The organism is Paenibacillus sp. YAF4_2, from assembly GCF_052113225.1.
Classification (GTDB): Bacteria; Bacillota; Bacilli; order Paenibacillales; family Paenibacillaceae; genus Pristimantibacillus.
In genome coordinates this window covers 1-57671 of sequence record NZ_JBFRCT010000016.1, presented here as the reverse complement: position 1 = coordinate 57671, position 57671 = coordinate 1, and the positions used below count along the sequence as shown (strand labels likewise).

The 57671-nt window shown below is 48.5% G+C and carries 55 protein-coding genes (1 of these 55 running past the window's edge); 52 read left to right on the top strand and 3 right to left on the bottom strand.

Annotated elements, in window-relative coordinates:
- The 12 genes from purR to spoVT all read left to right on the top strand — a co-directional run.
- Positions 1–368, top strand: partial view of a pur operon repressor gene (gene purR, locus AB4Y93_RS27250; protein WP_441896788.1) — the 3' portion only. The gene continues 466 nt to the left of window position 1, outside the view; only the last 368 of its 834 coding nucleotides appear in the window; its start codon lies off the left edge, out of view; its stop codon occupies positions 366–368.
- 15 nt (positions 369–383) lie between these two features.
- Positions 384–782 carry a RidA family protein gene (locus tag AB4Y93_RS27245; protein ID WP_441896786.1) on the top strand — a complete coding sequence of 133 codons (399 nt, stop codon included), beginning with the start codon at positions 384–386 and terminating at the stop codon, positions 780–782.
- A 129-nt stretch (positions 783–911) separates the two neighbouring features.
- On the top strand, positions 912–1199 hold the full coding sequence (gene spoVG / locus AB4Y93_RS27240; protein ID WP_167282740.1) for a septation regulator SpoVG: 288 nt from the start codon (positions 912–914) through the stop codon (positions 1197–1199).
- 356 nt (positions 1200–1555) lie between these two features.
- On the top strand, positions 1556–2956 hold the full coding sequence (gene glmU, locus AB4Y93_RS27235; RefSeq protein WP_441896783.1) for a bifunctional UDP-N-acetylglucosamine diphosphorylase/glucosamine-1-phosphate N-acetyltransferase GlmU: 1401 nt from the start codon (positions 1556–1558) through the stop codon (positions 2954–2956).
- Positions 2957–3014: 58 nt separating this feature from the next.
- Positions 3015–3665 carry a 50S ribosomal protein L25 gene (locus AB4Y93_RS27230; RefSeq protein WP_441896781.1) on the top strand — a complete coding sequence of 217 codons (651 nt, stop codon included), beginning with the start codon at positions 3015–3017 and terminating at the stop codon, positions 3663–3665.
- 141 nt (positions 3666–3806) lie between these two features.
- Positions 3807–4367: an aminoacyl-tRNA hydrolase gene (gene pth, locus AB4Y93_RS27225; protein ID WP_441896779.1), complete on the top strand. Its 561-nt coding sequence runs from the start codon at positions 3807–3809 to the stop codon at positions 4365–4367.
- A gap of 64 nt (positions 4368–4431) precedes the next feature.
- Positions 4432–4662, top strand: a complete 231-nt coding sequence (locus AB4Y93_RS27220; RefSeq protein WP_441896777.1) for an anti-sigma-F factor Fin — start codon at positions 4432–4434, stop codon at positions 4660–4662.
- 118 nt (positions 4663–4780) lie between these two features.
- Positions 4781–8308, top strand: coding sequence for a transcription-repair coupling factor (mfd, locus tag AB4Y93_RS27215; protein WP_441896775.1), 3528 nt, complete (start codon positions 4781–4783; stop codon positions 8306–8308).
- Positions 8309–8473: 165 nt separating this feature from the next.
- Positions 8474–9592, top strand: a complete 1119-nt coding sequence (locus AB4Y93_RS27210; protein WP_441896773.1) for a foldase protein PrsA — start codon at positions 8474–8476, stop codon at positions 9590–9592.
- 149 nt (positions 9593–9741) lie between these two features.
- On the top strand, positions 9742–10614 hold the full coding sequence (locus tag AB4Y93_RS27205; protein WP_441896771.1) for an SPFH domain-containing protein: 873 nt from the start codon (positions 9742–9744) through the stop codon (positions 10612–10614).
- Between the two features lie 11 nt (positions 10615–10625).
- Positions 10626–10817, top strand: a complete 192-nt coding sequence (locus tag AB4Y93_RS27200) for a toxin-antitoxin system HicB family antitoxin (protein WP_441896769.1) — start codon at positions 10626–10628, stop codon at positions 10815–10817.
- Positions 10818–11283: 466 nt separating this feature from the next.
- Complete coding sequence (spoVT, locus tag AB4Y93_RS27195) at positions 11284–11823, top strand: stage V sporulation protein T (RefSeq protein WP_167282725.1); 540 nt, start codon at positions 11284–11286, stop codon at positions 11821–11823.
- Between the two features lie 81 nt (positions 11824–11904).
- On the opposite strand, the gene AB4Y93_RS27190 is transcribed toward spoVT, so the two are convergent.
- Positions 11905–12747, bottom strand: a complete 843-nt coding sequence (locus AB4Y93_RS27190) for an AraC family transcriptional regulator (protein WP_441896767.1) — start codon at positions 12745–12747, stop codon at positions 11905–11907.
- Positions 12748–12924: 177 nt separating this feature from the next.
- Between AB4Y93_RS27190 and AB4Y93_RS27185 the strand changes: the two genes are divergently transcribed.
- Positions 12925–14223, top strand: a complete 1299-nt coding sequence (locus AB4Y93_RS27185; protein ID WP_441896765.1) for an alpha-glucosidase/alpha-galactosidase — start codon at positions 12925–12927, stop codon at positions 14221–14223.
- A gap of 639 nt (positions 14224–14862) precedes the next feature.
- On the opposite strand, the gene AB4Y93_RS27180 is transcribed toward AB4Y93_RS27185, so the two are convergent.
- On the bottom strand, positions 14863–16005 hold the full coding sequence (locus tag AB4Y93_RS27180; protein ID WP_441896822.1) for a glycerate kinase: 1143 nt from the start codon (positions 16003–16005) through the stop codon (positions 14863–14865).
- A gap of 153 nt (positions 16006–16158) precedes the next feature.
- Here AB4Y93_RS27180 and mazG point away from each other — a divergent pair, with 153 nt between their 5' ends.
- The 9 genes from mazG to AB4Y93_RS27135 all read left to right on the top strand — a co-directional run bounded on the left by mazG (position 16159) and on the right by AB4Y93_RS27135 (position 22140).
- Positions 16159–17637, top strand: coding sequence for a nucleoside triphosphate pyrophosphohydrolase (gene mazG, locus AB4Y93_RS27175; protein WP_441896763.1), 1479 nt, complete (start codon positions 16159–16161; stop codon positions 17635–17637).
- Positions 17638–17835: 198 nt separating this feature from the next.
- Complete coding sequence (locus tag AB4Y93_RS27170; protein ID WP_091190548.1) at positions 17836–18108, top strand: HU family DNA-binding protein; 273 nt, start codon at positions 17836–17838, stop codon at positions 18106–18108.
- 3 nt (positions 18109–18111) lie between these two features.
- Positions 18112–18390 (top strand): RNA-binding S4 domain-containing protein, encoded by a 279-nt coding sequence (locus AB4Y93_RS27165; RefSeq protein ID WP_091190550.1) that lies wholly within the window; start codon positions 18112–18114, stop codon positions 18388–18390.
- 60 nt (positions 18391–18450) lie between these two features.
- Positions 18451–19155 (top strand): hypothetical protein, encoded by a 705-nt coding sequence (locus AB4Y93_RS27160; protein WP_441896761.1) that lies wholly within the window; start codon positions 18451–18453, stop codon positions 19153–19155.
- A gap of 186 nt (positions 19156–19341) precedes the next feature.
- Positions 19342–20157 (top strand): DUF817 domain-containing protein, encoded by an 816-nt coding sequence (locus tag AB4Y93_RS27155; RefSeq protein WP_441896760.1) that lies wholly within the window; start codon positions 19342–19344, stop codon positions 20155–20157.
- Positions 20158–20255: 98 nt separating this feature from the next.
- A complete protein-coding gene (yabP, locus tag AB4Y93_RS27150) occupies positions 20256–20540 on the top strand; it encodes a sporulation protein YabP (RefSeq protein ID WP_091190555.1) in 285 nt (94 codons plus the stop codon).
- Entirely contained in the window at positions 20537–21142 is a 606-nt protein-coding gene (gene yabQ / locus AB4Y93_RS27145; protein WP_441896758.1) for a spore cortex biosynthesis protein YabQ, read from the top strand. Before yabP ends, yabQ begins: the two co-directional genes overlap by 4 nt.
- 88 nt (positions 21143–21230) lie before the next feature.
- Positions 21231–21542, top strand: a complete 312-nt coding sequence (locus AB4Y93_RS27140) for an FtsB family cell division protein (protein ID WP_441896756.1) — start codon at positions 21231–21233, stop codon at positions 21540–21542.
- Between the two features lie 97 nt (positions 21543–21639).
- Complete coding sequence (locus AB4Y93_RS27135; protein WP_167282710.1) at positions 21640–22140, top strand: S1 domain-containing RNA-binding protein; 501 nt, start codon at positions 21640–21642, stop codon at positions 22138–22140.
- Positions 22141–22198: 58 nt separating this feature from the next.
- On the opposite strand, the gene AB4Y93_RS27130 is transcribed toward AB4Y93_RS27135, so the two are convergent.
- Entirely contained in the window at positions 22199–22438 is a 240-nt protein-coding gene (locus AB4Y93_RS27130) for a hypothetical protein (RefSeq protein ID WP_441896754.1), read from the bottom strand.
- Positions 22439–22493: 55 nt separating this feature from the next.
- Between AB4Y93_RS27130 and spoIIE the strand changes: the two genes are divergently transcribed.
- The 30 genes from spoIIE (at position 22494) to AB4Y93_RS26980 (ending at position 57426) form a co-directional block, all read left to right on the top strand.
- Positions 22494–24986, top strand: a complete 2493-nt coding sequence (gene spoIIE / locus AB4Y93_RS27125) for a stage II sporulation protein E (RefSeq protein ID WP_441896753.1) — start codon at positions 22494–22496, stop codon at positions 24984–24986.
- Positions 24987–25213: 227 nt separating this feature from the next.
- Entirely contained in the window at positions 25214–25942 is a 729-nt protein-coding gene (locus tag AB4Y93_RS27120; RefSeq protein WP_441896752.1) for a hypothetical protein, read from the top strand.
- On the top strand, positions 25926–26840 hold the full coding sequence (locus AB4Y93_RS27115) for a protein kinase domain-containing protein (RefSeq protein ID WP_441896750.1): 915 nt from the start codon (positions 25926–25928) through the stop codon (positions 26838–26840). Before AB4Y93_RS27120 ends, AB4Y93_RS27115 begins: the two co-directional genes overlap by 17 nt.
- 51 nt (positions 26841–26891) lie before the next feature.
- Positions 26892–28322 carry a tRNA lysidine(34) synthetase TilS gene (gene tilS / locus AB4Y93_RS27110; RefSeq protein WP_441896748.1) on the top strand — a complete coding sequence of 477 codons (1431 nt, stop codon included), beginning with the start codon at positions 26892–26894 and terminating at the stop codon, positions 28320–28322.
- Positions 28323–28376: 54 nt separating this feature from the next.
- Positions 28377–28916, top strand: a complete 540-nt coding sequence (gene hpt, locus AB4Y93_RS27105) for a hypoxanthine phosphoribosyltransferase (RefSeq protein ID WP_091190571.1) — start codon at positions 28377–28379, stop codon at positions 28914–28916.
- Between the two features lie 103 nt (positions 28917–29019).
- On the top strand, positions 29020–31032 hold the full coding sequence (gene ftsH / locus AB4Y93_RS27100) for an ATP-dependent zinc metalloprotease FtsH (RefSeq protein WP_441896746.1): 2013 nt from the start codon (positions 29020–29022) through the stop codon (positions 31030–31032).
- Between the two features lie 337 nt (positions 31033–31369).
- Positions 31370–32443 (top strand): BMP family lipoprotein, encoded by a 1074-nt coding sequence (locus tag AB4Y93_RS27095; protein WP_441896744.1) that lies wholly within the window; start codon positions 31370–31372, stop codon positions 32441–32443.
- A gap of 107 nt (positions 32444–32550) precedes the next feature.
- Positions 32551–34095 carry an ABC transporter ATP-binding protein gene (locus tag AB4Y93_RS27090; RefSeq protein WP_441896742.1) on the top strand — a complete coding sequence of 515 codons (1545 nt, stop codon included), beginning with the start codon at positions 32551–32553 and terminating at the stop codon, positions 34093–34095.
- A gap of 6 nt (positions 34096–34101) precedes the next feature.
- A complete protein-coding gene (locus AB4Y93_RS27085; protein WP_441896740.1) occupies positions 34102–35196 on the top strand; it encodes an ABC transporter permease in 1095 nt (364 codons plus the stop codon).
- Complete coding sequence (locus AB4Y93_RS27080) at positions 35193–36155, top strand: ABC transporter permease (protein ID WP_441896738.1); 963 nt, start codon at positions 35193–35195, stop codon at positions 36153–36155. The genes AB4Y93_RS27085 and AB4Y93_RS27080 overlap by 4 nt, the downstream gene beginning before the upstream one ends.
- A 247-nt stretch (positions 36156–36402) precedes the next feature.
- Positions 36403–37341, top strand: coding sequence for a quinolinate synthase NadA (nadA, locus tag AB4Y93_RS27075; protein ID WP_167282690.1), 939 nt, complete (start codon positions 36403–36405; stop codon positions 37339–37341).
- 43 nt (positions 37342–37384) lie between these two features.
- Positions 37385–39001 carry an L-aspartate oxidase gene (gene nadB / locus AB4Y93_RS27070; protein WP_441896736.1) on the top strand — a complete coding sequence of 539 codons (1617 nt, stop codon included), beginning with the start codon at positions 37385–37387 and terminating at the stop codon, positions 38999–39001.
- Positions 38994–39878: a carboxylating nicotinate-nucleotide diphosphorylase gene (gene nadC, locus AB4Y93_RS27065; RefSeq protein WP_441896734.1), complete on the top strand. Its 885-nt coding sequence runs from the start codon at positions 38994–38996 to the stop codon at positions 39876–39878. The genes nadB and nadC overlap by 8 nt, the downstream gene beginning before the upstream one ends.
- On the top strand, positions 39875–40645 hold the full coding sequence (locus tag AB4Y93_RS27060) for a type III pantothenate kinase (protein ID WP_441896732.1): 771 nt from the start codon (positions 39875–39877) through the stop codon (positions 40643–40645). Before nadC ends, AB4Y93_RS27060 begins: the two co-directional genes overlap by 4 nt.
- A gap of 4 nt (positions 40646–40649) precedes the next feature.
- Positions 40650–41549 (top strand): Hsp33 family molecular chaperone HslO, encoded by a 900-nt coding sequence (gene hslO / locus AB4Y93_RS27055; protein WP_441896730.1) that lies wholly within the window; start codon positions 40650–40652, stop codon positions 41547–41549.
- An 18-nt stretch (positions 41550–41567) separates the two neighbouring features.
- Positions 41568–42542 carry a foldase protein PrsA gene (locus AB4Y93_RS27050; RefSeq protein ID WP_441896728.1) on the top strand — a complete coding sequence of 325 codons (975 nt, stop codon included), beginning with the start codon at positions 41568–41570 and terminating at the stop codon, positions 42540–42542.
- A 157-nt stretch (positions 42543–42699) separates the two neighbouring features.
- Entirely contained in the window at positions 42700–43638 is a 939-nt protein-coding gene (cysK, locus tag AB4Y93_RS27045; RefSeq protein ID WP_441896726.1) for a cysteine synthase A, read from the top strand.
- Between the two features lie 103 nt (positions 43639–43741).
- The gene (locus tag AB4Y93_RS27040) at positions 43742–45307 is read left to right on the top strand and encodes an anthranilate synthase component I family protein (RefSeq protein WP_441896724.1); all 1566 of its coding nucleotides are present in this window, start codon (positions 43742–43744) and stop codon (positions 45305–45307) included.
- A 33-nt stretch (positions 45308–45340) separates the two neighbouring features.
- On the top strand, positions 45341–45922 hold the full coding sequence (gene pabA / locus AB4Y93_RS27035) for an aminodeoxychorismate/anthranilate synthase component II (RefSeq protein WP_441896722.1): 582 nt from the start codon (positions 45341–45343) through the stop codon (positions 45920–45922).
- A complete protein-coding gene (gene pabC, locus AB4Y93_RS27030; protein WP_441896720.1) occupies positions 45919–46800 on the top strand; it encodes an aminodeoxychorismate lyase in 882 nt (293 codons plus the stop codon). The genes pabA and pabC overlap by 4 nt, the downstream gene beginning before the upstream one ends.
- Positions 46797–47663 (top strand): dihydropteroate synthase, encoded by an 867-nt coding sequence (gene folP / locus AB4Y93_RS27025; RefSeq protein ID WP_441896718.1) that lies wholly within the window; start codon positions 46797–46799, stop codon positions 47661–47663. The genes pabC and folP overlap by 4 nt, the downstream gene beginning before the upstream one ends.
- A gap of 64 nt (positions 47664–47727) precedes the next feature.
- Positions 47728–48114, top strand: a complete 387-nt coding sequence (folB, locus tag AB4Y93_RS27020) for a dihydroneopterin aldolase (protein WP_441896716.1) — start codon at positions 47728–47730, stop codon at positions 48112–48114.
- Entirely contained in the window at positions 48092–48643 is a 552-nt protein-coding gene (gene folK / locus AB4Y93_RS27015) for a 2-amino-4-hydroxy-6-hydroxymethyldihydropteridine diphosphokinase (RefSeq protein ID WP_441896820.1), read from the top strand. Before folB ends, folK begins: the two co-directional genes overlap by 23 nt.
- A complete protein-coding gene (locus AB4Y93_RS27010) occupies positions 48595–48804 on the top strand; it encodes a helix-turn-helix domain-containing protein (protein ID WP_441896714.1) in 210 nt (69 codons plus the stop codon). Before folK ends, AB4Y93_RS27010 begins: the two co-directional genes overlap by 49 nt.
- Positions 48805–48864: 60 nt before the next feature.
- On the top strand, positions 48865–49881 hold the full coding sequence (gene dusB / locus AB4Y93_RS27005) for a tRNA dihydrouridine synthase DusB (RefSeq protein WP_441896712.1): 1017 nt from the start codon (positions 48865–48867) through the stop codon (positions 49879–49881).
- Between the two features lie 263 nt (positions 49882–50144).
- Positions 50145–50621: a transcription elongation factor GreA gene (gene greA / locus AB4Y93_RS27000; RefSeq protein ID WP_441896710.1), complete on the top strand. Its 477-nt coding sequence runs from the start codon at positions 50145–50147 to the stop codon at positions 50619–50621.
- Between the two features lie 181 nt (positions 50622–50802).
- On the top strand, positions 50803–52332 hold the full coding sequence (gene lysS, locus AB4Y93_RS26995; RefSeq protein WP_441896708.1) for a lysine--tRNA ligase: 1530 nt from the start codon (positions 50803–50805) through the stop codon (positions 52330–52332).
- Between the two features lie 218 nt (positions 52333–52550).
- Entirely contained in the window at positions 52551–55979 is a 3429-nt protein-coding gene (locus AB4Y93_RS26990; protein ID WP_441896706.1) for a phospholipid carrier-dependent glycosyltransferase, read from the top strand.
- A gap of 24 nt (positions 55980–56003) precedes the next feature.
- The gene (locus AB4Y93_RS26985; protein WP_441896704.1) at positions 56004–56990 is read left to right on the top strand and encodes a glycosyltransferase family 2 protein; all 987 of its coding nucleotides are present in this window, start codon (positions 56004–56006) and stop codon (positions 56988–56990) included.
- Complete coding sequence (locus AB4Y93_RS26980) at positions 56980–57426, top strand: GtrA family protein (RefSeq protein WP_441896702.1); 447 nt, start codon at positions 56980–56982, stop codon at positions 57424–57426. The genes AB4Y93_RS26985 and AB4Y93_RS26980 overlap by 11 nt, the downstream gene beginning before the upstream one ends.
- The last annotated feature ends 245 nt before the right edge of the window (positions 57427–57671 follow it).

Sequence of the window (57671 nt, the reverse complement as noted above, 5' to 3'; positions counted from 1 at the left end):
CAGTTGTTATTGTAAGACGAGATAATAAAGTGACCGAGGGCTCAGCAGTAAGCATCAATTATGTATCCGGCTCCAATAAGCGGATCCAGACGATGTCATTGGCTAGACGCGCCTTGAAGGAGCAGTCCCGCGTCCTTATTATTGATGATTTCATGAAGGCCGGCGGAACGATTCAAGGGATGATGGATTTGCTGTATGAATTCAAAGCGACCGTTGCTGGCGTTGGGGTATTCGTAGAGTCAGGTGAGGTCGAAAATGAAGAGCGTCTGCTCGAGGATTACGTCTCGCTTGCGACCTTGACAGCTGTTGATCTTAAGACAAAGCAAACCAAAGTGATACCGGGCAACTATTTTAATACACAGGTGTAGAAAGGTTGGGAATTCATGACGACAGAAGGTAAGCTGCAAGTTATTTCGACGGATAAGGCGCCAGCCGCAATTGGGCCGTATTCGCAGGCAATTAAGCTTGGAGATCTCTTATTTACATCGGGCCAAATTCCGCTGGATGCATCTGGTCAATTGATAGAGGGCGGAATTGAGGAGCAAACGCACCAGGTATTCCGTAATTTACAGGCTGTATTAGAAGAAGCAGGTGTAACATTTAATAATGTTGTAAAAGCAACTGTATTTATGAAAGATATGAATCAATTTACAATTGTAAATGGCATCTATTCCTCGTACTTTGGCGACCATAAGCCAGCACGCTCAGCCGTTGAAGTAGCAAGGCTTCCGAAGGATGTTCTTGTCGAAATCGAAGTCATTGCATCGACTGTTGTCGAATAGAAACGAAAAATAATTAAACTTAAAAAATATTTTTAAATATCGCATTTTTTTCCAAAAAAATAAAAGGATTTTGCACAAAAATGTGGAAGTATACACCAAGTCTCAGATAGGCAAAGGTGGTGAACACAAGTGCAAATTACTGATGTCAGACTCCGCCGCGTAAATTCGGAAGGGCGTATGAAAGCTATTGCTTCTATCACGATTGACAATGAATTCGTTGTTCACGATATTCGCGTCATCGATGGTAACAATGGCATGTTTGTGGCTATGCCAAGCAAACGTACGCCAGATGGAGAATTCCGGGATATCGCTCACCCAATCTCTTCGACAACCCGGGAGAAAATCCAAGCTGCTGTACTCGCTGAATATGAGCGTGCAGCAGTGGAAGAAGTAGTAGCAATCGAAGAAGGAGCTTAAGCCTATCCATTAAGCTACGGAATTGTCCCCATTCGTGGATGGCGAATGCCGCTCACGGATGGGGACTAATCAGGAAAGAGGGCCGAGAGGCTCTCTTTTCTTTTTGCGTATTATGGGATATAGTCTTAAACAAGGTGAAACGGCAGTGTCGACTATGAGGCTATGCGCGTTTCAATCCGAAGAATTCTAAGTATCATTTATAGGATAAGTCTTATTAATTATTAGAATTCAAGGTGAAACGGCACATGCTCTTTTTTGGTGCGGGGTGCGTTTCATTCCCAGGGATTTTAAGCCCTGTATATGAGAAATTATACTTTCTTATAAATTCAAAAGAGGTTGTGTAGGAGGTATTACGGTTGAAAGTGATGGCGATTGTACTGGCTGCCGGTCAAGGTAAGCGGATGAAATCGAAACTATATAAAGTTTTGCATCAAGTAAGCGGCAAGCCGATGGTAGAGCATGTACTAAATACAGTTAGTGAGGCAAAGAGTGAGCGTACGGTTGTAATCGTAGGTCATGGGGCTGAGATGGTGAAAGGTTATCTTGGCGATCGTGCAGAGTATGTCCTGCAGGAGCAGCAGCTTGGAACGGGTCATGCCGTCCGCCAGGCGGAAGCACTTCTAGGCTCCGAGGAAGGCACTACAATTGTTATTTGCGGTGATACACCTCTAGTACAAGCAGAGACTATTGAAGCGATGCTGGCTCTGCATACGTCAAGTGGAGCAGCAGCGACTGTGCTGACGGCTTCTTTCGATAACCCTACCGGGTATGGTCGCGTGATCCGCGGCGTTGACGGTGCTGTAGAACGCATTGTCGAGCAGAAGGACTGCTCTCCTGCAGAAGCGGCTGTGAAAGAAATAAATACAGGCACCTATTGCTTTGACAATAAGAAGCTGTTCGCTGCACTTGCAGAAGTGAAAAGTGACAACGCGCAAGGCGAATTCTACCTGACGGATGTCGTAGGTATTTTCCGTCAAGCGGGAGATTCGGTCCAAGCTTATTGCACGCCGGACCTGGCTGAAGCTATCGGTGTTAATGATCGTGTAGCGCTTGCAGAAGCTGAGCGTTTCATGCGCGAGCGTATTAACCGTAAGCATCTGATCGAAGGCGTTACGATTATTGACCCGGCTAATACGTATATTGAAGCGGGTGTGCGCATTGGTGCTGATACGATAGTATATCCGGGCACGATTCTGCGCGGTACAACTGTCATTGGCGAGGATTGCGTCATTGGACCACAGGCAGATATTACGAATTCCGAGATTCATAGCGGGGCATCGGTGAAATATTCGACGGTTGCTGATTCGGTTGTAGGCAAAGAGAGCACGGTTGGCCCTTACGCGAATCTGCGTCCAGGCTCGAAGCTTGGTGAGGGCTGCAAGATCGGTGACTTTGTTGAGCTGAAAAACGCAACGCTTGGTGATGGCAGCAAAGTATCGCATCTGAGCTATGTTGGCGATGCAGTTGTCGGTAAAGACGTTAATATCGGCTGCGGCGCGATTACGGTCAATTATGACGGCTTTAATAAAGCGATCACGGAAATTGGCGATAACGCCTTTGTCGGCAGCAACGTAAACCTGATTGCACCTGTGAAGCTTGGCGAAGGCGCTTATGTCGTAGCGGGTTCGACGATTACACATGACGTTCCATCGGGCGATCTGGCGATTGCCCGCCAGCGTCAGGAGAATAAATCAGGCTATGCGGATAAAATCCGTGCACGGGCGAAAGCGAAGAAAGAAAGAAGCAAAAAAGAATAGGTTTTCCAGAGGTTGGGCAAAGTGATATGGAAATTGACTTTCAGGAGGTTCCTATCAAATGTCCATATCGATGACAGCAGAACAAAGAACGACGCATATGAAAAGCGAGCTCCGCAGCTTAAGAGCAAGCGGCAAAGTGCCAGGTGTTGTGTACGGCAAGCAGCTTGCTTCTCCAGCATCAATTGCATTGCCTGAGAAAGAGCTGCTCGCCTTGCTGCGCTCCCATCCGAATGCAGTCGTTGAGCTGGAAATCCCAGATGCCGGCAAGCAGTCGGTCATGATTGCGGCGGTGCAGCGTGAGAAGCTGTCTCATAAGCTGCTTCATGTGGATTTCCATCAGATCAATATGAATGAAGAAGTGACGGCGCATGTCCGCATTGACCTCGTAGGCGATTCGCAGGGTGAGCGTGAGGGCGGTATCGTGCAGGCTTTGCTGCATGAACTGGAAGTACGCTGTCTGCCTGGAAGTATTCCTGATACGATTCCTGTAGATGTAACGGGACTTCTGATGGGCAGCAGCTATCTGGTTGGCGATGTTCAAGTTCCAGCCGGTGTGACGATTGTAACGGATCCTTCAGCGGTTCTTGTTACCATCCTGGTTCCTCAGAAGGATCTGACAGCGGAGGAAGCTGAGGCACAGGAAGTAGAAGCGAAAGAAGCGGCATCTCGTTCAACAGAAGCACAGATGCATGAAGTTGATTTTGCATAGTGAGGCATAAACGAACGGTATCGTCCTGAGAAGGGGCTGATACCGTTTCTTCCTTTATTGCTTTATTGCAGAGAAGGGAATCATACCCATCATGTAGAATAAAAAGAAATATAAGCAGATGAGATTGGAGAGCAGGATAGCATGAAGTGGATTGTAGGGCTGGGGAATCCCGGGACAACCTATCAGGGCACACGGCATAATGTAGGGTTTATGGTGATTGATGAGCTGGCGCGGCGCTGGAATATTCAAGTGACGCAGAGCAAATGCAAGGCCCTGATCGGTGAAGGTCATGTGCAGGGCATAAAGGTTGCTCTCATTAAACCGATGACATATATGAACCTGTCTGGTGAATCGGTACGGGGCTTCCTTGATTATTACAAGGCTGATCGGGAAGATGGACTTATTGTATATGATGATATGGACACCGAGATCGGCAAGATTCGATTGCGTTACCAGGGCAGTGCTGGCGGCCATAACGGGATCAAGTCACTTATTCAGCATTTGGGCACGCAGCAGTTCAACCGGGTAAGGATGGGCATTTCAAGGCCTCAGCCGGGTCGGAATATTGCGGACTATGTATTGGATAACTTCCCGAAGAGCGAGCAGGAAGCTCTTAAAAGCATGATTGAACAGGCTTGTGATGCAGTCGAATATTCTTTAAAGGCAAATTTCGAGAATACGATGGCCAAGTTTAACAAGTAGACCGCCTAAGCTCGCATAATTCGGGCATACTGAAGGGTATAACCAATCTTCAGGAGGCATACATATGGCTGTAAACTATATTTGCCGGCACTGCCGGACGCCAATGGGGACTATCGATGAGAAGGATATTTCGGAAACCAAGCTGGGTTTCCATTTCTTGACCCCCGAAGAGCGCAGCGATATAATAGCGTATAACTTGAACGGCGACGTAACAGTCAAAGTCGTATGCGACTATTGCCGTGAGGCGCTTGAGGCGAATCCGGAGCTGCTCCTTGTCGTTAATCCGCTGCAATAATCGGAATAATCGCATAGTGCTTTAGAGCCTTAGCATCTGGCTGAGGCTTCTTTTCGATGATTCTACTTGTAAAGCTTCTATTGTTTTGCTTGTGTATAGAAACGGGGTGCCTAAACGATTGAAAGCGTTAGTACAGGCTTTTGCTGCGGATCCGGACGTACAGTCGATTATTACCGGTGTCCGTAAAGGAATGCGCGAGCAGATGATATCGGGTCTTGCTGGTTCTTCCAGGCAAGTACTCGTAGCGGCGGTGAAGGAAGACTTAGATCGCCCGCTGCTTGTCGTCACGCATAATATGTATGCTGCACAAAAGATTGCCGAGGATTTGCAGGAATGCTTCTCGGCCGATGATGTATTATTATATCCCGCGAATGAGCTGGTAGCTGCCGAAGCAGCGATCTCGAGTCCTGAGACGCTGGCGCAGCGAATGGATGTGCTGATTAAGCTGTCCGAAGGCTTCCGCGGGATTATTGTCGTTCCATTTTCTGGTATTCGGCGTTATCAGCCGATTAAGGGAGTTATGTCCGATGCCAAGATAAACGTCAAGGTAGGCGACACGCTGGAGCTGGACGCGTTCCTGCGCCAAATGACGGGTCTAGGTTATTTGCGTGCGGACCGCGTTGAGTCGAAGGGCGAGATGAGTGTACGAGGCGGTATTGTCGACTTTTACCCGCTGACGGCAGAGCTTGCTTACAGGATTGAGTGGTTTGGCGACGAAGTGGATTCTATCCGTACCTTCGAACCTTCTGATCAACGCTCGCTTGATAACCTAAAGACGTTTACTGTAACGCCTTGCCAGGAGATCGTAGCAGATAAGGGCCGCTTTAATGCGGCTGCGGAGCATGCGGCGTCATTGCTTGCTCAGCAGCTGGAGAAGATGACGGACCGTGCGGCCAAGGAACGTCTGCGTCAAGAAATTGGCGGCGAGATTGAGAAGCTGCGGGAGCATGTGTATTTCCCTGAAATCTATAAATATATATCTATGCTATACCCAGAGAGACAAACGATTCTGGACTATGTGCCGGATGATACTCTCCTTATTCTCGATGAGCCGACTCGTCTTATTGAGACTGCACGTCAATTGGAGCGGGATGAAGTTGAATGGTCGACGCATCTGCTCTCCAACGGCAAATCGCTGCCAAGCTTCACGCTGGCACGGGATGCGGATGATATTCTCCATCATCGCAAATTCCAGACGTTATTCCTGTCGCTCTTTCTGCGTCAAATTCCGCATTCACAGCCGCAAAATATTTTAAATATGACCAGCCGGGCGATGCAAAATTTCCATGGGCAAATGAACGTGCTCAAAGCGGAGATGGAACGCTGGAAGAAGACGGGTGCGAAAGTCATGATGCTGGGCGGCAACACGGAGCGGATCGACCGGATTCGCCGCGTGCTGCAGGATTATCATATTGAGCCTCCGATCCTGATTGAGGGCAACCTGCAATCCGGCTTTGAGCTGCCATCTTCCCATCTCGTTATTATTACGGAAGGCGAGATGTTCTCGCAGAAGCAGCGTAAGGCGCGTCGTGTGGATAAGAAGATTGACAATGCCGAGCGGATCAAGAGCTATACCGAACTCAAAGTCGGCGATTATGTCGTTCACCAGAACCATGGTATCGGCAAATATGTCGGCATTGGCACGCTTGAGATTGCGGGAATCCATAAGGATTACCTTCACATCTTGTATGCGGGCGGCGATAAGCTGTCTGTGCCGGTCGAGCAGGTCGACATGATCCAGAAGTATGTTGGTTCCGAAGAGAAGGAGCCGAAGGTTAATAAATTAGGCGGGAGTGAATGGGTACGGGCGAAAAATAAAGTCCGTGCATCAGTACAGGATATTGCCGACGATCTGATTAAGCTGTATGCGCAGCGCCAGACGGCAGCTGGGTTTGCTTTTGGCCAAGATACGGCCTATCAGAATGAGTTCGAGGAGATGTTCCCGTACGATGAGACGAGGGACCAACTCCGGGCGATTGAAGAGATCAAGAAGGATATGCAGAAGGCACAGCCGATGGACCGGCTTCTATGCGGCGATGTTGGTTACGGTAAAACAGAGGTTGCGGTCCGAGCTGCTTTTAAGGCTGCGATTGAGGGTAAACAGGTAGCGATCCTTGTGCCAACGACGATTCTTGCGCAGCAGCATTACGAAACGTTCCGCGAGCGCTTCTCAGGCTATCCATTTAATATTCAGGTACTTAGCCGTTTCCGTTCCCGCAAGGAGCAGACCGATACGATGAAGGGGCTGAAGGCGGGCACCGTTGATGTTGTAATCGGGACGCATCGCCTCTTGTCACAGGATATTATTTTCAAAGATTTGGGACTGCTTATCGTCGATGAGGAGCAGCGGTTTGGCGTGTCGCATAAAGAAAAGCTCAAAAAGCTGAAGACAAACGTTGACGTATTGACCCTGACCGCTACTCCTATTCCGCGGACACTTCATATGTCGATGCTGGGTGTACGCGATTTGTCAGTTATCGAGACACCACCGGAGAACCGCTTCCCGGTGCAGACGTACGTTGTGGAATACAGCACTTCTTTGGTGCGTGAAGCGATTGAGCGGGAGCTGGCGCGTGGCGGGCAAGTCTATTACTTGTATAACCGCGTGCAGGGTATCTATCAAATGGCTGAGCAGATTAATGCACTTGTACCAGATGCGAAGGTAGCTGTTGGCCATGGTCAAATGTCCGAAACAGAGCTTGAGAAGACGATTCTTGATTTCCTCGACGGTGAATCTGATGTGCTCGTCAGCACGAGCATTATTGAGACCGGGGTTGATATACCTAACGTAAATACACTTATCGTGCATGATGCGGATAAAATGGGCCTTTCCCAGCTGTACCAGCTGAGGGGGAGGGTTGGCCGCTCGAATAGGATCGCTTACGCCTACTTCACCTATCAAAGGGACAAGGTTCTCACTGAGGTGGCGGAGAAGCGTCTGCAATCAATTAAGGAATTTACGGAGCTTGGCTCTGGCTTCAAGATCGCTATGCGCGACCTTGCGATTCGCGGAGCGGGTAATTTGCTTGGCGCAGAGCAGCACGGGTTCATTGCTTCTGTCGGCTTCGATCTGTACTCACAGATGCTTGCTGATGAGATCGCGAAGCGTAAAGCGGAGATGGATGGCGTAGAGGTGAAGGAAGAACGTCCTATTACCACGCACATTGATGTAAGTATTGATGCTTACCTACCTTCCGATTACATCTATGATAGTATTCAGAAGATCGAGATCTACAAGAAGGTTGCGACTGTTCAATCCATTGAGGAGTCAGAGGATCTGGCTGAGGAATTGATCGATCGGTTCGGTAATCTGCCGCAGGCGGTTGATAATTTATTGTCCGTTGCAAGGCTTAAGGTCTATGGTGCGCAATACGGGATTGAGCAGATCAGCCAGAAGGGTGATGATCTGATCGTTCGCTTCGGGGAACGTGAGAAGAAGCGTATTGATCGTAAAATCGTCGACCAGCTCTGTGTATCGTACGAGAATCGGTTCCGACAAGGCGCGCTGCAAGATGAGCAGCCTTCGCTTTTGCTTCGCGGCAAGGGGCTTGAAATGGATCAGAAGGTTCAACTTTTGGAGCAATTCTTGAAGCAGTTCAAAAATGCGAGAAAAGTCGAAGAAGCGCTGCAGGACGCGAAGACTTGATAGTATAAAATATAAGAAAGTGAAATGTGTTCCTTTATGCTGGGCTTCTTCGGAAAAAACTTGTCTGGCTGCCAAAGAATGGTGAAATCCGTTTCGCCTTGTGGTCAAGGCGTGTCGTTTTCTGATACAATACAATAAACTTCTCAATTTGAAAGGGGATTCAACATGTTGCACACAACACGCAAATCGACATGGCGCAGAAGCGCACTGCTCGTTCTCGCGGCAGTGCTCGTCATGACGGTTTTGGCGGCTTGCGGTGGCAAGAAAGATAAAGAAGGTTCTTCAGGCTTGACATTCGCAGGAGCAGGCAAGGGTACAGTCGTTGCGACTTACAAAGACGGTACCGTCACAGAACCGGAGTTCAACAAATATTTGGATATCTTCAACATCATGCAACCGGGTTATGAGCAAGTGATTGCAATTCCGCAATTCAAGGAGCAATTGCTTCAGCAGTACGTTTCTTACAAAATTCTCTCTGCACAGGCTACCGAAGCAACGCTGAAAAAAGCTGGCGACGAAACGGACAAGCAGATGAAGAGCTTTGAAGACACACTCAAGACCAATGCTGATGTACAAAAAACGCTTGATGATAAAAAAGTATCGAACGCAGACGTTAAAACTTACCTCAACCTGATGCTGGTTGTGGTTGAACATATGAATTCTCAAGTGACAGACGATGAAATGAAAGCAGAATACGAGAAAAACATCGGTAACTATAACCCTGTAACGGTTCGTCATATTCTCGTAGCAACGACAGACCCTGCTGATTCCACGAAGACGCTTCGTACGAAAGAGGAAGCTCTTGCCCGTGCCAAAGAAGTGAAAGCGAAGCTGGATGCTGGCGGCGATTGGACAGCCCTCGCTAAAACATATTCCGACGACACAGGTTCGAAGGACAACGGCGGCCAGTATGTAGATGCGAAAGCAAGTGACTGGGTAGAAGGCTTTAAGAATGCTGCTCTTACACAACCACTTAACAAAATCGGTGATCCGGTTGAAACGGAGTACGGCTACCATGTCATCCTGGTTGAGAAACGCGACCAAGCGACTTACGATAAGCTGACAGCCGATCAGAAGAGTGAAGTACAAAGTGTGGTTGCTTACAACCACATGAACACATTCATGACAGATGAAATGCCGAAACAAGATGTGAAAATTACGTTGCCGGAAGCGGCTGAGTCTCCAGCAGCTTCGACTGATGCATCTGCATCGCCAGCATCTTCGGAATCTCCAGCAGCATCGGGATCCCCAGCGGCATCCGAATCACCTGCTGCAAATAAATAAGATTTTGTTAGAGAAAGCTGGTCTTATCATGTCAAATGATGAGATCAGCTTTTTTGCTGTATTATTTTTGAGATACTAGGATAAAGGGTTCCTTGAATTTGTAAAAAGTGATATCATATTAGTATTAAAACAATATGAGGAGTGTTTGTATGAAGGAGCATAAAGCTTGGCATATTAACGGATTTCTCGCTTTACTTGCAGCCATCGTGTCCTTTGCTGGAGGAATCGCACTTATTGTATTTGGTTCCGATCAGCTGGAACCGAATGTTTTTCTCATTGTGTTAGGAATACTGCTTGAAGTGATATTTGTTGTTGCGGTATCTTCGCTGACGATTGTGCAGCCAAATGAAGCGAAGGTGATTACCTTCTTCGGTACGTATGTGGGGACGGTACGAGACAGCGGTCTGTGGATTGTAGTGCCGTTCACGAGCAAGAAGAAGGTCACGCTTAAAGTAAGAAACTTTAACAGCCAGACATTGAAGGTTAATGACGCGGAAGGCAATCCGGTCGAGATTGGGGCCGTTGTCGTATTCAAAGTAACGGAGACGGCAAAAGCATCCTTTGATGTTGATAACTATGAGCGTTTTGTAGAAATTCAGAGCGAGACAGCTGTACGACATATTGCAGCTCAATATCCTTACGATACATTCACGGACAATACAGTTCAATCGCTACGCGGCAATGCTGATGAAGTTGCAGCTGAGATGATGAACGAGCTTCAAAACCGATTGGCAGCCGCTGGTGTTGAGGTGATTGAGACCCGTTTGACGCATTTGGCTTATGCTCCGGAGATCGCAAGCGCGATGCTCCAGCGCCAGCAGGCAACTGCGATTGTATCGGCTCGTCAGAGAATTGTAGAAGGTGCGGTTGGCATGGTGGACTCGGCGCTTAAGCAGCTGGCAGAGAACGGCATCGTACTGGATGAGGAGCGGCGTGCTGCGATGGTCAATAATTTGATGGTCGCGATCGTATCAGACCGGGGAGCAACGCCGGTTATTAATACGGGCTCGCTGTACTCCTAAGGGATATTCCAATGGGGAAAGAAAAGAAAGCTTTTGCGCTCCGGCTCGATCCAGAACTGCACCGTGCCATCGAGCTATGGGCCAATGATGAATTCCGCAGTGTAAACGGTCATATTGAGTTTCTGCTCCGGGAAGCGCTAGGTAAAGCCGGCAGGCTGCCGAAACCGAAGCCAAAGCCTCAAGCTGAAGACCAAGAACAGTGAGTTTAACAGCCGCTGCTCCATTTTTATAAGGGGCATGCGGTTTTTTTAATACTTTAGAGATTTTTTCACGTGGAACAATTAGTGGGGTTAATTATTAAATCATTGGGAATAGGTTTTTGAGCTAGAAGGGAATGCTTTAAATGGTGCTTTACGGCTAGTCTAACCAAACTTACATCGGCTATCGCCTGGCTTCAGCAGGATGCCGCATAGTTGCCGCTCTCGCGGTGTATAAGAAAATGGGAGCCGATGAATACTATGGTCAGATTCACAAAAGAATTCGTTATCGAACGCGCTAAGCTCGACCCTAAGTAACACAACAGCTCGAACAAGCGCTCCGCTAGCTGTATCATTCTTTTTCCGCGAGAACGCTTTATTCATGAACAATTGGATAGGGATAATCGCTTGTTATGAAGGCAAATAGGTATCCAGTGACTTAAAATCCTCTAGGAAAGTGGGGCAACAAGAAATGAAAGCAACTGGAATTGTACGTCGCATCGATGATCTCGGGCGTGTGGTGATTCCGAAGGAGATCCGCCGTACTTTACGTATTCGCGAAGGAGATCCGCTCGAAATATTTGTTGACCGCGACGGTGAAGTTATACTGAAAAAATACTCCCCAATCGGTGAGCTTGGCGACTTTGCCAAGGAGTATGCCGAATCGCTATTTGAAAGCACCAATCATGTGACTCTCATTACGGATCGAGATAACATTATTGCGGTTGCAGGCGCATCGAAGAAGGAATTGCTCGAGAAACAAATCGGGTCCCTTCTAGAGAGCTGTATGGATAATCGTAAGACGATTGAAGGAACTTCAGGCACATACGAGATCGTAAAGGATTTACAGGACACATACTCCGCTTACGTTGCAGCACCAATTGTCGCTGGGGGAGACCCAATCGGCACGGTAGTTCTACTAAGCAAAGATGATGCGGTCAAAATGTCGCAGATGGAGACTAAAATGGTTGAAACGGCGGCTGGTTTCCTGGCGAAGCAAATGGAACAATAAGAAGAATGGAATGATGAGGGCTTGGCCTTCCACTAATAGATCGCACTTAGATCTAAGCGGAATCCAAGCCTTTATTTTATTTTAAATTTGCTCGATATGATCGCGGGAGGCTCGAGGTGAAGTTCCGATTACTTTTTTGAACATTTTCGAGAAGAGGAAAGGATCTGTATAACCGACAGAACGAGCAATATCACCGATGGCCAGCTCTTTATGATGCAGCAGCTCGACAGCACGGTTCATTCGGAATTGAAGCAGGAAAGCTTGAAGCGACACCCCATAATGTGCCTTGAATAAGCCAGACAGGTAGGTACGGTCGAGCCCTACAAAGTTGGCGATGTCTTGGATTGAGATTGAAAGGCTGTAGCTGTTCTTGATAAAGGCTGTTGCTTTATGAATATAAGCTTCTTTGGAATTTGCAACATGCGGCGGTGAGGCCGGTTGTTTGCTGCAGGCCACCAGTTCAGCCATGTATCGGTACAGAACACTTTGGCTGTACAAATCCCCATTTCTCGCATCAAGCGCTTGATCAAATTGATCGTACACTGTTTCGAAAAAATCCTGATGTCCGGCAGCATCAAAAATCGGGTTGAAGCTGTCTAGTCCTGCTCGCTGAAGCAACGATTTGGCATGAAGGCCTTTGAGTCCAATCCAGGAATAGGTCCATGGGATTTCGTCATCTGCTTTGTAGTAGACAAGCGTACCCGGCACAATAAGAAAGCCTTGTCCTGCGCTTAGCTCATAGGTATGATCTTCGGAACGGAATTGACCCGAGCCGCTGTGAACGTAGTGAAGAATATAAATATCGCGAAGGCCGGGACCCCAATAATGGCCGGGATCACAATCCTGTTTGCCGTAAAACAACAAGCTTAAATCCATATAACGTTCCGCTGCCGGACTAGGTAGAGATATTTCGGATATAGGCATAAGCAGGTTCCTCCATTGGATATATTACGGCTTATAAGTCTTATTATAAAGCAGCAGGCCAGTGATAAGGAAATGGGATTATGACAAATATATAAGTGGCCTTGCCATGTTCGCTTATCTACTTCGGATATATAGTGAAGGAGATATTTCTTTTACATTACGGAGGCGATAGCGAAGATGTCCAAGATTACTTTTTTAGGTGCAGGGAGTACGGTGTTTGTTCGAAATGTGCTCGGCGATGTGATGCTGACAGAACCGCTTCAAGGATTTGAACTTGCGCTATACGATATTGATGCGGAGCGGCTTCGTGATTCCGAGCAGCTGCTGTTGAATATGAAGGCTTCCAGTGGAAGCAGCTGTGTCATTAAAGCTTATTCGGACCGAAAAGAAGCGCTGCGTGGCGCCAAATATGTCATTAATGCGATTCAAGTAGGCGGTTATGACCCTTGTACGATTACCGATTTCGAGATTCCGAAAAAATACGGTCTGCGTCAAACCATTGCCGATACAGTAGGAATCGGGGGCATCTTCCGTAATTTGCGTACGATTCCGGTTGTTCTGGATTTTGCTGCAGATATTAGGGAAGTTTGTCCGGATGCTTTGTTCATGAATTATACGAATCCGATGGCTGTGCTGACAAACGTGCTGTCCACTGCAGGTGGAGTAAGAACAGTTGGTTTATGCCATAGTGTGCAGTCCTGCGTATCCGATCTGTTCAAGAATTTAGGAATGGACTCCACAGGTGTGGAATCCAAGATTGCGGGCATTAACCATATGGCGTGGCTGCTTGAAGTGAAAAAGGACGGAGTAGACCTGTATCCGGAAATCAAGCGCCGTGCGATTGAGAAGCAGAAGGAGAAGCATCATGACATGGTCCGCCTCGAATTGATGCTCAAATTCGGCTATTATATTACGGAATCATCTGAACATAACGCGGAATACCATCCGTATTTCATCAAAAAGAACTATCCGGAGCTGGTTGACCGATTTAATATTCCGCTGGATGAGTATCCACGCCGTTGTATTGAGCAGATTAAGGGCTGGAACAACATGCGGGATTCGCTCCTTGCGAACAAGAACATCGAGCATACCCGCAGCCATGAATATGCATCGCATATTATGGAGGCTATTGAGACGGGTAAACCGTTCAAAATCGGCGGTAACGTCATGAACACGGGCTTGATTACGAACCTTCCGAAGGAAGCGTGCGTAGAGGTGCCATGTCTAGTAGACCGCTCTGGCATCAATCCGACATACATTGGCGATTTGCCGCCACAGCTGGCAGCGCTTAACCGCACGAATATTAATACACAGCTGCTCACCATTGAAGCGGCATTGACTGGTAAAAAAGAGCATATTTATCATGCGGCTATGCTCGATCCTCATACATCGGCGGAGCTGTCCATGGATGATATCGTGGCTTTGTGCGACGATTTGATTGAGGCTCATGGGGATTGGCTGCCACGTTATCGCTAGGTTGATGGGAAATCGATGGTGGTCGGGTGCAGGGAATGTACTTTCTTCCGGTTGCTGTTGTACCCATGAAATTTGAATCAACTCGCAAAGCGATTTCATGGGTACAAAGGCAAGCGCTTCAAAGCTTTCTGAAAGAAGCTGCTTCGTAAGCGTAGACTTTCCTCCAGTAAGTACATTCCCTTTCCCTATCTATCGATAGTGGTACAACATCAAAAAAATTGCCCATAGCGCGCGATTTTTAGAACAAGTATAGGCTGCCGTTTCATAGGGCAGCCTATTTTCTTAAACTTAAGGTCCGTGATGGGCCTTAAGGCCGTGAAGAGATGTAGGGAATGAAGGTTTAAGCTCCCTGAGGGACCTTAATATTAGTAATATGGAGTAGAATGTGCCTTATTCTGTTGTAGCTAGGCTGCCCGAGTTAGTGGGCAGCCTTTTTGCTGCATAAATAGCAATTGAATAAAGGCGAGAATTGTATCTCCTGGAGGAGTGTAACGCTTGCCTTTGCCCTCTTAAAGTCTCGTTATAACGAGCTTGTTCAAGCTTTAAGAGGGCAACAGCAACCGGAAGGAGATACATTCTGCCAATTAGATTTAAATTGCAGAAACTGTACTGAAATCACATTGCGTCCACCTTGTATGATTAAAGAGCGTCCCGTCCCGCGAGAAAAGTACGGACGACCTGCTCGGCCGTTTGCTCGAGCAGGAGGGGAGCGCGCTCCATGGCCTCTTGCAGAGTCATGGGCTCGTTCATGATACTGTGCACGCTGTGGATGCCCTCTGCATACAAGACGTCAATGCCGGCGCTAACCGAGCCTGCCAGGGCAACCACAGGTACGTTATATTGTTTGGCGAGTTGGGCGACGCCCATTGGTGCTTTGCCTGACGCGGTCTGGTGGTCAATACGCCCTTCACCCGTGATGACGAGGTTGGCACCAGCAAGCTGATCGCCCAAACGGGTGTATTCGAGAACGACATCAATGCCGCGGCGTAGGGAAGCGGGGAAGAAGGCGAGATAAGCCCCACATAGTCCGCCAGCTGCTCCGGCACCCGGGCGGTCATGGAGTTTGACGCCGGTTTTGGCGGCAATAAGATCCGCCCAATCTGTCATGCCGATCTCCAAATGCTCGACCATTTGCGGGGTAGCCCCTTTTTGCGGACCAAATACCCGGGTTGCGCCATGTTCGCCGATTAGCGGGTTTTGCACATCGGTAGCAATCAAGAAAGTGGATTCAGCTATCCGTGAGTCCCACTGGCTGTCTTCAATGATAGCGATATCCTTAAGATGACCTCCACCAAGAGGAACTGGCTGGCCCGCGGATCCAAGCAGACGCATGCCAAGCGCCTGCAGCATACCGGTGCCGCCGTCATTCGTTGCGCTTCCGCCAACGGTGAGCAGAAACCGTCGGCATCCGCGATCTAATGCATCGCGTATCAGCTCGCCTGTCCCATAGGTGGTTGCCAAGGCGGGATTAAGCTGTTCCTCCGTCAGCAGGCAGAGGCCAGAGGCTTCAGCCATCTCGATGACAGCAACGGAGCCATGCTCAAGCAGTCCATAGGAGGCATTCACTTCCGTCCAAAGCGGGCCGGCAACCGTGATCGTCACGCGTTCTCCACCAGTTGAGGCGAGCAGACTGCTCAAGGTTCCTTCTCCGCCGTCTGCGATTGGAATCTCTATGATATCAGCGTCCGGCACACATCGCCGGACGCCTTTTGCTATGGCTTCTGCAGCGGAGGCGGCAGATAAGCTGCCTTTGAAGGAATCCGGTGCAATGACAATTTTCATGAGCGGACAGTCCTTTCTTTTTGTATCCATTATACCGAATTCCCAAGTGTTGGGCATGAGCATCGGCTGCTGCCTCAGGGTATTATTAATCCGTATGCAAGAAATGGTATACTACGTGTAGAATCTGCATTGGCAGGGAGGAATTCGATAGTTATGGCACAAACAATAACGGTAGTCGGCTTAGGATCCGGCGATCCCGATCAATTAACGCTTGGCGTGTGGCGGCGGCTGCAGGCCGCTGCATCGATCTACGTCCGCACAGAGCAGCATCCTGTTATGTCGCTCTTGCGCGAGCATCAGCTTGCTTATACCTCGTTTGACAGCGTGTACGAACAGCATGACACCTTCCCGGAGGTTTATGATACAATAGCGGATACGCTCATTCGTGAGGCACAGGCGGCGTCCGCGCCAATCCTGTATGCAGTGCCCGGGCATCCGATGGTTGCGGAGCGTACTGTGCAGCTGCTGCGTGAGCGCTGTTTATCAGCGGATATTCCTCTTGAGATTATTGGAGGCGAGAGCTTCCTTGATCAGGCCTTTATCCGTCTTGGTATTGATCCAATTGAAGGCTTCGCCCTGCTTGACGCAGCCGAGCTGAAAGCTGCCCAAGTACAGCCGCGTGTACATACGATTATTGGTCAGGTCTATGATGCTTATACGGCTTCCGATGTGAAGCTGGCGCTGATGGAACGGTACCCTGATGATTATGAGGTTGTTGTGGGTCATGCACTTGGTGTAATAGGCGAGGAGCAGATTATTAAAGTTCCACTCTATGAGCTGGACCGAACACCGGGCTTCGGCAATTTGTCTCTTATCTGGGTGCCCCGCACGGAGGAGGACGCTGTTCTTAACCGTACTTTCGACCGGCTGCATGAGATCGTTGGTATTCTTCGCAGTCCTGAAGGCTGCCCGTGGGACCGCGAGCAGACGCATCAATCGATCCGTAAGAACTTTATCGAGGAGCTGTATGAAGCGCTTGAGGCTATCGATAATGATGATCCCGATCACATGCGGGAGGAGTTTGGTGATGTGATTCTGCAAGTGATGCTGCACAGCCAGATGGAAGAGGAGACTGGCGCATTTTCTGCTTATGATGTTATTGAGAGCCTAAACGAGAAGCTTATCTTCCGTCATCCTCATGTATTCGGCGACCGCAGCGCTGGTGATGCGAAGGAAGCTCTTGTCAATTGGGAGCAGATGAAGGCGGAAGAGAAGAAGCGCAAGGGTGAAGCAGATACCCGCAAATCGCAGCTAGACGGCATTCCTAAGGATTTGCCTGCGCTTATGAAGGCGTACCAGCTGCAGAAGAAAGCGGCTAAGGTTGGATTCGACTGGGATGAGCTTGGTCCGGTGCTGAGCAAGATTGAAGAAGAGCTTCATGAACTGCGTGAAGCGATAGATTCGAAAGATTCGGAAGAGCAGGCAGGAGAGCTGGGAGATTTGCTGTTTGCTGTTGTGAACGCTTCTCGCTTTATCCATGCGGATCCTGAGGAGGCGCTCTCTCGCACAAATACAAAATTTAAGAGCAGATTCTCTTATATTGAGGAGCAGCTTCGTATAAACGGTAAAACTTTTGACCAGACTGATTTAACAGAAATGGATCGTTGGTGGGAAGAAGCAAAACGACAATAGTACCGCTTATTCGCCACAAAACGCAACATTTCCGCATCTTTCGGTAAAATTTTTTCTTGTTCAGCAGGATTTTTTTGAGGACAGGCAGAATAAGTATCATCGTGCATGTGTTTATGCTTAAAATTACCAACCTAACGGCGCGTTCATAGAACGCTGACCACACAAAACGGGCGAATTGAATTTAGGAGGATATTAATAATGAACAAAACAGATCTGATCAACAACATTGCAACAAAAAGCGGTTTGACTAAACGTGACGTAGAAGCGGTACTGAACGGCTTCCTCGGCGAAGTTACTGATGCACTTGCTACTGGAGACAAAGTACAACTGATCGGCTTCGGTACTTTCGAAACTCGTAAACGTTCCGGCCGCGTTGGCCGCAACCCGCAAACGGGTAAAGAAATCTCCATCCCAGAATCCAAAGTTCCTGCATTCAAAGCAGGCAACAAACTGAAAGACGCAATCAAGTAATAAATGCGTCTGGATAAATTCCTCAAAGTGTCCCGGTTGATTAAGCGCCGTACCGTTGCTAAGGATGTATCCGAGCAAGGGCGCGTTTGGATCAACGGCCGTGAAGCGAAAGCTAGCAGCACGGTTAAACCAGGGGATGAGCTCGCGATCCAATACGGTCAGAAGACCGTAACCGTTCGTATCGAACGGATTGCGGAGACGACTCGTAAGGATGAAGCCGGTGAGCTTTACACTCTGATCAAGGAAGAGCAACGCCCGCGCGAGGATGACCTCGGCTGGTAGACCAAAGAGAGCTGTCACGTATGAGTGGCAGCTCTTTTTCATGCTTAGGAGGCTGTATCCATGATCCCAACGATGACTAATCTGCCGGAGATCCGTCCGTCAAATGGCGGTGGGGTATTAGGGCAGACTTTTTCTTTGTTTTTTAAAAATGCCGGGGCGCTGCTGTTTATTACTGCAATTACCGTCGTTCCGGTTCAACTAATCTCCAATTATGGGTTCCCCTATGACTTCAAATTATTGCGTTATTCGATCCGGGACGTCATCATTTCGATCATCTTTCTAACACTCTTAATACCGGTTGTGGTTCATTATCTGATCGAGAGACTGCGGGGAGGCAGCGCCAGCGTAGCTCAAGCATATCGGTGGGGGCTGAGCAAATGGCTGCGAATGATCATGTATGACTTTCTTCAAAACGTCATACTCACGGCCGGTCTTCTGTTGTTCATTATCCCAGGCTTGTTCATGTACGTACGTCTGCTGCTGCTGCCGATTGTTGTTGCCATCGAGAATACTTCCGTGACGAATCCGCTTGAGACCAGCCGTAATATGTCCCAAGGGCAATTTTGGGCTTTTATTGGCTATAGTGTTGTGATCAACGGATTTAACATTATGGTCACTTGGGCTGCAGGGGAGCTATTTATCAGACTTGATTTCATAAATGGCATTTCCGTTACCCTTTTTTATTTATTTATCAATTGGATAGCTTTACTGGGGATCATTCTGCCTCTGGTCCTGTATTTGAAAATAAAGTCCGAACAGAATTAGGCGGCTGCCCAGGCTGCAACCGACTAACATAATAATTGAAACAAGAGCATTTCCCGCCAAGGAGGAATGCTCTTTCTTTTTGCACATAACAATAAACATCAGTGAAATATCAGTAACAATTTATTGTAAAACGATAAAACGTGTGCTAAATTAAACCCTGAATTATAGAAAGGGGGGGGCTTGTAAGTGGAACTTCTGCATCAATCAAACGAAATATGGCTCTACCGGATCAAGCAGCTTTTTATATTCGGCTATCGCCAGGCGATGTCTTGTATATTCCCGGTTATCATCTTTGCAACACTTGCGCTGACGAAGGTCGTATCGATTCCATACTTCCACCGCTACGACCTGCTTCTCCTGATCTGCCTGATTGCCCAAGTCAGTATGGTGGCGTTCAAGTTGGAGACAATCGACGAGCTGAAAGTCATTTGTATGTTCCATGTCATAGGGCTGCTGCTGGAGTTGTACAAAGTTCATATGGGGTCATGGTCGTATCCGGGGGAAGGCTGGTCGAAGCTGCTGGGAGTACCGCTGTACAGCGGGTTTATGTATGCAAGTGTAGCGAGTTATATATGTCAGGCTTGGAGGCGTCTGTCCATCTCCGTGTATGGCTGGCCTAGGCAATGGCATACGGTTCTTCTTAGCACAGCGATCTATTTGAACTTCTTTACGCATCACTATTTGTGGGATTTTCGTTGGGCGCTCACGATATTGCTTATCGCCGTGTTTTACCGTACCTCGTTTACCTACAGGGTTGGCGATCGAACATACCGCATGCCAGTCATCCTATCCTTCTTACTCATCGGGTTTTTCATCTGGCTCGCAGAAAATATTTCAACGTTTATGGGCGCATGGGCGTATCCGGATCAAGAGCATACCTGGCATCTAGTTCATCTTAGCAAAATCAGCTCCTGGTTCCTGCTTGTTGTCATTAGTGTTATTATTGTCGCCCAGCTTAAGCATGTGAAAAGTGCCAGAGATGGAGGCAGTCCTTCTCTCTAGTGAAATATGAAAGAGTTGCCTGCCAATCCTGTTCTAAAGTTCGTCCCACCCCCATAAGCTAGTCTCAAGCTATGCTTTCGAAGTGGAGGGACGAGTCAATGGTAGAACAAAGTAAGGGGCAGAAGCGCCAGGAAGTCAAAATGCTGAATCGCAAGCTGCTCGAAATCACTGGCGTATTGAATGTGGAAAGCTTCGACAGCGAAGAGTTTCTACTCGATACCGAGCTTGGCTTCCTGATGATAAAAGGACAAAACCTGCATATTAAGCATCTTAACCTGGAGCAGAATCTGGTTGCGATAGAGGGGCTTGTCCATTCGCTCGCCTACTTGGACGGCAATGCCTCTACCAAAACAAAAGGCTTGTTCGGGAAGCTGTTCAAGTGACCTCATTAAGCCTACAGTTCTTCACAATGGGGATGATGCTGTTGACAGGCATCGGACTAGGCGTAATCTTCGACGGCTATCGGGTCGTGTCGAATGAGCTGCGCTTCCCGCGCTGGTCGCTGCCGGTACTCGATTTGGTGTACTGGCTGGCCGCATCGCTCCTTGTGTTCCGAGTGCTTTACGCCAGCAACTACGGCGAGGTGCGGGCGTATGTATTTATTGGAATGCTGATTGGGATTCTTAGTTATTACTGGCTGTTAAGCAAACCGGTTATTCGTATTGTAAAATGGCTGATTGATGCGGTACGAGCTATGATTGGGTTCTCGATACAGACGTTTGATCTCCTTATTGTAAAGCCAATCATTCTTCTATACCGATTTATTCGTGTCTTAATTGGATTTGGGACCGCACTCACTATTTTCCTGTTAAAAATTGTGCTACAATTGATTCGTCCTTTCTGGCTCCTGTTCAGATTTTTGCTAAGTCCACTTACTCGTCTACTATGGCGATGGCTTGGACCACATGCAGCAAAGCTGAACCTTAAAGAAAGATGGGACAAGATTACATCGAGCGTCATTAAGCTTTGGAGACGCTTATTTTAACGAAGCCTATGCTTTCGAAGCATGAATCATCACATTGGCTTCACAATGGCCATTTGGGTGATTATTCATTTTAGGAGGTTAAACCGTTATGAYGACTGCCACAGCCAATCAATCGACAGGGAACGCCGGCTCCAAACGCCGTTTGCGGATATGGGCGATGTTCATCACTCTATTTTTGTGCTGGGCGGCGTATACATTCCTTGGACAAATGAAGGATGCACGCGCAACACAGGTGCAGCTGACGGAGATCAAGAATCAGGTAGATGATTCCACTCAGAAATCCAAAGTCCTCCAGCAACAGATTGATAGACTTAATGATCCGGAATATATTAGACAACTCGCAACCAAAGACCAAGGAATGGTAACTCCTGGTGAACAACAGATCCAGGTCATTAAATAGACGCAACAACGGGTGAACGTCTGTTGACCTTGCTTTGACGATTAAGTTATAATCACGATAGTAACGCTATTTAGCTTAGGGAGGAACATTTTATTTTATGGCAATTGAAGTAGGGGCCAAGTTAGAAGGCAAAGTGACAGGCATTACGCATTTCGGAGCATTCGTCGATTTGTCCGGGGGTGTCACAGGGCTCGTTCACATCTCGGAAATTGCCGACAACTACGTCAAAGACGTGAAGGATCACCTGAAAATTGACGATGTTGTTAAAGTCAAAGTGATCAACGTTGATAAAGACGGCAAGATCGGACTTTCCATTAAACAGGCAGTTGACCGGCCTGAAGGCCAAGCACCACCACAACGCGAGCCACGCCCAAGTGGAGGCGGTGGTGGAGGTTTTAACCGTGGAGGCGGCGGCGGCGGTGGTCAAGACCGTGGTGGACGTCCATTCAACAAGCAGTCAGCTGGCAGACCGTCTTACAACAAACCGTCATTCGAGGATAAAATGTCTCGCTTCCTGAAGGATAGCGAAGAACGGATTTCCTCCCTGAAGAAAAATACCGAAGGCAAACGCGGCGGACGCGGTGCTAAACGAGTCTAAGCTGGATTTTATACAATCATATGAGAGCAGAACCTAAACGGTTCTGCTTTTTTATTTTTTAAAATATAGTTATTTCCCCGATACTCTTAGCAATCCCGACAGCAGAAAACAAAGATTTGCAGGCAGCAAAAGGCAGGGCGCGACGTTTTTTGTTGAAGTGTCTTATGTGCCAATAGTCTCGTGTCACGTTTAAAGCCAGTTCTGGCGCGGTTTTGAAAGCGTTGACAATTTGTGGGCGTTGGATTTTACTTTGTCGGAAAAAACTTTTGCACGCCCACGGTAAACTGACAAACTTCATACGGACATGCTCCTATAATTGGAAACACAATAAACCAGAATAGGTGGTGTTCGAGATGAAGAAAGAAAATGTGATTATGTTTCCTGCAGGAGAGCAACAAATGGGATGGGGAAGTACCATAATGGATAAGGGGCGTGGGTGGTTATCATCACGAAGGGCTGTCCAGCTCGTTCTTGCGAAGAAGTGGACCATTATGCTTGTCGCGCTGGGCTTTCTACTTGGACGAGCTGTCATTCTGGAATCGCTCATGCCCTTTGCTGCCGCGTACTTCGCGGTTATCTACTTCTTGCGCAAGGATGCCTTCGGCTGGACGGCAGCATCCCTTATTGCCGGGAGTTGGTTCGCCGTTACGCCAGCACCCTTATGGATCGGGATGGAGCTGGCCGTTCTATTTCTATTATTTAAAGGTCTGGAGGCATACGAAAAAGCGGAGCTTGGGACCGCACCCTTACTCGTCTTTATCTCCACCCTGGTTGTGCAGCTATTTGGACTCTTCATAGGAGATGTGATGAATTGGTATAACTTTATGATGGTTGTAGTGGAAGCGGCGCTCAGCTTCGTGCTTACGCTTGTCTTTATACAAGCGATACCAGTGTTGACTATGTCGAAGAAGACCGCATCCCTTAAGAATGAGGAAATTATATGTCTTATGATTCTGCTTGCCTCCGTCATGACCGGGGCGGTAGGCTGGCAAATATACGGTCTTTCCGTTGAACATATTATGTCGCGATTCTTGCTGCTGCTATTTGCACTGGCAGGAGGGGCACCGCTAGGCGCCTGTGTAGGCGTAGTGGCGGGTCTTATATTGAGCCTCGCCGACTTTAATGCGGTTGTGCAGATGAGTCTGCTCGCTTTCGCCGGGCTGCTCGCTGGACTATTGAGGGAAGGCGGCAAAGCCGCCGTTGCCTTCGGTATGCTGCTTGGCACCTCGATCCTTGCCGTCTATGTCGGCAGCGGTTCGGATGTGATGACCTCGACCTGGGAGTCTGTGGCAGCAGCTGTATTGCTTATGCTTACCCCAAAAATTATGATTCGAACCATTGCCCGTTATGTGCCTGGCACAAACGAGCATGCCAAGTCGCAGCATGAGTATGCCAAACGAGTGCGCGACGTAACAGCGGAGCGGGTCTCACAATATTCAGAAGTATTCCGCCAGCTTTCCCGCAGCTTCGGACAGCTGAACGGAGCAGCTGTGCCGGTGAAGAAGGAGGAGGAAGTTAATCATTTTATGCAGGCAGTATCTGCGCGAAGCTGTGAAGGCTGCCACCGGAACCGAGCTTGCTGGGAGGGCAAGTACTATCAAACCTATCAAATGATGAAGGATATGATCTCAGCGGTGGAGGAGGACCGCGTACCTACGCATAATATGCCTCGCACATGGGCTTCTCACTGCTCTAAGCCAGCACAGGTGCTTGGCATTATAGAGCAGGAGTACGAGCTTTATAAGAATGATATGCACTGGAAGAAGCAAATATTCGATTCCAGGCAGCTTGTCGCGGATCAATTATCGGGCGTGTCACAGGTCATGGAGGATTTGGCACACGAAATTAAAAGGGAGGGACAAACGCTTCATTTGCAGGAAGAACAGATTAGAGAAGCATTGGAGGGACTGGGATTATCGATTCAGGAGCTTGAAGTCATTAATTTGGAAGAGGGGAATGTCGAAATCGAATTGTATCATCATTTCAGCAGGGGTCATAACGAATGCCGTAAAATTATTGCTCCGCTCTTATCCGATATTCTTGGCGAGCATGTGGCCGTTAAGTCGGAGAGACCACCTGAGAAGAATGGGGAGCCGACACTTGTTGTGTTCGGATCAGCCAAGGAGTTTGAGGTGGAGACAGGCATAGCCGGGGCAGCGAAGGGCGGAGACTTGCTGTCGGGAGACAGCTTCAGCATGGTCGAGCTTGGCAACGGCAAGTTCGCTGTGGCGATCAGTGATGGAATGGGTAATGGGGAGCGGGCGCGGCAGGAAAGCAGCGCGGCGCTGTCGATTTTGCAGCAGCTGCTGAAGTCCGGGATGGATGAGAAGCTGGCGATTAAATCTGTGAACTCCATTCTGCTGCTCAGGTCGCCAGATGAAGTGTTCGCGACGATTGATCTAGCCATGATTGATCTGTACACGGCGAAGACAACCTTTATGAAGATTGGCTCAACGCCAAGCTTTATTAAACGGGGAAGCGAAGTGATTCCAGTATCGGCGAATAATTTGCCGGTTGGTATTTTACAGGACATTGATTTCGATCTGATCTCTATGCCGCTGCAGCCTGGTGATACGATTGTCATGATGAGTGACGGTATTTATGACGCGCCTGGTCATGCGGTTAATAAGGAGATGTGGATGAAGCGGATCCTTCAGGAGCTGAAGACAGATGACCCGCAGGAGATGGCGGATGCTCTGCTTGAAACCGTCGTAAGGCACCATGAAGGGGATATAAATGATGATATGACGGTGCTTGTGGCACGGATCGATAAACATTTGCCGGAATGGGCGTCCTTCCGCTGGCCTGGGCTTACCCGGCTGGAACGACCTCGTACGGTTAGTTAAAGGGGGTACATGGGAGATGGGCGAATGCAGGCTCTTAGGCTGAAGCGCAGCAGACTGCGCTTTGGCCAAGGAGCCTTTTTGCTGCTTTACTAGAGTCCCTTCTTTGTCCATTCACTAGAGCTGCAGCATAATTTCTCGGGAAATAGGGCATTCTAGCGGTTTATCCCTCGCTTCAAAAGGCAAAACTGATAGAGAGGTTATGCTGTTTTGAAGAGGAGGCAATAAAGATGAAGCAAATTTTGCTAGTGACCGACGGCTGCTCGAATGTCGGCATGAGTCCGGTTGTTGCGGCTGCGCATGCCAAGGCCGAAGGAATTGCCGTGAATGTCGTAGGTATCTTGGATTACGGTGATGTAGGAGAGCTTGGAGCGGCAGAAATCGAGGAAGTCGCCCGTGCCGGAGGTGGCCTCAGCAGGCTTGTAAATACACGACAGCTGTCGCAAACGGTTCAGATGATGACGCGGAAAACCGCTGTGCAAACGATACAGCTGGCAGTGCAGAAGGAGTTGAAGCAGGTGCTTGGCAACGGCTCCATCGAGGCACTGCCGCCGGAGAAGCGCAGTGAGGTTGTTCGGGTCATTGATGAGCTTGGGGAGACGTCGAAGCTGCAGGTTGCCCTGCTAATTGATGCAAGTGCAAGCATGAAGCCAAAGCTTCGCGCAGTGGAAGAAGCGATCCATGACTTAATGTTAAGTATGCAGGCACGTCAAGGCCATAGCGAGATTGCCGTATTTCATTTTCCAAGCACGAAGTATGGAGAAGACTGTAAGCTTGACCTGAGCTGGACCGATAATTTGAAAGGTATTTCTTCCATATTTACAAAATTGCCGATGAGCGGCACGACACCAACTGGCCCGGCGATTATGCAGGTCATTGATTTTTACCGGCAGGGGGATTATGGTAAGAAGAGCAATGACGATGAAACGGATGGGATGATGAGTGACTACGTCGTTTAAGTTGAGTCTCCGCCGCGGTACGGTTGTGACGGGAAAGTGGAAGAATGCCCGTTATCGTGTCGAGCGGCTGCTTGGAGAGGGAGCGAACGGCAAAGTTTATCTCGTTCATGCTGACCGCGGCTGGTGCGCACTGAAGGTAGGAATGGATGCGGTTGATCTGCAGTCAGAGATTAATGTACTGCAGGCGCTCGAGAAGCAAGATCGGAAGTTGACCTATCTCTATGATGTTGACGATCTCCTCGGGCCGGACGGCAAAGAATATCCTTTCTATATTATGAGGTACGTACGTGGAGTAACGATTTCTGAATTTTTGACGAAAAATGGGCCGGAGTGGTTTCCGCTCATTGGTCTGAACCTGCTTGGCAAGCTTGCTGAGCTGCACCGTAAGGGTTGGGTATTCGGCGATTTGAAGATTGATAATGTACTGACCGCCGATTACGGGTATGTCGAGCTGGTGGATTACGGTGGTGTCACCGCGATGGGTAAAGGGATAAGGCAATTTACCGAGATTTATGACCGGGGTTATTGGAACTCGGGCTCTCGTTCGGCAGATGCCAGATACGATCTCTTTTCTTTTGCAGTACTCTGTATTATGCTTCATGAGCCTAAGAAGCTGCAGGCGCTGACAGCAGGGCTGCCGCAGACCCGTTCGACTGAGGAGCTAGAGCGTCTTATTAGCGAGTGTAAAGGACTGGCCCCAGTGGCTGGCTGGTTAAAGCAAGCGATGGCGGGAAGGTTCTACGATGCGGCTGAAGGGGCTGAAGCGTGGCGGAGACTGCTGCACCGCAGAGACACGCGAATCAGCCCGAAGACACCAGGGTGGCTAAAGGGACTTGCAGCTGTATCCGCGGTAGTGCTGGGGATCTCGGTTTACTGGCTGCTTCGCGGGGGTATATAAAGGAAGTTCGGTATTAGATTTAAAATATAGGGACGGGGAGATACATAAGCGATGGAAATGGGGGACCATAAGCTGCTGCTTGACATGTTGAGGTATGCAGCGACTGAACAGCTATGGTCGAAAGGCGACCGAATCGTGGCTGCCGTATCCGGCGGTCCCGATTCTATGGCTTTGCTTCATCTGCTATGCGCAGCAGCGCAGCAAGATGAACTCACGATCATAGCTGCCCATGTAAATCACGGCTTCCGGAAGGCAGAATCGCGGCATGAGGCGGAGATTGTACGCCAATATGCAGCGAAACTTGGCGTATCCTTCGAGATGATTGAGCTTGATATGCCGGCTTACATAGAAGAAACCGGGATGAACGCCTCGTCCGCGTCACGTGAGAAGCGTTATGCCTTCCTGCATGACATAGCAGCTAAGTATAAAGCTTCGGCTGTCGCGCTGGCGCATCATGCCGATGATCAAGCGGAGACGGTGCTGATGCATATCATCCGCGGAGCAGGTTTAACAGGTCTTGCAGGTATGGCTGCCAAACGGACTGAAAAAAACGTGGAACTTATACGTCCATTACTTCGTATGAACAAGTCAGACATTGTACGCTATTGTACGGAGCAGGATATTCCGTATTGCCTCGACAGCAGCAACAATGAGAAATATTATTTTCGTAATGTCGTTCGGCTTGATGTTATACCGTATCTTTCACAATATAATCCCCAGCTCACTCATTCGCTCCGGAGAATGGCCGATGTAGCAGGGGCGGAAGACGAATGGATGGAGAATGAAGCGCAGAGGCTGCTCGTTGATCTTGTATCGCTGACTCCGGGTGAATGCAAGATGGATGCTGGTACGCTCTCAGGTCTTCATGTCGCTTTACAAAGAAGATTGATTAAACTAATATTAAATTATCTTTCGCAGGATGCAGAAATTGGCTCCTTTGATGCGATTGAGACCATGCGGCTTGCGGCGGCTTCTGCAGCCCCGAGTACCTGGCGGTATGATGCAGGCTCGGGTGTTCGATGCATCCGTGAGTATAGCAGCATCCGGTGGGTTCGAGTGCTTAATACTGCTGCGGCGATTATGCCTGAAGCGTATGCACACGTCATTACCCGTGATTCCGCTGACATGCGGGTAACAGCTGGAGGCCGTACGCTGTTTATTAAGCATCTCAAACGGGGCGAGGCGGTTAGGCCGGCAGGCAGAAACGAGGTTTGCTTCGATGCGGCGAGTCTGGTTTTTCCGCTTACTGTACGTAATCGGAAGCCGGGTGACCGAATTCAAGTTTTAGGATTAAACGGCTCCAAAAAAGTGCAAGATATGTTCGTTGACGAAAAGATCGCGCCATCCGAGCGTGAGCGTTATCCGCTTTTGGTTGATGCGGACGACTGCTTGCTATGGGTACCGGGTATCAGACGTTCGAGCCATGCGCTAATCGATCATGAGACAACGGACTTCCTGTTCATTCGAATAGAGAACGAATAAGAAGCACTGCTGTATTCATAATTATAATGTGAAAGATATAGGAGGATTTACATTTTGTTGAACGATATTAAAGAGGTACTCTATGACGAAGGACAAATTAGGGCGAAAGTGAAGGAACTCGGCGAGACACTTAGCCGTGACTTCGATGGGCGTAATCCGCTCGTTATTTGCGTCCTCAAAGGTGCATTCATATTCATGTCCGACCTGGTTAAAGAGATGCCGATTAAACTTGAGATCGACTTTATGGCCGTATCGAGCTATGGAGCTTCGACCAAATCATCTGGTGTCGTCAAGATTATTAAAGATCTTGATGCTTCTGTAGAAGGTCGTGATGTGCTGATCGTCGAAGATATTATTGACAGCGGTCTGACACTCAGCTACCTGATTGATGTTCTTGAGCGCCGCAATGCCAAGTCCGTAACCGTTGCAACACTGTTCGATAAGCCAGCGCGCCGTTCGGTTGATCTGGAAGCGGACTACACAGGCTTCTCATTGCCGGATGAATTTGTTGTGGGCTACGGCCTCGACTATGCAGAGAAGTACCGCAATCTTCCGTTCATTGGCATTCTGAAACCGGAAGTTTACGAGAAATAGAATTTGCGGTTACGCCGGCATGCCTCCCCCTCATATTGGTTCTATTGAGATGGAAAGTCATGCTATGTTAAAATATTAGAAGCGTCTTGAGAGGAGGTAGGGGATGAATCGGATCATCCGCAATACTGGATTTTATTTGATCATCTTTTTAGTAACGGTTGGGATTATTCAGTTTATCAGCAGCCAGAATAATACTACCGTCGGAATTCGATACGATCAGCTTCGCCAAGCCATCAGTTCAAACAACGTAGAAGAGCTGACCGTGAAGTACGATGGTTATACTTACTTGGTTTCCGGTAAATATAAAGAGCCGCCTGCAGACTCGAAGAACGGGGAGAAACAGTTCTCATCGAGGGTAGGTTTGGAAGCTGGCGAAGATATTCTCGCCGCAGAGAAACAATACGGATTTAAGCTTAACTATAAGCCAATGGATACACCTAGCATCTGGCTTACGTTCCTTACTTCCATTATTCCGTTTGTGATCATATTTATTTTGTTCTTCTTCCTGATGAATCAAGCTCAGGGCGGCGGCGGCAAAGTGATGAACTTTGGCAAAAGCCGTGCAAGGCTGTACAACGAAGAGAAGAAGCGCATCACGTTTGAGGATGTGGCAGGTGCCGACGAAGAGAAGCAAGAGCTTGTCGAAGTCGTTGACTTCCTGAAGGATCCTCGCAAGTTTAACATGGTTGGCGCACGTATTCCGAAGGGCGTATTGCTTGTAGGTCCTCCGGGTACTGGTAAAACGCTTCTTGCCCGCGCTGTAGCAGGCGAGGCTGGCGTTCCATTCTTCAGTATCTCCGGTTCGGACTTCGTCGAAATGTTCGTCGGTGTCGGCGCATCCCGTGTCCGTGACTTGTTCGAGAATGCGAAGAAAAATGCACCATGTATCATCTTTATTGATGAGATTGACGCAGTTGGTCGTCAACGTGGCGCCGGTCTTGGCGGCGGCCATGACGAGCGTGAGCAAACGCTCAATCAATTGCTCGTTGAGATGGATGGCTTTGGTGCGAACGAAGGCATTATTATCGTCGCAGCGACGAACCGTCCGGATATTCTTGACCCGGCACTTCTTCGTCCAGGACGTTTCGACCGTCAAATCACGGTTGACCGCCCAGATGTAAAAGGCCGTGAAGCCGTACTTAAAGTACATGCTCGCAACAAGCCGCTTAATAATGATGTTAAGCTGGATGTTATTGCGAAGCGTACGACTGGCTTTACTGGTGCGGATCTGGAGAACTTGCTGAACGAAGCAGCCCTCCTTGCGGCCCGCCGCAATAAGAAAGATATCGCCATGCGTGAAGTTGATGAAGCGATTGACCGCGTTATTGTTGGTACGGAGAAGAAGAGCCGTGTCATCAGTGACCGCGAGAAACGTATCGTCGCGTACCACGAAGCAGGTCATACCATTGTTGGCTACTTCCTGGAGCATGCCGACATGGTTCATAAAGTTACGATTATTCCACGCGGACGCGCTGGCGGTTATGTCATTATGCTTCCGAAGGAAGATCGTATGCTCGTAACGAAGCAAGAGCTTCTTGATAAAGTAACGGGCCTGCTTGGCGGACGTGTTGCAGAAGAGTTGTTTATCGGCGAGATTGGTACCGGCGCTTATAGCGACTTCAAGCAAGCTACCGGCATCGTACGCAGTATGATTATGGAATACGGTATGAGTGATAAGCTTGGTCCGATGCAGTTTGGCCAAACGCAAGGCCAAGTATTCTTGGGTCGTGATCTTGGTCATGAACAGAACTATTCGGATAAGATCGCTTATGAGATTGACCAAGAAATGCAAAACTTTATCAATGATTGCTACACTCGTGCGAAGCAGTTGTTGACTGAGAAGAGCAGAGAAGTACATTTGATTGCTCAAACGCTGCTTAAAGAAGAAACACTTGAGCTTGAGCAAATCAAGAATTTGATCGAATCCGGCGAGATCGTTGGCGGAGATGAGCCTTCTGGAGAAGGTAACGCCGCGGCTGAATCTTCTTCCGAACCTATCGTGGATACGATCGGCGGCGTGAAGGTTCGTATTCAAACCCGTGATGCGGGCGAGATTACACCTCCTGATCTGAACGAACAAAAACCAGACGACGAAGATCCGAATAAAGGATCTTAAGACAGAACAGCTGTCCTATGTTTGCTAATTGCAAGCGAAGGGCAGCTGTTTTTTGTACGTTAAATGTTTAAACGTTCGGATTTAAGGGGTAATAACAAGCAGGTGAATGGGTTTTGTGTGAGTTATTTGTGCGAATATTCCGAACAAAACTCGCACAAATGTTACATAACTGGGACAATAATTTGTGAACATAATTTCTGTGTTAAATTAGTTGACATAATATGATTGACGGCTGTTAGATTGTAATTATAATTAGGAGAATAGTGGCGGTGGACATCAAGAATAATAAGGATAGTGCGATGCCCTTAACAAATAAAAGGCAGGGGAGAGAACAGGAATGAAGAAACAAGTTAGTTTAATGCTTATGATTATCCTGGCGCTGACAGTAGTCTTGTCCGCATGTGGTAACAAGAACGAGAACAGTAACAATACAAACACAGGCGGCAATGCAGAGACTGCATCCCCGGACACTTCTAAAGCCCCGGCTTCCAAGCTGAAGATCGGTATGGCAACAGATGTTGGCGGCGTAAATGACAAATCCTTTAACCAAAGCGCATGGGAAGCTCTGAAGAAAGTAACAGCTGATACCGGCGCAGAGAGTAAATATCTTGAAAGTAAAAGCGATGCGGACATGGAGCCTAACCTGAGAGCGTTCGTATCTGAGAAATATGATCTGACTTGGGGCATTGGTTTCCTCTTCTCGGATGCGATGACTAAGGTAGCAAAGGAAAACCCAGATTCCAAGTTCGGACTAATTGATGCAACGCCAACAGAAGCACTGCCAAATGTTGAATCGGTTGCGTTCGCAGAGAACGAAGGTTCCTTCCTCGTTGGTGTAGTTGCTGGTCTGATGACAAAAACGAATAAAATCGGTTTTGTAGGCGGCATGGAAATTCCAGTTATTAAAAAATTCGAAGCAGGCTTCAAAGCAGGGATCGAAGCGGTTAACCCTGAAGCTGCGAAAAGCATGAAAATTAACTATGTAGGTGACTTCTCCAAGCCTGACCTTGGTAAACAAGCGGCTGCAACGATGTATGACGCTGGCGTCGACATCATCTTCCATGCATCGGGCGCATCCGGTAACGGTGTGTTCAATGAAGCGAAGACTCGTAAAGATGCTGGTAAAGACGTGTGGGTAATCGGCGTAGACAAAGACCAATCGCTTGAATTCGGTGACGCAATTACACTGACTTCGATGATGAAAGGTGTAGAAGCTGCAGTATATAAAGTATCGAAAGACCTAATCGATGGTAATTGGCAAGGCGGTCAAGTCGTTACGCTTGGTCTGAAAGACAACGGCGTAGGCTTGCCAGATACTTCAACGAAAAACGTACCAGCTGATGTACTTGCAAAAGTTGAAGAGTACAAACAAAAAATCATCAGCGGCGAGATTAAAGTGCCTACTGAATAATTTTCAGATGAAAATTATTTGATGTCGCTGTCTCAAGGCAAGGCCGGCTCCAGCCGGTCTTGTCCTTTTTTGCCATAGAGGTAGAAAACCGGGGGGATGATGAAGGTATGGACCGGAGCACAACGGCTGTTGAACTAAAAGGGATTACGAAGCGTTTTCCAGGATTAGTAGCCAATGACAACATCAATTTTGAACTGAAAAAAGGCGAGATTCATGCTCTGCTTGGCGAGAATGGCGCGGGTAAATCGACGCTGATGAATATTCTGTTTGGCTTGTATCAGCCGGAAGAAGGCGAGATTTGGGTAAATGGCAACAAAACCGTTATTGACGGAGCGGGTAAGGCAATTGAACTTGGGATCGGCATGGTCCATCAGCATTTCAAGCTTGTACAGCCGTTTACGGTAGCGGAAAATATCGTGCTTGGCAACGAACCGTCTAAGTTTGGATTTTTAAAATATAAAAAAGCAAATGTAAAAGTTCGGGAGCTCTCCGAACGTTATGGATTGAAAGTAGAGCCGCAGGTGCGGATTAAAGATATTACGGTGGGCATGCAGCAACGGGTCGAGATTCTAAAAACCTTGTACCGCGGTGCAGATATTCTGATCTTTGACGAGCCTACAGCGGTGCTGACGGTACAGGAAATTGAAGAGCTTATTCAAATTTTGCGCAACTTGTCGGCTGAAGGCAAATCAATCATTCTCATTACCCATAAGTTGAAAGAGGTTATGGCGCTTGCGGATACCGTAACGGTTATCCGAAGAGGTAAGGTCATTCGTACCCTTCCAACCTCAGAAACAAATGAACGGCATTTGGCTGAATTGATGGTTGGCAGAGACGTCACCTTCGAAGTCGAGAAATCGAAACAGGAGCCTGGCGAAGTTGTGCTGTCCATTGATTCACTTCGTATGAAAGGTGATCAAGGGAAACAGGTGCTGGATGGTATCAGCCTTAATGTACGAGCTGGTGAGATTTTAGGTATTGCAGGTGTAGACGGGAACGGACAAAGCGAACTTGTTTATGCGATTACTGGAATGAGAGGCGTGTCAGGCGGGAGCGTTAATATGAATGGCCGCGATATTACGAATCGATCGCCTCGCCAAGTGTCACTCTCCGGCGTAAGCCATATTCCAGAGGATCGTCATAAGCATGGTCTGGTGCTTGATTTTACACTAAGCGAGAATATGATTCTCGGCAGTTACTTTGATCCGCAATTCGGCAAGAACGGCTTCATCGATTTCAAGGCGATGGATGTACTGGCAGATAAACTTGTTAATGAATTTGATGTTCGTGGTTCAGGTATTCATGCGAAAGCCCGTTCTTTGTCCGGCGGTAACCAGCAGAAGGCGATTATCGCCCGGGAGCTGTGGAAAAATCCAGATCTCTTAATTGCTGTACAGCCTACACGGGGGCTTGATATTGGTGCAATCGAGTACGTACATAAACGGCTCATTGAAGCACGTAATCAAGGAAAAGCTATTCTGCTTATTTCGTTTGAGCTGGATGAGCTGTACTCCTTGTCGGACCGAATTGCCGTTATGTACGAAGGCCGCTTAATGGGTGAAGTGGATGCTGATCATCGTGATGATCAACAGCTTGGCCTGATGATGGCTGGTGATGCAGCAGCAGCTGCTACAGCAGAAGGGAGGGGGTAGTACGATATGAATACGATGAGAAAAATATTCGACAAGTCATCCTTTCTGGTGCCGCTTGTCGCAATCATTCTAGGTCTCATTTGTGGCGGGCTTGCGATGCTCGCCGGTGGATATGATCCGATTCTAGCTTACTCCTCTCTCGTGAAGAAGCTGTTTGGCAGCCCTTACGACATCGGTGAAGCGATTCGTGCCATCACACCACTTATTTTTACAGGGATTGCAGTAGCATTTGCTTTCCGTACGGGCCTCTTCAATATCGGGGCAGAAGGCCAATTTATGATGGGCATGACAGGAGCAACGATCGTTGGTGTTACGCTTGATTTGCCATGGTACCTCCATGCACCTCTTGCGATTATTGTTGGTGGTCTGTTTGGCGGCCTGTGGGCGGCGCTCTCCGGTTATTTGAAAGCTGCACGTGGTGTAAATGAGGTTATTTCCTCGATTATGCTGAACTGGATTGCGCTTTTCCTCTCTAACTATATCGTGGGTACATATCTCGTTATGGAAGGGCAGCAGAAATCGAAGCCAATTCATGAATCAGCGCTTGTATCGATCAAATGGTTGTCCGAAAGTATGGGTAATGCCCGTATGCATTGGGGTACATTATTTGCGATTATTGGCTTAATCGTCTTTTATGTGATCTTGTGGCGTACGAAAAAAGGTTATGAGCTTCGTGCAGTGGGTCTCAACCCGAACGCTGCGCTGTATGCCGGTATGAACGTTAACCGTACAATCATCACTTCGATGTTTATCAGCGGCGTGTTCGCCGGTCTTGGAGGCGTCTTTGAAATTCTAGGCGTGTTCGGCTACCAGACGGTAATGGCTGCATCATGGGGGTATGGGTTTGACGGTATCGCTGTAGCACTTCTTGGCGGCAATACACCAATTGGCGTATTCCTTGGTGCTGTTCTGTTCGGCGGATTAAGCTATGGTTCGGCGGGTATGAGCTTTGGTGCAAATGTACCGCCTGAGATTGTTCGTATCGTTATTGGTTCGATTATCTTCTTCGTCGCTTCGCATGGTTTGGTGAAATTCTTCCTTAAACCATTTATGATTCGCCGTTCGAATAAGGGCAAATCGGAAGGAGGCGGTGCACGATGAACGCATTAGATACAATTGGTCAATTAATAAGCATTACGCTAGTCTTCTCGACAGCGCTTATCTTCACCGGCCTTGGTGGACTCTTCTCAGAGCGATCGGGTGTCATTAACATCGGTCTTGAAGGACTTATGATTTCAGGCGCTTTCGCTGCTGCAGTTATCACTGACCAAGCCATTCAGGGCGGCATGAAGCATGGTGCTCCTTGGCTTGGATTGCTTGCCGGTCTAGTCTTTGGCGTAATAGTCTCACTGCTGCATGCTGTAGCAACGATTACGTTCCGTGCAGATCAGACCATTGTTGGGGTCGTTATTAATATCTTGGCAGCAGGGCTCGCCATTTATCTGACCAAGAACTTGTACGAAGGCTCCGGACAGACTCCAACACTGGAGTACGTATTTAATCCGGTTGCTATACCAGGTCTCTCCGATATTCCATTACTGGGTAAAGGGATCTTCACCGCATATCCAACAACTTATATTGTGATTGGCGTTGTTATTCTCAGCTACTTCGTGCTGTACCGTACGACCTTCGGCCTTCGTCTGCGTGCTGTAGGTGAGCATCCAAGCTCGGCGGATACGGTTGGCATCAGCGTAACCAAATACCGCTATATCGGCGTTATGCTGAGCGGCGCTTTAGCTGGTCTCGGTGGCGCAACAATCGCGCTCACGACAACAAGCAACTTTGCTCATAACACGATTTCCGGACAAGGCTTTATTGCGATAGCGGCTGTTATTTTCGGCAAATGGAATCCGCTTGGTGTTGCCGGTGCGGCGATCTTCTTCGGGATGGCGCAGGCACTTCGGAACTGGGCGCAGTTGTTCGAGTGGTCGCATCATATTCCGAATGAGTTCTTCTATATGCTGCCGTATTTACTGACCCTTATTGTTTTGGCAGGGGCAGTGGGACGTTCGTCAGCACCTAGTGCGCTTGGTGAACCGTACGATCCAGCAAAAAGGTAAGGAAGTTCGTGTTTTTTACGCTAAGTCCTCTTCTCTGTCCTTATGCGAAATTCGCAGGCGGAGAAGAGGGCTTTTTCTTATTTAATGCATTGACAGCATCCTGCACGTGGAGTAAATTAAACCTTAACAAATCAATCACATTTAAGCCATTGACTTGACTGAGTTTGTGCATCAATTCACAAAGTCGGTAAGCCATTAATCGGAATGGGACTCACCACCCATCCCTCATAAGAGGAGAGGATCAACTGTGGAAGCGCTGGCGCTGGAACGCAAGGCGGAACAGAATCGTGAACTGCGTGAACGGCTCATGCAATTAAAGAAAGAACGAAATGCAATTATTCTGGCTCATTACTATCAACGGGATGAAATTCAAGAGGTTGCGGATTTCCGCGGGGATTCTTTCTTGCTCGCTCAGAAGGCTGCAGAGACTGATGCGGATGTTATCGTCTTTTGCGGGGTTCATTTTATGGGAGAAAGCGCGAAAATTCTTGCTCCTAACAAAACGGTTATTATTCCTGACGAACGTGCCGGCTGCCCGATGGCAGACATGGTTAACGTGGAAGGCTTGCGTAAGCTGAAAGCACAGCATCCTAACGCAACCGTTGTCACTTATATCAATTCTTCCGCAGACATTAAAGCAGAGACGGATATTTGCTGTACATCAGCGAATGCCGTTAAAGTGGTAAACTCGGTAGAAGGCGATGAAGTGATCTGGGTACCGGACAAAAACCTGGGCCACTACGTGCAGCAGAATACAGACAAAAAGATGATTATCTGGGAAGGCTACTGCAACACGCATGATATGCTGACGGTGAAAGACGTTGAGGAAATGAAGGCGAAATACCCGAACGCGCAATTCGTTGTGCATCCGGAATGCCGTCCTGAGGTTGTGGAGCTTGGCGATTTTGTCGGCAGCACGACAGCTATTCTTAAATATTGCAAGGAATCGGATTGTCAGGAGTTTATCGTTGGTACAGAAGATGGTACTGGTTACCAGCTTCGTCTGGACAGCCCGAACAAAACATTCCATTTTGCATCCAAATATTTGGTTTGTCCGAACATGAAAGTGAACAACTTGAAGAAGCTGGTGAAATGTCTCGAAACCATGCAGCCTCAAATCTACGTTCCAGAGCATGTTGCGGAGCAAGCCCGTAAGTCCCTGGAGCGCATGTTACTCGTTAAATAGGAGGAGCATGCGCTACTCCTATGCTTGGAGGCGCATTATTAATATGATACCAAGATACCTCGTTGACCTGTCGTTAGAGGACTTGCCAGTTATAGAGAAGGACGTACTTGTGATCGGGGCCGGCATTGCCGGTCTTTTTACCGCATTATTGGCAAGTGAGAAGAACCATTCGGTCTTAATGATTACGAAAAAATCTTTGCTCGACAGCAATACGCGTTACGCTCAAGGGGGTATCGCTGCGGTTATTTCGGATGACGATTCACCGGCCTATCACCGCGAGGATACGCTTATTGCAGGCGCAGGTCTTTGCTCAGAAGATGCGGTTAATGTCCTTGTCCATGAAGGTCCAGGAGGCGTCAGCAATCTCATCAGCATGGGTACACAGTTCGACCTTGAGAACGGTGAATTTGCGCTTACCAAGGAAGGGGCGCATAGCCAGCGTCGTATTCTTCATGCGAACGGAGACGCAACAGGCTTTGAAATCGTACGCGCTTTGTCGGAAAAAGCAACAGAGGATCCAGGCATTGACGTGTGGGATGATCATTTTGTCATCGACCTCGTGACACAGGATGGCGAATGCTGTGGGGCGATCGTTCAGAAGCCGGACGGGCAGCGTCTATACGTGCGGGGCAAAGCAACCATCTTGTGTTCCGGTGGAACAGGTCAGCTGTATCGTTATACGACTAATCCGGATGTAGCAACCGGAGATGGTGTTGCTATGGCTTACCGTGCAGGTGCGCTCATTCAAGATATGGAATTTGTTCAATTCCATCCGACTTCCCTTTGTTATCCGGGTGCACCACGCTTCCTCATCTCCGAGGCAGTTCGGGGCGAAGGTGCGATTCTGCGTAATATTCGGGGCGAGCGTTTCATGGATCGTTATCATGCTCAGCTTGAGCTTGCACCTCGTGATGTTGTCGCACGCGCTATTGTCAGTGAAATGGAAGAGACAAAGTCGACGTTCGTGTATCTCGATGTGACGCATGAATCGGCAGATATGGTGAAGCATCGTTTCCCGAATATCTATGAGTTCTGTCTGCAGTATGGACTGGACCTGACAACAGACTGGATTCCAGTTGCACCTGCTGCCCATTATATGATGGGTGGAGTCAAAACCGATTTAAACGGGGAAACCAATATAAGAAGGCTGTTTGCATGTGGGGAAGTATCGTCTACCGGCGTACATGGAGCGAACCGTCTTGCAAGCAATTCATTATCTGAAGCAATCGTATTTGGCAAACGCATTGTTGACAGCATTATCAAGCTCTCGGAGCTTGAGACAAAACCGGTAATCGAAGTGGAGCAGCCGCGAAGTAGTGCGCCGATGCAGGCCGTTGTAGAGAAGCGGCTCAAGCTGCAGAAGGTTATGGTTCGATACGCAGGTCTTCGCCGTAACGCTCAAGGTCTTGAGAGAGGTCTTGAAGAGCTGAAGCGGCAGCTGCCATTCTTCCAATCGGTTCTGACGAAGCGGGAGGAATACGAATTTGCCAACCTGCTGACCTGTGCGATTCTAACAACTGAATCAGCACTGCAGCGGGAAGAAAGCCGGGGTGCGCATAGCCGGGAGGATTTCCCGGAGAAGAACGACGCAGTATGGCGTAAGCATACCATTCTGCACCGGCTGCAAGGAATGACAGAGGAGCGAATTATTCATGTTTGATACAACGTTCGGTACCTATAATCACGCCCTGCGCGAGCTAATCCGCGGCTGGCTGGCTGAAGATATCGGCAGCGGCGATATTACAACAGCGACGACCATTCCGATGGGTTCGCAGTCAACTGCCGTTATCCATGTGAAGGAGAGCGGCATAATTGCCGGCCTTCCAGTTGCCCGACTCGTATTCGAAGTAGTTGATGCGTCGCTTCAGTTCGAAGCGAAAGTCAGCGATGGCGAGTATGTAGAGAAAGGCACCGTTATTGCTACTGTTGAGGGAAGCACACATAGTTTACTGACTGGTGAGCGTCTCGCGCTTAATTTGATGCAGCGGCTATCGGGTATTGCGACGAAGACCAATGCTTTTGTTGCAGCGCTTGAGGGCTTGCCGGTACGGCTTGTCGATACACGCAAAACAACGCCAGGTCACCGGATGCTGGAGAAGTATGCGGTCCGTGTTGGCGGAGGAGCTAATCATCGCTTTGGTTTATATGACGCCGTAATGATTAAAGATAATCATATTAAAGGTGCGGGTGGCATTCGCCAGGCAGTCGAAGCATCGCGTGCTGCAATTCCTCATACAATGAAGATTGAGGTAGAAACTGAATCCTTTGAGCAGATTGAAGAAGCACTCGCTTGCGGCGCGGATATTATTATGCTCGATAATATGGCCCCTGCGATGATGACGGAAGCCGTGAGTCGTATAAAAGCCCATTCTCCGCATGTTATCGTTGAAGCATCGGGTAATGTGAGGCTGGATACCGTTCGTGCGATTGCGGCCTGCGGTGTAGACGTTATTTCCGTTGGGGGATTAACCTACTCGTTCAACGCACTTGATATAAGTCTTGATTTGAATGCGAAAAAAGGGGGCGCTCCTACGTGATTTTAGTTATCGACGTCGGCAATACGAACATCGTTTTGGGCGTCTATAAAGGCAAGGAACTGCTTCATCATTGGCGGCTTAGCACGAACCGTTCGGCAACCGTGGATGAGTATGGCATGAACATGCACAATTTGTTCCATTATGCGGGTATTCGGATGGAGCAGATCGAAGGCGTTATTATTTCCTCGGTCGTTCCGCCGCTGATGCGTGCGCTTGAGCAGCTGTGTATGAAATATTTGCGCAAGACACCACTAGTCGTTGGTCCTGGTATTAAGACAGGTCTTAATATCCGTTATGAAAATCCGCGTGAGGTCGGCGCAGACCGGATTGTAAACTCGGTAGCAGGTATTGTGAAATATGGCGCGCCGCTTATCGTTGTTGATTTTGGTACAGCGACGACCTTTGATTATATTGATGCATCCGGCAGCTATCTGGGCGGAGCTATTGTGCCAGGTATCGGCATTTCGACTGAGGCGCTGTATCAGCGTGCGGCTAAGTTGCCACGTATTGAGCTGGTGAAGCCGAAGAGTGTCATTGGCCGCAACCCGGTTACTTCGATGCAGGCAGGCATTATCTACGGATACGCTGGACAAGTAGATGGTATCGTCAACCGAATCCGAAAAGAATTTCAAGTAAGTCCGCGCGTTGTCGCAACAGGCGGACTAGCAGAGTTAATTAGTTCGGAATCGGAAACGATAGAAGAAGTTGATCCACTTCTGACGTTAGAAGGGTTACGCATAATTTATGAACGGAATCAGGAGGGATAGAGGAATGGAGCAGTTACCAGACGTACTCGTTCGGGGTACGGCGTGGGGAGGTAAAATTCGCGTATTTGCAGCCCGCACAACCCAGCTTGTATCTGAGCTTCAGCATCGCCATCAGACGCTGCCGACAGCAACGGCCGCATTTGGTCGCACGGCAACAGCCGCAGCCATTATGGGCGCGATGCTAAAGGGTGAAGAGCAGCTGACTGTAAAAGTAAAAGGTGACGGTCCAATCGGTCAAATCGTCGTTGACGCTAATGCACATGGTGAAATACGGGGTTATGTCGATAACCCGGATGTGCTGCTTCCTAGTAATGAGCACGGGAAGATCGATGTCGCTGGCGGCGTCGGCCGTAATGGATACCTTCATATTATTAAGGACCTTGGTCTTAAGGATCCTTATCTCGGCAGCGTGCCGATCGTTTCGGGTGAGCTGGCTGAAGATTTCACCTATTATTTTGCCGTATCGGAGCAGACGCCTTCCGCAGTTGGACTTGGTGTGCTTGTGGAAGCAGACGGCAGTGTTATTCATTCCGGTGGATTTATTGTACAGATCCTGCCGGGACTAACGGATGAGGAGATTACTCGTCTCGAGCAGGCTGTTGGTTCGATGCCGCATGTGACAAAGCTGCTTGAACAAGGAGAGACACCAGAAGGAATACTGCGCCGGCTTGTAGGTGATGAGCTGCACATCCATGATTCGCTGGATTTGAAGTTCCAGTGCAAATGCTCGCAGGAGCGGGTGGAGCAGACGCTGATCAGCCTTGGAGTATCGGAGCTGGAGCAGATTATTGAGGAAGATGGCAAGGCAGAGGTAGTCTGCCATTATTGCAACGAGGCTTATACGTTTGACCCTGTACAGCTGAAGCAGCTGATTGATCAGGCAAAGCCAAAGCTTGTGCAATAACGCGGGGGCATTGGGGAAATGAAGAAATACGGGGTAATAAAAGCAGTTGTCGTTCTTCAAGCGATTTGTATGATTGTCCTAAGCGTGGCTGTCATTGTGAAGTTGTCTCCGTTCTCGGATGATCCTGAGCAGCATGATCCTGATTCGGAGACAAAGGCACAGACGGGTGATACGCCAAATGATTCGGATTCTGTGCGAAGCGATGGCATTGCGGCTGCGGTAGGAGGCATCCCAATTACAACGGCTGAGCTGGAGAGCCAGCTTGAGAAGCAATACGGGAACACCGTACTTCGAACGATGATGGTTCACAAAGCGATTGATTTAGAAGCAGAAGCGAAGCGGCTAAGTGTATCCTCTGAAGAAGAGGAGCGGGAGCTGGCTTCGATGATCGAAGGGTACGATAGCGAAGATGTTTTTTATAACGTGATGAAGGAACAGCTTGGCATGTCGAAGAATGATGTACGGGAAGATGTCAGATACCGCTTGCTGCTGGAGAAAATCGCTGTATTAACGGTCGATTTGACCGAGGTGGAGATTGAGAATTACATAGCAGCGAATCCAAGGCAATTTGCTGATCGGCTTAGGCTGCATCTGCAGTGGATTGTGACGGACACAGCGCAAGAGGCGAGTGATGTGCTGGATCTTTTATCAGATGGTGCCTCATTTGATGAGCTAGCAAGCACTTACTCAATGGATAGCAACACGTCTGATTCCGGCGGCGATCTGGGTCTTATCGATTCGGATGATCCTTTCTATGATGCTGATCTGCTGGATGAAGCAAGCCGGCTCCAGACAGGAGAGACAACAGGTCCCATTAAGGTCGAGGATGGCTATGCAGTAATCCGGCTAGTCGAGCGGGAGAAAACGGAAGGCCTGACCGGTCGTGTTCTGTATGAGAAGGCACGGCAGGATTTGGCGCTATCGAAAGCCAAGCCGCTTAATGAGATCGAGGATGATTTACTTCACAAATATGACGCGACAACGACCCCTTAGAGCACTAATATAATCATCCAGAAGCCGCCCCCGAGCGGTTTCTCCCTTTTATTGTAAATGCAAGAAAGAAACTATTGACAACGGATATAAGAGATTGATAATATGATATTAGGAAAAAACCAACTAAATTAGTCGGAATAAGGAGGCAATTATTCTCATGGCTAGAATTGTAAACAGCGTAACTGAACTCATTGGTGACACACCACTTGTCCGTTTGAACCGTCTTGTGCCAGAAGATAGCGCCGAAATTTATGTAAAGCTTGAATACCAAAACCCAGGTGCAAGCGTTAAAGACCGTATTGCAATCAGCATGATCGAAGTTGCTGAGCAAGAAGGCCGTCTGAAACCAGGCGATACAATCGTTGAGCCTACCAGCGGTAACACGGGTATCGGTCTTGCAATGGTAGCAGCAGCTAAAGGCTACAAAGCGATTCTAGTTATGCCTGAGACAATGAGCATTGAGCGTCGCAACCTGCTTCGTGCTTACGGTGCAGAGCTTGTTCTGACTCCGGGCTCCGAAGGAATGAACGGTGCTGTTCGCAAAGCAGAAGAGCTGGCGAAAGAGAACCCTTCGTATTTCATTCCGCAACAATTCAAGAACCAAGCGAACGTAAAAGTTCACCGCGAAACAACAGGTCCGGAAATCGTTGAAGCGATCAACTCCCTCGACGGTAAGTTGGATGCATTTATTGCGGGTATCGGTACTGGCGGTACAATTTCAGGTACAGGCGAAGTATTGAAAGAGAACTTTAAAGGCATTAAGATCTATGCAGTTGAGCCAGCTGCTTCCCCGATCCTTTCGGGCGGCAACCCTGGACCTCACAAAATTCAAGGTATTGGTGCTAACTTTGTACCAGATATCCTGAACCGTGAGATTTATGACGGCGTTATTACAGTTGAGAATGAAGAAGCATTCGAATATGCTCGTCGCGCTGCGAAAGAAGAAGGTATCTTGTGTGGTATTTCTTCCGGTGCTGCGATCTTCGCTGCCCTCAAAGTAGCGAAAGAACTGGGCAAAGGCAAACGTGTTATCGCAATTGTTCCTTCGAACGGTGAACGTTACCTGTCCACGCCATTGTTTAACTTCGAGAACTAATTTAGACCTATATGAGCCCCCATTCCTTGGAATGGGGGCTTTTTGACGTTTACGGGGGCTTTTTGTATACTTAGCAAATCATACCTGATCGGAGGAAATGAATATGTTCACCGCACCCCGGCAATGGGCCTTATGGCAGGCGGAACGAAAATATACGACCCTGCCGTTGTTAAAGCGTATTCCGCTTGGATCGGTCACGGTCGACTCATGGGAGTCGGCATGGCGCGCGGCTTCTCCACATGCTTTTGTTCTGGAAAGCGGCAAGGACGGACGTTACACTTATTTGGGGCTGCGCCCGGAAGGCATTATTCGCGGGAAAGGGCTGCATGCACAATCGGAAGAGCGGGATCTGCAAGATCATGTTCTGGCGGAACAAAGCTGGGAAGGAAAGCCCCTTGAGATTATGCGCCGCTGGATGGAGCCTTATCGATCTCCAAAGCTTGCGGATGGGCCTAAATGGACGGGGGGGTGCGTAGGCTATTGGAGCTACGATGTGGTCCGTTCGATTGAACGTCTGCCAGAGCTTTCGGCGGATGATACAGGACTTCCGGATTATTTGTTCCTGCGCATGAACAGGATCTGGATTGTGGATCAGCAGGAGAAGATGCTGTACTGCGCTGTCCATACGGCTGTTAATGGAGAAGAAAATGATGAGCAGCTCAAAGCCTGCTATGAGAAGGCAACAGCACAAGCTGATGAGATGGAGGCATTCTGGCAGGAGCACATTCAGCGGCAGGATGGCGAGGCTGCATCTATTCGCGAGGAGCGGAGACGGTTCCTGGAAGGCGACAGCCTGCATATCGATGTGGAGTCGGTAGAGGGCATCACTTCACCATTCCGTAAAGAAGCTTTTATGGATGCTGTGCAGCGTATTCAGCAGTATATCAGCCAAGGTGATGTATTCCAGGTGAATTTGTCTCAGAGGCAGAGCCGGGAAGTCACTGCCTCACCAGAGGAGTTGTACGAGTGGCTTCGTATTTTTAATCCGTCGCCTTATATGGGTTTCCTGCGCTGCCCGGACTTTCAGCTTGTCTCAGCATCTCCTGAGCTCTTAGTCGAGCAGAATGGCAATAAGCTGGCATCACGACCGATTGCAGGCACACGCCGCCGCGGCAGATCGGAGACAGAAGACCGGTTGATGGCGGAGGAGCTCCGTACAAGCGAGAAGGAGCGGGCAGAGCATATCATGCTCGTCGATCTTGAGCGTAACGACCTTGGGCGTATATCGGAATTTGGTACGGTTAAAGTCGAAGAGCTGATGGTTATCGAATATTACTCCCATGTTATGCACTTGGTGTCACAGGTGGAGGGGCGTTTGGCGGAAGGAAAGGATGCCTTTGATGTCATCGCGGCGACATTCCCGGGAGGAACGATCACTGGCGCACCAAAAATCCGTACTATGGAAATCATTGAAGAGCTTGAGCCGGTCCGGCGGGGACCTTATACGGGATCGCTTGGATGGATTGACTATAATGGCGATATGGAATTTAATATAATTATAAGAACGATGGCGGTGAAAGACGGTATCGTACATATTCAGGCGGGAGCAGGAATCGTCATTGATTCCGATCCGGAGCGGGAGTATTACGAATCGTTAAATAAAGCGAAGGCATTATGGAAGGCGATTCAGTATAGTGAACGATTTGCAGAGCGGACAAGCCGGACATAGTGCAAGGCGATACACAAAGGGGGAGCAGGAGCGATGATTCTAGTAATTGATAATTATGATTCGTTTACGTACAACTTGGTGCAGTATTTAGGTGAACTAGGTGAAGAGGTTGTCGTAAAGCGGAATGACGAGATTGATCTCGCTGGTATTGAAGCACTGAAGCCCGACCATATCCTGATCTCGCCTGGACCTTGCTCTCCGAATGAAGCAGGCATCAGCCTGTCGGTCATTGAGCATTTCAAAGGTATTATTCCGATCTTTGGCGTATGCCTTGGCCATCAGTCAATCGGACAAGCATTTGGCGGCGATGTTGTGCGCGCGGAGAAATTGATGCACGGCAAAACGTCTGAAATTTTGCATGACGGTAAGACGATTTTTGAAGGAATCCCATCCCCTTATACGGCTACTCGTTACCACTCTTTGATTGTGAAGCGTGAGACGCTTCCGGATTGTCTCGAGATTAGTGCGGAAACGGCGGAAGGCGAAATTATGGGACTGCGCCATAAAGAATATCCGATTGAAGGCGTACAGTTCCATCCTGAATCAATCATCACGCAGCATGGACATGCAATGCTGCGCAATTTCTTGAAACGCCGGACGGGCGCGACGCGATGAAGATCGCGCTGAACGGAACGGTAATGGAATCTGGTGAAGCTGTGATCTCGATTTATGATCACGGCTTTTTGTACGGTATGGGGTTATTTGAGACGTTCCGGACCTACGGTGGCAGGCCGTATTTGCTGAAGCAGCATATGAAACGGCTTAAGGCGGGCTGTGAGGCCATCGGTATCCGGTATAATCCGGATGTCAATGCGCTGCAGGCGATGATTACAACTCTATTGGAAGCAAATGGGCTCAATGAGGGATATATCCGCCTCACCATTACGGCTGGCATTGGCGAGCTTGGTCTTCCAAGCAATGATTATGAGCAGCCGACAGAGCTTATGCTTGTTAAGGCACTTCCACCTCATAATGAGCGGTTGTATGACGAAGGTAAGGAATTACGTCTGCTAAGGACAGTAAGGAATACCCCGGAAGGGGCCTTTCGTTTAAAATCACTCCATTATATGAACAATATAATTGCAAAGCGGGAATTGCTGGCAAGTGGTGCCTCCGCTTCAGCAGAAGGACTTATGGTAAGTCATGAGGGCTTGCTCGCGGAAGGTATCGTTAGCAATCTGTTTTTTGTGCAGTCGGACATTATTTATACCCCTTCCACGGATATTGGCATTTTGCCAGGTATTACGAGGCAGCGGGTAATAGAGCTCGCACGCGAGCGGGGCTATACCGTTCGGGAAGGACACTATTTGTATGATGAACTTCTAGCTGCGGAGGAAGTCTGGTTGACAACTTCCATTCAGGAGCTCGTACCGGTTACGCGGTTAACCGATGAGGCAGGCAGCAGCGTCATAGTTGGTAACGGATCAGCTGGACCAGTGCTGCGTGAGCTGCTGCTTGCTTATCGTGAAGATACGGAGGCACAACAACGATGAGCGAATGGGGACAACAAGGCTATAAGCCAACTTTTTGGAATAGAAGCTATGAGTTAGACGGCGGCATCAAGCTGGAGCTTGGGAAACGCACACTCATTATGGGGATCTTGAATGCCACGCCGGATTCCTTTTCGGATGGTGGGCGGTACAATCATGCGGAGGCTGCGGCTGAGCGTGCAGCCGCTATGGTAGAGGAGGGCGTCGATATTATCGACATCGGTGCCGAATCGACGCGTCCCGGCTTTGAGCAGGTCAGCGTTGAGGAGGAGCTTCGCCGCCTGCTGCCCGTAATTCGGGCCGTACGCGAAGCGGCACCTCACGTGCCGATCTCAATCGACACGTACAAGGCAGAGACCGCGCGCCTGGCGCTTGAAGCGGGCGCGCATATTATTAACGACATCTGGGGTCTGAAGTATGACCCCTTTATGGCGGCCGTTGCGGCCGAGTATGGCTGTCCCGTCATTATCAGCCATAACCGTCCAGCCCGGGACTACAGTGATCTTGTCCCGGATGTGCTCGCCGACCTGCAGGCGAGCGTGGCTATAGCGCTTCAAGCTGGCGTTGAATCAAGCCAGATTTGGCTCGACCCGGGTCTTGGCTTCGCCAAAGATCATGACGACAACCTCGAATTTATGGGCCGGTTGTCGGAACTAACAGAGCTTGGGTACCCGGTGCTACTGGGTACCTCGCGCAAACGATTCATCCGGCAGACGCTGGGCCTGCCGGTTGATGATCTGGCTGAAGGTACCGCGGCGACGACGGCGCTTGGTATTGCACAAGGCTGCCAAATCGTGCGCGTACATGATGTACGTGCCAATAAGCGGACGGCGATGATGACTGACGCCATCATGTACCGCAAATAAATGCGCTGACAGCGGTGGCGATACTCGGCCGCAGCTCTAATAGAAAGCGAGGAATCGGAAGGCAATGGACAGCATGATAATGAAGGGCATACAATTTTACGGCTATCACGGTGTTTTTCCTGAAGAAAATCGGCTTGGACAGAATTTTATCGTCGACCTTGACCTAAAGCTCGACCTGGAGAAAGCGGCGGCAACGGATGACTTGGAAGCAACCATAAACTACGCTGAGCTGTACGAGCAGGTCAAATCCGTCGTGCAGGGAAAGCCTTATAAATTAATTGAAGCTTTAGCTGGCGGCATTGCAACGCGGGTTTTGGAAGCTTATACTATGATAAATGAAGTGACGGTTCGCGTAACAAAGCCAAATCCGCCGTTTGAGATTCATTTCGAAGGAGTTACAATTGAGCTCCGGCGTAAGCGGGATGGGAATGGACGTGTTGTCCGTGCCTAACACGATTGCTCAAGCGTATATTGCACTAGGCTCCAATCTTGGTGATCGCGAGGAACTGCTTAGGCAGGCGGTAGAACGTCTTAAGCAGCAGTCTGGCGTTCAGATTGTAAAAGTATCGGGTATTTACGAGACAGACCCTGTCGGCTACACGGATCAGCCTGCTTTTCTTAATATGGCGGTGTCTGTTAAGACTTCTCTTTCGCCGAATGAGCTGCTTCATGCCTTATTTGATGCAGAACAGCTTCTTGGCCGTATCAGAGATATTCGCTGGGGACCTCGCACCATAGATCTAGATCTGCTGTTATATGGAGATGTAACGATGGATGATGAGGAGCTGACGCTGCCTCACCCCCGTATGATGGAGCGGGCATTTGTGCTTGTACCACTTAGGGATGTCATCGATTCTTCGCATCCTCTGCAGGACCTTGTTTCGGTCTCTGCGGCAGCGGCGCTTCAGGATGGAAAGGAAGGCATCAAGTTATGGAAAATCACCAATTGGCTCAGCGAGTCCGAGCGTTTCGGAAGCTGAAGGGCTACACCCAGCAGGAGCTGGCGAAGGTATTAGGCGTATCTGTAGCGGTTCTTGGATCGCTGGAGCGGGGAACACGTAAGCCTGATGCACGGCTTCTGACGAATATAGCGAATACGCTAGGCATCAGCTATGAAGAATTAATGGATACGGAATCATAACGTACCTTACATATGACGAACTAGACTTCATCACTCAGAGAAGGAGGATACAGAAACAGCATGTTGAAAATCGGAGATATTGAGATGAAAAATAACGTCGTGCTAGCACCGATGGCTGGCGTATGCAACCCGGCTTTCCGTCTCATTGCCAAAGAGTTCGGAACCGGTCTTGTATGCGCAGAGATGGTCAGTGATAAGGCGATTCTGCATGGCAACAAGCGTACGATGGAAATGCTCTTCGTAGATGAGCGGGAGAAGCCGCTTAGTCTGCAAATTTTCGGCGGCGACCGTGAGTCGCTCGTGGAGGCTGCGAAAGTTGTCGACCAGCAGACCAATGCCGATATTATTGATATTAATATGGGCTGTCCGGTACCTAAAGTGACAAAATGTGATGCAGGCGCCCGCTGGCTGCTTGATCCGAATAAAATATATGAAATGGTCTCGGCTGTTACCGCTGCTGTCAGCAAGCCGGTTACGGTTAAAATGCGGATCGGCTGGGATGATGAGCATATCTTTGCTGTCGATAACGCGAAAGCTGTCGAAAGCGCAGGCGGCAAAGCTGTCAGCGTGCATGGACGTACTCGTGAGCAGCAATACACGGGTAAGGCGAATTGGGACATTATTCGTGATGTGAAGCAAGCGGTATCCATTCCCGTTATTGGTAACGGTGATGTTTTCTCGCCGGAAGATGCCCGCCGCCTGCTTGAACATACTGGCTGCGACGGTGTTATGATTGGCCGTGGCGCGCTTGGCAACCCGTGGATGCTGTACCGTACTATTCAGTACTTATCGACAGGCGAACTGATGCCGGATCCGCTTCCTCGTGAGAAGATGGAAGTTGCCATCCTTCATATGGACCGTCTTGTCGCGCTCAAGGGCGAAGCAACTGCGGTGCGTGAGATGCGTAAGCATCTGGCTTGGTACTTGAAAGGACTTCCTGGCGCAGCTCGCGTGAAGGATGTCATTATGGAAGAAACAGGCCGCGACAAGCTTGTCGAAATACTGGATCAATACATTTCTTCTTTGGATGAAGAAGAGTTGACCTCTATTGGCGGCGGTTCCCAAACCGCTCATTAAGAAGGAGAGAGGATCATCGGCCCCTAAGCCGTTGGTCCTCTCAATCTAATCTATTGTAAAGCGGTTACAGCGGCATATTTGGCTTTGATTGACATTCAGGGTATCTTTGAAATATAATCTTGCAATATACATCAACGACATCGTCGTTTCCGCGCTGACTGCCCCGCAACTTGGCATGAGGAACGGGGAATGCAATATATTAATTAACAGTGAAATTCATACAACTGTATGAATAATATGTCACACGACAGGAGAATCGGAAGATGGGCGATAAGGAAATCATTCTGACTCAGGACGGGTTAAAGAAACTTGAAGAGGAACTGGAAAACCTCAAGTCGGTCAAGCGTCGTGAAGTAGCGGAACGTATCAAAATTGCGATCGGTTATGGAGATATCAGCGAGAACTCGGAATATGAGGACGCGAAGAATGAGCAGGCTTTTATTGAAGGCCGTGTCATCACCCTTGAGAAAATGCTCCGCAATGCGCGGATTATTAATAATGATGAGATTGCTACAGATACGGTAAGTATTGGATCGGTTGTAACGGTGGAAGATTTGGAATTCGGTGATACAATGGAATATGCAATCGTAGGTTCAGCTGAATCCGATCCTCTTCGAAACAAGATTTCGAATGAGAGCCCGGTAGGCAAAGCGATTTTGGGCAAGAAAAAGGGTACAGTCGTGGACGTAAGCGTTCCTGCCGGCATTATTCAATATAAAATCGTCGATATCAAAAAATAAGGTTTGCACTGCTACTTGCGTATATTTTCGGAAAGCTTCCTTAGTGGAAGCTTTTTGAACGTTAAATATAAGAAAGTATAAGCTTCTCTATACTTTGCTTATATTTCACTCGCTAAACGTCTGCTGCCCTTCCAAAGAAGGTGCAGCCGTTTACGCTTGAGCAGTGCCTTTAATTTAGGAGATGAATGAAGTGGATCAGCAAAACACGGGAGTGGAACAAGAGCAAGAACTAAGCGAACTTCTGCAAATCCGCAGAGATAAATTGGACGAGCTGAGAGCACTTGGCGTCGACCCATTCGGCGGTAAATTTGAGCGTACGCATAATGCGAAGGATATTATTGCCGCTTATGAAGCGTTAAGCAAAGAAGAGCTGGAAGAGAAAGCGATTAAGGTAAGCATTGCTGGCCGTATTATGCAAAAACGCGGCATGGGTAAAGCGTCGTTTGCTCATATCCAGGACCTTTCTGGCAAAATCCAAATTTACGTCCGCAAAGATACCGTTGAAGCGAACAAATACGCTGCTTTTGAAATGCTGGATATCGGTGATATCGTTGGCATCAACGGCGTTGTGTTCAAGACGAATACGGGCGAAGTTTCAGTTAAAGCACATGAAGTGGAAGTACTGACGAAGTCGCTTCTTCCGCTGCCTGATAAATACCATGGCCTGAAAGACGTAGAGCTGCGCTACCGTCAGCGTTATGTTGATCTGATCGTGAACCCGGATGTTCAGCAAACCTTCATCGCACGTTCCCGAATTATCCAATCGATGCGCCGTTACCTTGACTCCAAGGGCTATCTCGAAGTTGAGACGCCAACTCTGCATTCCATTGCAGGCGGAGCTGCGGCACGTCCATTTATTACCCATCATAATGCGCTTGATATGCAGCTCTATATGCGTATCGCGATTGAGCTTCACTTGAAACGTCTGATTGTTGGTGGTCTGGAGAAAGTATACGAGATCGGCCGCGTATATCGGAACGAGGGTATTTCGACTCGCCACAATCCAGAATTTACGATGATCGAGCTGTACGAGGCTTATGCTGACTACAAAGACATCATGTCGCTGACCGAGAACTTGATTGCACACATTGCACAAGAAGTGCTTGGTACAATGAAGATCACTTACCAAGGACAAGAGATTGATCTGACGCCAGAGTGGCGCCGCGTGTCGATGGTGGATCTGGTTAAGGAAGTAACAGGTGTCGACTTCAGTGTCGAGATGACCGACGAAGAAGCTCATGCGCTTGCGAAAGAGCATAAAGTACCGGTTGAGCCTCATATGACGTTTGGCCACATTCTGAATTCCTTCTTCGAGACGCATTGTGAGCATACGCTTATCCAGCCGACGTTCGTTACAGGCCATCCGGTTGCCATCTCGCCGCTGGCGAAGAAGAACCCAATTGATCCGCGCTTCACAGACCGCTTCGAGTTGTTTATCGTTGCACGTGAGCATGCGAACGCCTTTACGGAGCTGAATGATCCAATCGACCAGCGCCAACGCTTTGAAGCCCAACTAGTAGAGAAGGAACAAGGCAATGACGAAGCGCATGAGATGGATGATGACTTCATCCGCGCCCTCGAGTACGGCATGCCGCCTACAGGCGGACTTGGCATTGGTGTTGACCGCCTCGTTATGCTGCTCACAGATGCGCCTTCGATCCGCGATGTACTGTTGTTCCCGCATATGCGCGAGCAGCGACAAGGCGAATAAGTTTAAGAATTAAGATTAAGCAGACAACAGCACCGCTTGGACGAACTGGTCCGGGCGGTGCTTTTTCATTACCATAGGGTCGCTTATCTTCGAAGAGACCGATAGTAGTTTTATCACGATAGCTGTACACATTGACATTTGATATGGAAAGTGAGAATGTATTTTACAGGAAAAAGGATACTTGTTCGAAACTTATCGTTCGAGGTGAATCGCGGAAAATGTGGAAGCTACGTGCTGTTATAGGTTTGTTAATTGTACTCGTCATTGGACTTTTACCTGCGATAACCGGCTATGCTGCTGCTGCTGTTGAGGGAAGCAGCACAAACGGATTAGGCAATATTGCTACAGAGGCCTTCTCACCGATCATCTCCATGGAGCCGGTTCAGTCTGCTTCAGCAGCACCACAAGAGAAGACCGTGGATCCGAAGAAAATATCTGCGTTTCCGGTGTTAGCCGTATCCGCGTTATTTGGTGCGTTGTTTGCATACTTGTACAGCAGGTGGCTGCGTGCTCGGGAATTCTCCTCCGGTGGGAAGTTTGCTGCACCTGGGAGCAAGCCATCCATGAATGGCTTGCGAATTGCACTTCTTGCTGCATTTGCCTTCCGGTTTTATATTGCGGTTTCAAACCCTGGCTATACGAATGATATAAATACGTTTATATTTTGGGCGAATCATGCCTACACAGATGGGATAAGTCACTTCTATCAGGAAGGGCTGTTTGCCGATTACCCTCCGGGTTATATCTATGTGCTGTATGTACTTGGAGCCATACAATCATGGGTGGGGATAGATTCCGCCAGCGATGCAGCTTTGTTACTCTATAAGCTGCCGGCTATTGCAGCCGATCTCATCTCAGGTTATCTGATATACCGAACTGCACAGAAAAAACTTGATCATCGGGCAGCATTTGGGCTGGCGATGCTCTACATCTGGAACCCTGCCGTCTGGATTAACTCGGCTGGATGGGGACAGGTCGATTCCTTCTTCGCTCTGATCTTAGTGCTTGCGATTCGTGCCATTACAAACGGCAAGCTGGAACGCGGCTCGATCTGGTTTGCTCTCGCTGTTCTTGTGAAGCCGCAAGCGCTTATTTTTTCTCCCGTCATGCTGCTTGCTTATGGATATAACCTTAAAGAGTGGAAGCGTGTTGCTGCTGGCATCGGATATGGGGCGGTTGCCTTTCTCCTGCTCGCCGCACCATTTATATGGAATAATGGTGGACTACATGCTCTCTACAAGTTGTATAAGTCGACGTTATCTTCTTACCCCTATGCCACACTTAACGCATTTAATCTATACGCGTTAACCGGAGGGAACTGGGCGAAGCTGGATCAGCAGTGGCTTGGACTGGAGTACGCAACATGGGGCAATATCGGGATTGCTTTTGCAACAGTTGCGTCCATTCTCTTTTTTGCAGCTCGCAAGCAGCAGAAGGACTTGTCGGGTTCCTTCTATATGGCGATGATCCTGATCGTTACCGTCTTTATGTTTGCTGCCAAGATGCATGAGCGCTATATGTTTCCTGCTCTTCTTCTAATGATCTTTGCTTATATCGAGGCAAAAGACCGCAGAATTCTGCATTTGCTGTTTGGCTTTAGCGTCACCCATTTCATTAATGTTGGTTACGTTCTGGCATTCAGCCAGGCGAATGCCTTCTTGCCTTCCTCAGACGGCATTCTCATTGTAACTTCACTTTGCAACGTTGGTTTGTATATATACATGCTTTATATCGGCTATGATAGATATATTAAGGGGCGGCAGCTTACGGTTCCCGTCATAACGAAGGCAGAGCTCGAGCGTTCAGAAGAGCATTTGCTGCAAGGTGTGCGGGCTGAGAGTGAGCCCCCTAAGCGCAGGCTTCATCGTAAGGACTGGCTATGGATGTCCATCATTACGGTCATCTATGCGGTAATTGCGTTGTCCAACTTAGGCTCAACCGTTAGTTTCGACAGCGGCTGGAAGGCAGACCGCGATGGCCAAAGCTTTTATGTGGATTTCGGGAAGCCGGTACAAATCAGCCAAGTGAACAGCTTTAACGGAGTTGGCGTTGGCAAGTACAAATGGGAGTTTAGCAGCAGTACACCGGATCAATGGAGTAACCCGATCGAAATCGAGCAAAAGGTCGGCGATAACCTGAAATGGACGGTTAACCCGATCAATCAGACTGTCAGGTATGCGAAGCTGACGGTTACCAAGTGGGGCTTTACGATGCAAGAGGCAGCTTTCTATTCAGACGGCAGTGATCAGCCGCTTCCTATTCAGCAGATTGTTGATGTAGACGGTGCTGATCAAGCGGATAAAGCTCTGCAAGGCAGTCGGCTATTCGATGAGCAAGCGAACGCTGTTTATAAGTCCACTTATATGAACAGCTCTTATTTTGATGAGATCTATCATGCGCGCACGGCCTATGAGAATCTTCACGGAATAAAAGCTTATGAAAATACACATCCGCCGCTTGGAAAGCTGTTAATTGCAGTTGGTATTAAGCTGTTTGGGCTTAGCCCATTTGGCTGGCGGATCGTTGGTACCCTGTTTGGTATTGGGATGCTGCCAATCATTTATCTCTTTGCTCTGCAGCTATTCCGCAGGACCGGGTATGCAGCGACAGCAACGATTCTGTTCGCAGCAGATTTTATGCACTTTACGCAAACACGTATCGCTACGATTGATGTCTATGGTGTCTTTTTCATCATGCTGATGTTCTACTTCATGAATAAATACAGAGAAATGAGCTTTTACCGATCACCGCTTCGGAAGACACTTGTACCTTTATTCTGGGCAGGCTTGCTGTTTGGGATCGGGGTAGCATCCAAATGGATTGTCATTTATGGCGGGGCCGGACTTGCGGTTATGCTGGCTCTTGTCCTTATTGAACGATACAGAGAGTATGCAGCAGCAAGGCGCATCCTTAGAGGTAGAGAAGAGGGAGCCTCTACACGGGAGGACGGTGAATACCAGCATGCGGTCCGCAATTTTGTACGTAATACCGTGTTGACACTTGCAAGCTGTGTTGTCTTTTTCGTCGTTATACCGCTCATCATATACTGCTTGTCCTACATTCCGGTCCTTGATGTCAAAGGGGATACGTATACGGCAGAGCGATTGGTTGAATACCAGAAACACATGTATGATTATCACAGCAAACTTGTCGCTACTCATCCATACTCCTCTCAGTGGTGGGAATGGCCGTTTATGAAGCGTCCGGTTTGGTATTACAACGGTAAAAATCTTGATCATGCAGGAGATGTCTCTTCCATCTCGGCGTTTGGCAACCCACTCATATGGTGGACAGGGATTTTCGCGGTTATTGCGGCATTTTATATAAGTATTAAGCGTAAGGACAAACGGATGTACGTTCTATGGATTGCTTATTTATCGCAGTATCTGCCATGGATGCTCGTTCCGCGATTAACATTCTTATATCATTATTTTGCGATGGTACCGTTCATGATCCTTGCCATTGTCTATATCTTTACACGCTTCGAGGACGGGCGGGAGAAAAGAAAGTGGATTCGCTGGCTGTACGCTGGTATAGCAGTCGTCCTGTTTGTTATGTATTATCCAGTTATCTCTGGTATGGAAGTAAGTAAGGATTACGTCATGATCGCACTGCGGCATTTTGATTCATGGGTCTTTTACAGCTAATGATTTCGGAAGGGGTATACGAGCATGAAGGCAAAATACAGCATTATCGTGCCGATGTATAACGAACAGGAAGTGATTCGCCATACGTACGCCAAGCTCAAAGAAGTGATGGACGGGTATGGTGAACCTTATGAGCTCGTATTTGTTAACGACGGCAGCCGGGACCAAACGGTTGAGATCGTCGAGGCGATCTGCCAAGAGGACAACCATGTAAAGCTGATCAACTTCTCACGTAACTTTGGCCATCAGATAGCTATTACCGCCGGTATGGACTACGCGCAGGGTGAAGCCATTATTATTATTGATGCCGATCTGCAGGATCCTCCGGAAGTTATGCTCGAGATGATCGAGAAGTGGAAGGAAGGATATGAGGTTGTTTATGGCAAACGGCTGAAGCGCAAAGGCGAAAGTGCCTTCAAGAAAATAACGGCGATGCTCTTCTATCGTACAATGAGAAGTATGACGAACTTCGATATTCCGATGGATACGGGAGATTTCCGGTTAATAGACCGTAAAGTATGCGATGTACTGCGCGGCCTTAAGGAGAAGAATCGTTTCGTGCGTGGTCTGGTGAGCTGGGTCGGCTTCCGGCAGACGATGGTGGAATATGTCCGCGAGGAGCGTTTTGCAGGGGAAACGAAATACCCGCTTAAGAAAATGATTAGCTTTGCCTTGGACGGCATCACTTCCTTCTCTTATAAGCCGCTCAAAATTGCAACCTATATCGGCTTTGCTCTTTCAGCTTCGAGTTTTGTGTATTTGCTGGTCGTCCTGTGCCAGCGTCTGTTTACTTCAACTACTCAACCGGGATGGACAACAATCGTAGCCATTAATCTGCTGTTTAATGGGATCATTCTTATGCTTCTTGGTTTAATTGGGGAGTACATCGGTCGTATCTATGACGAATCCAAGAATCGCCCCTTATATATTGTAAGGGAAGCACGCGGATTCACCGAGGACAAGGAGCAGGAGGACAAGCTGAAAGAGAAGGAACGTGAGTATGTCCATTGAGGGATTAGAGCAGCAGACTGAAGTTAGGAAAAACCGAGTTGGTGCTGTAAAGCAATTCGTCGTATTCAATATAATAGGATTGTTAAATACGCTTGTGGACTTCATTGTGTACAGCCTACTGGTGTGGGCGGGACTTTATGTCCTTCCCGCACAAGCCATCTCCTACACTGCTGGCATGGTGAACAGCTATACACTTAACTCCCTGCTCACCTTTAAGGGGGATAAGAGTCGAGCCAGTGAATCAAATTTTGATCGGCGCAGGGCAGTTCGTTTCATTATTCTGAATGCTGCCGTTCTCGGAGTATCAATGCTGCTCCTATATGAGTTTACCGAAGTGATGAAGATAGGGCCATTATTAGGGAAGCTGTTAGCTACTGGAGTAACGGTTATCCTTAACTTTGCGGGCAGCAAGTGGTGGGTATTCCGAGGAGCATAAAGCACTAGAAAATCAATTTAAAAATAGTTTTAAAAAAATGCTTGCAATCGACTAGGCGGGCGTGATATATTATCTAAGTCGCCGCTGAAACAAACGGTCGACAAACGAAAGAAAATTGTTCTTTGAAAACTGAACAACGAGCAAAACTGCCCCGTTAGAAATAACGGAAAAAGCGATAAAAACAAGTTTGAGCAAGTCAAACAGAACCATTTCATGGAGAGTTTGATCCTGGCTCAGGACAGGAC

Coding starts and splice junctions, on each gene's coding strand:
- greA (WP_441896710.1), top strand. CDS start 50,145: ATGGGCGATAAGGAAATCATTCTGACTCAGGACGGGTTAAAGAAACTT.
- nadC (WP_441896734.1), top strand. CDS start 38,994: ATGTTTGATACAACGTTCGGTACCTATAATCACGCCCTGCGCGAGCTA.
- nadB (WP_441896736.1), top strand. CDS start 37,385: ATGATACCAAGATACCTCGTTGACCTGTCGTTAGAGGACTTGCCAGTT.
- dusB (WP_441896712.1), top strand. CDS start 48,865: ATGTTGAAAATCGGAGATATTGAGATGAAAAATAACGTCGTGCTAGCA.
- AB4Y93_RS27010 (WP_441896714.1), top strand. CDS start 48,595: ATGGAAAATCACCAATTGGCTCAGCGAGTCCGAGCGTTTCGGAAGCTG.
- AB4Y93_RS27210 (WP_441896773.1), top strand. CDS start 8,474: ATGTTGCACACAACACGCAAATCGACATGGCGCAGAAGCGCACTGCTC.
- AB4Y93_RS27170 (WP_091190548.1), top strand. CDS start 17,836: ATGAACAAAACAGATCTGATCAACAACATTGCAACAAAAAGCGGTTTG.
- AB4Y93_RS27040 (WP_441896724.1), top strand. CDS start 43,742: ATGTTCACCGCACCCCGGCAATGGGCCTTATGGCAGGCGGAACGAAAA.
- ftsH (WP_441896746.1), top strand. CDS start 29,020: ATGAATCGGATCATCCGCAATACTGGATTTTATTTGATCATCTTTTTA.
- AB4Y93_RS27050 (WP_441896728.1), top strand. CDS start 41,568: ATGAAGAAATACGGGGTAATAAAAGCAGTTGTCGTTCTTCAAGCGATT.
- AB4Y93_RS26985 (WP_441896704.1), top strand. CDS start 56,004: ATGAAGGCAAAATACAGCATTATCGTGCCGATGTATAACGAACAGGAA.
- AB4Y93_RS27085 (WP_441896740.1), top strand. CDS start 34,102: ATGAATACGATGAGAAAAATATTCGACAAGTCATCCTTTCTGGTGCCG.
- AB4Y93_RS27165 (WP_091190550.1), top strand. CDS start 18,112: ATGCGTCTGGATAAATTCCTCAAAGTGTCCCGGTTGATTAAGCGCCGT.
- AB4Y93_RS27135 (WP_167282710.1), top strand. CDS start 21,640: ATGGCAATTGAAGTAGGGGCCAAGTTAGAAGGCAAAGTGACAGGCATT.
- AB4Y93_RS27230 (WP_441896781.1), top strand. CDS start 3,015: ATGTCCATATCGATGACAGCAGAACAAAGAACGACGCATATGAAAAGC.
- AB4Y93_RS26990 (WP_441896706.1), top strand. CDS start 52,551: ATGTGGAAGCTACGTGCTGTTATAGGTTTGTTAATTGTACTCGTCATT.
- AB4Y93_RS27130 (WP_441896754.1), bottom strand. CDS start 22,438: ATGAAGTTTGTCAGTTTACCGTGGGCGTGCAAAAGTTTTTTCCGACAA.
- pabC (WP_441896720.1), top strand. CDS start 45,919: ATGAAGATCGCGCTGAACGGAACGGTAATGGAATCTGGTGAAGCTGTG.
- AB4Y93_RS27120 (WP_441896752.1), top strand. CDS start 25,214: ATGAAGCAAATTTTGCTAGTGACCGACGGCTGCTCGAATGTCGGCATG.
- mazG (WP_441896763.1), top strand. CDS start 16,159: ATGGCACAAACAATAACGGTAGTCGGCTTAGGATCCGGCGATCCCGAT.
- spoVT (WP_167282725.1), top strand. CDS start 11,284: ATGAAAGCAACTGGAATTGTACGTCGCATCGATGATCTCGGGCGTGTG.
- yabP (WP_091190555.1), top strand. CDS start 20,256: ATGGTAGAACAAAGTAAGGGGCAGAAGCGCCAGGAAGTCAAAATGCTG.
- folP (WP_441896718.1), top strand. CDS start 46,797: ATGAGCGAATGGGGACAACAAGGCTATAAGCCAACTTTTTGGAATAGA.
- folK (WP_441896820.1), top strand. CDS start 48,092: ATGGACGTGTTGTCCGTGCCTAACACGATTGCTCAAGCGTATATTGCA.
- AB4Y93_RS27095 (WP_441896744.1), top strand. CDS start 31,370: ATGAAGAAACAAGTTAGTTTAATGCTTATGATTATCCTGGCGCTGACA.
- spoIIE (WP_441896753.1), top strand. CDS start 22,494: ATGAAGAAAGAAAATGTGATTATGTTTCCTGCAGGAGAGCAACAAATG.
- AB4Y93_RS27160 (WP_441896761.1), top strand. CDS start 18,451: ATGATCCCAACGATGACTAATCTGCCGGAGATCCGTCCGTCAAATGGC.
- lysS (WP_441896708.1), top strand. CDS start 50,803: ATGAATGAAGTGGATCAGCAAAACACGGGAGTGGAACAAGAGCAAGAA.
- AB4Y93_RS27090 (WP_441896742.1), top strand. CDS start 32,551: ATGGACCGGAGCACAACGGCTGTTGAACTAAAAGGGATTACGAAGCGT.
- AB4Y93_RS26980 (WP_441896702.1), top strand. CDS start 56,980: ATGTCCATTGAGGGATTAGAGCAGCAGACTGAAGTTAGGAAAAACCGA.
- AB4Y93_RS27205 (WP_441896771.1), top strand. CDS start 9,742: ATGAAGGAGCATAAAGCTTGGCATATTAACGGATTTCTCGCTTTACTT.
- AB4Y93_RS27080 (WP_441896738.1), top strand. CDS start 35,193: ATGAACGCATTAGATACAATTGGTCAATTAATAAGCATTACGCTAGTC.
- AB4Y93_RS27245 (WP_441896786.1), top strand. CDS start 384: ATGACGACAGAAGGTAAGCTGCAAGTTATTTCGACGGATAAGGCGCCA.
- tilS (WP_441896748.1), top strand. CDS start 26,892: ATGGAAATGGGGGACCATAAGCTGCTGCTTGACATGTTGAGGTATGCA.
- AB4Y93_RS27180 (WP_441896822.1), bottom strand. CDS start 16,005: ATGAAAATTGTCATTGCACCGGATTCCTTCAAAGGCAGCTTATCTGCC.
- AB4Y93_RS27220 (WP_441896777.1), top strand. CDS start 4,432: ATGGCTGTAAACTATATTTGCCGGCACTGCCGGACGCCAATGGGGACT.
- AB4Y93_RS27200 (WP_441896769.1), top strand. CDS start 10,626: ATGGGGAAAGAAAAGAAAGCTTTTGCGCTCCGGCTCGATCCAGAACTG.
- AB4Y93_RS27185 (WP_441896765.1), top strand. CDS start 12,925: ATGTCCAAGATTACTTTTTTAGGTGCAGGGAGTACGGTGTTTGTTCGA.
- hslO (WP_441896730.1), top strand. CDS start 40,650: ATGGAGCAGTTACCAGACGTACTCGTTCGGGGTACGGCGTGGGGAGGT.
- AB4Y93_RS27190 (WP_441896767.1), bottom strand. CDS start 12,747: ATGCCTATATCCGAAATATCTCTACCTAGTCCGGCAGCGGAACGTTAT.
- pabA (WP_441896722.1), top strand. CDS start 45,341: ATGATTCTAGTAATTGATAATTATGATTCGTTTACGTACAACTTGGTG.
- pth (WP_441896779.1), top strand. CDS start 3,807: ATGAAGTGGATTGTAGGGCTGGGGAATCCCGGGACAACCTATCAGGGC.
- folB (WP_441896716.1), top strand. CDS start 47,728: ATGGACAGCATGATAATGAAGGGCATACAATTTTACGGCTATCACGGT.
- cysK (WP_441896726.1), top strand. CDS start 42,700: ATGGCTAGAATTGTAAACAGCGTAACTGAACTCATTGGTGACACACCA.